The organism is Mesorhizobium sp. M0051 (assembly GCF_040323235.1).
In the GTDB taxonomy this organism is placed as follows: Bacteria; Pseudomonadota; Alphaproteobacteria; order Rhizobiales; family Rhizobiaceae; genus Mesorhizobium.
Genome location: NZ_JAMYUT010000033.1, coordinates 1 through 56744, shown reverse-complemented (window position 1 = coordinate 56744; position 56744 = coordinate 1). Strand labels below are relative to the sequence as shown.

Annotated in this window: 51 protein-coding genes, 6 pseudogenes and 2 riboswitches (1 of these 59 running past the window's edge); of the genes and pseudogenes, 36 read left to right on the top strand and 21 right to left on the bottom strand. The window is 59.6% G+C overall.

Annotated features, from left to right (window positions below):
- A protein-coding gene (locus NKJ90_RS27440; RefSeq protein WP_023685599.1) for a nucleotidyl transferase AbiEii/AbiGii toxin family protein crosses the window boundary here: on the bottom strand, positions 1 to 773 show its 5' portion. 97 nt of this gene lie to the left of the window's left edge; 773 of the gene's 870 nt are visible here — the first part of the coding sequence; the start codon lies at positions 771 to 773; its stop codon lies off the left edge, out of view.
- Positions 761 to 1822, bottom strand: a complete 1062-nt coding sequence (locus tag NKJ90_RS27435; RefSeq protein ID WP_352487233.1) for a type IV toxin-antitoxin system AbiEi family antitoxin — start codon at positions 1820 to 1822, stop codon at positions 761 to 763. Before NKJ90_RS27435 ends, NKJ90_RS27440 begins: the two co-directional genes overlap by 13 nt.
- A 1253-nt stretch (positions 1823 to 3075) precedes the next feature.
- Here NKJ90_RS27435 and NKJ90_RS27430 point away from each other — a divergent pair.
- From NKJ90_RS27430 to NKJ90_RS27410, 5 genes and pseudogenes are all read left to right on the top strand, one after another.
- Entirely contained in the window at positions 3076 to 4041 is a 966-nt protein-coding gene (locus NKJ90_RS27430; RefSeq protein ID WP_352487231.1) for an NUDIX hydrolase, read from the top strand.
- A gap of 67 nt (positions 4042 to 4108) precedes the next feature.
- A pseudogene (nadA, locus tag NKJ90_RS27425) lies at positions 4109 to 5082 on the top strand (quinolinate synthase NadA).
- On the top strand, positions 5079 to 6620 hold the full coding sequence (locus tag NKJ90_RS27420) for an L-aspartate oxidase (RefSeq protein ID WP_352487230.1): 1542 nt from the start codon (positions 5079 to 5081) through the stop codon (positions 6618 to 6620). Before nadA ends, NKJ90_RS27420 begins: the two are co-directional and overlap by 4 nt.
- Positions 6620 to 7501 carry a carboxylating nicotinate-nucleotide diphosphorylase gene (nadC, locus tag NKJ90_RS27415; protein WP_352487229.1) on the top strand — a complete coding sequence of 294 codons (882 nt, stop codon included), beginning with the start codon at positions 6620 to 6622 and terminating at the stop codon, positions 7499 to 7501. The genes NKJ90_RS27420 and nadC overlap by 1 nt, the downstream gene beginning before the upstream one ends.
- Before the next feature lie 48 nt (positions 7502 to 7549).
- On the top strand, positions 7550 to 7750 hold the full coding sequence (locus NKJ90_RS27410) for a hypothetical protein (RefSeq protein ID WP_023693535.1): 201 nt from the start codon (positions 7550 to 7552) through the stop codon (positions 7748 to 7750).
- Here the strand turns inward: NKJ90_RS27410 and NKJ90_RS27405 are convergent.
- Positions 7741 to 7926: a hypothetical protein gene (locus NKJ90_RS27405; RefSeq protein ID WP_156939308.1), complete on the bottom strand. Its 186-nt coding sequence runs from the start codon at positions 7924 to 7926 to the stop codon at positions 7741 to 7743. The two genes, NKJ90_RS27410 and NKJ90_RS27405, sit on opposite strands and share 10 nt — an antisense overlap.
- A 197-nt stretch (positions 7927 to 8123) precedes the next feature.
- Here NKJ90_RS27405 and NKJ90_RS27400 point away from each other — a divergent pair, with 197 nt between their 5' ends.
- Positions 8124 to 9581: an NAD-dependent succinate-semialdehyde dehydrogenase gene (locus tag NKJ90_RS27400; RefSeq protein ID WP_352487228.1), complete on the top strand. Its 1458-nt coding sequence runs from the start codon at positions 8124 to 8126 to the stop codon at positions 9579 to 9581.
- Between the two features lie 215 nt (positions 9582 to 9796).
- On the opposite strand, the gene NKJ90_RS27395 is transcribed toward NKJ90_RS27400, so the two are convergent.
- Positions 9797 to 10069, bottom strand: coding sequence for a hypothetical protein (locus NKJ90_RS27395; protein ID WP_352487227.1), 273 nt, complete (start codon positions 10067 to 10069; stop codon positions 9797 to 9799).
- Between the two features lie 317 nt (positions 10070 to 10386).
- On the opposite strand from NKJ90_RS27395, the gene NKJ90_RS27390 reads away from it, so the two are divergent.
- Complete coding sequence (locus NKJ90_RS27390; RefSeq protein ID WP_352487226.1) at positions 10387 to 12042, top strand: MFS transporter; 1656 nt, start codon at positions 10387 to 10389, stop codon at positions 12040 to 12042.
- 209 nt (positions 12043 to 12251) lie between these two features.
- Here the strand turns inward: NKJ90_RS27390 and NKJ90_RS27385 are convergent, their stop codons facing one another.
- Complete coding sequence (locus NKJ90_RS27385; RefSeq protein WP_352487224.1) at positions 12252 to 12791, bottom strand: DUF309 domain-containing protein; 540 nt, start codon at positions 12789 to 12791, stop codon at positions 12252 to 12254.
- Positions 12792 to 12950: 159 nt separating this feature from the next.
- Here NKJ90_RS27385 and pmtA point away from each other — a divergent pair, with 159 nt between their 5' ends.
- The 7 genes from pmtA (at position 12951) to NKJ90_RS27350 (ending at position 19081) form a co-directional block, all read left to right on the top strand.
- The gene (gene pmtA, locus NKJ90_RS27380; RefSeq protein WP_352487255.1) at positions 12951 to 13547 is read left to right on the top strand and encodes a phospholipid N-methyltransferase PmtA; all 597 of its coding nucleotides are present in this window, start codon (positions 12951 to 12953) and stop codon (positions 13545 to 13547) included.
- A 182-nt stretch (positions 13548 to 13729) separates the two neighbouring features.
- A riboswitch (TPP riboswitch) is annotated at positions 13730 to 13846 on the top strand.
- A 104-nt stretch (positions 13847 to 13950) separates the two neighbouring features.
- The gene (gene thiC, locus NKJ90_RS27375) at positions 13951 to 15786 is read left to right on the top strand and encodes a phosphomethylpyrimidine synthase ThiC (RefSeq protein ID WP_352487223.1); all 1836 of its coding nucleotides are present in this window, start codon (positions 13951 to 13953) and stop codon (positions 15784 to 15786) included.
- Positions 15783 to 16784 (top strand): glycine oxidase ThiO, encoded by a 1002-nt coding sequence (thiO, locus tag NKJ90_RS27370; protein ID WP_352487222.1) that lies wholly within the window; start codon positions 15783 to 15785, stop codon positions 16782 to 16784. Before thiC ends, thiO begins: the two co-directional genes overlap by 4 nt.
- Complete coding sequence (gene thiS, locus NKJ90_RS27365; protein WP_023768632.1) at positions 16753 to 16950, top strand: sulfur carrier protein ThiS; 198 nt, start codon at positions 16753 to 16755, stop codon at positions 16948 to 16950. The genes thiO and thiS overlap by 32 nt, the downstream gene beginning before the upstream one ends.
- Before the next feature lie 3 nt (positions 16951 to 16953).
- The gene (locus NKJ90_RS27360) at positions 16954 to 17727 is read left to right on the top strand and encodes a thiazole synthase (protein WP_352487221.1); all 774 of its coding nucleotides are present in this window, start codon (positions 16954 to 16956) and stop codon (positions 17725 to 17727) included.
- Positions 17724 to 18329: a thiamine phosphate synthase gene (locus tag NKJ90_RS27355; RefSeq protein ID WP_352487220.1), complete on the top strand. Its 606-nt coding sequence runs from the start codon at positions 17724 to 17726 to the stop codon at positions 18327 to 18329. Before NKJ90_RS27360 ends, NKJ90_RS27355 begins: the two co-directional genes overlap by 4 nt.
- Complete coding sequence (locus NKJ90_RS27350; RefSeq protein WP_352487254.1) at positions 18320 to 19081, top strand: hydroxymethylpyrimidine/phosphomethylpyrimidine kinase; 762 nt, start codon at positions 18320 to 18322, stop codon at positions 19079 to 19081. Before NKJ90_RS27355 ends, NKJ90_RS27350 begins: the two co-directional genes overlap by 10 nt.
- Before the next feature lie 21 nt (positions 19082 to 19102).
- Here NKJ90_RS27350 and NKJ90_RS27345 read toward each other — a convergent pair whose 3' ends face one another.
- The 4 genes from NKJ90_RS27345 to NKJ90_RS27330 form a co-directional block, all read right to left on the bottom strand.
- Positions 19103 to 19276, bottom strand: coding sequence for a hypothetical protein (locus NKJ90_RS27345; RefSeq protein ID WP_023737084.1), 174 nt, complete (start codon positions 19274 to 19276; stop codon positions 19103 to 19105).
- 451 nt (positions 19277 to 19727) lie between these two features.
- Positions 19728 to 20402: a hypothetical protein gene (locus tag NKJ90_RS27340; RefSeq protein WP_352487219.1), complete on the bottom strand. Its 675-nt coding sequence runs from the start codon at positions 20400 to 20402 to the stop codon at positions 19728 to 19730.
- A gap of 243 nt (positions 20403 to 20645) precedes the next feature.
- Positions 20646 to 20933 (bottom strand): hypothetical protein, encoded by a 288-nt coding sequence (locus tag NKJ90_RS27335; protein ID WP_081726247.1) that lies wholly within the window; start codon positions 20931 to 20933, stop codon positions 20646 to 20648.
- Between the two features lie 598 nt (positions 20934 to 21531).
- Positions 21532 to 21819 carry a hypothetical protein gene (locus tag NKJ90_RS27330; RefSeq protein ID WP_352487217.1) on the bottom strand — a complete coding sequence of 96 codons (288 nt, stop codon included), beginning with the start codon at positions 21817 to 21819 and terminating at the stop codon, positions 21532 to 21534.
- A 330-nt stretch (positions 21820 to 22149) separates the two neighbouring features.
- Between NKJ90_RS27330 and NKJ90_RS27325 the strand changes: the two genes are divergently transcribed.
- Positions 22150 to 23805 carry an MFS transporter gene (locus tag NKJ90_RS27325; protein WP_352487216.1) on the top strand — a complete coding sequence of 552 codons (1656 nt, stop codon included), beginning with the start codon at positions 22150 to 22152 and terminating at the stop codon, positions 23803 to 23805.
- Between the two features lie 208 nt (positions 23806 to 24013).
- Here the strand turns inward: NKJ90_RS27325 and NKJ90_RS27320 are convergent, their stop codons facing one another.
- Positions 24014 to 24322 carry a valyl-tRNA synthetase gene (locus tag NKJ90_RS27320; RefSeq protein WP_023785232.1) on the bottom strand — a complete coding sequence of 103 codons (309 nt, stop codon included), beginning with the start codon at positions 24320 to 24322 and terminating at the stop codon, positions 24014 to 24016.
- A gap of 3 nt (positions 24323 to 24325) precedes the next feature.
- Here NKJ90_RS27320 and NKJ90_RS27315 point away from each other — a divergent pair, with 3 nt between their 5' ends.
- Both NKJ90_RS27315 and NKJ90_RS27310 read left to right on the top strand, forming a co-directional pair.
- Entirely contained in the window at positions 24326 to 25114 is a 789-nt protein-coding gene (locus NKJ90_RS27315; protein ID WP_352487215.1) for an NAD(P)/FAD-dependent oxidoreductase, read from the top strand.
- 228 nt (positions 25115 to 25342) lie between these two features.
- A complete protein-coding gene (locus NKJ90_RS27310; protein ID WP_023727257.1) occupies positions 25343 to 25534 on the top strand; it encodes a hypothetical protein in 192 nt (63 codons plus the stop codon).
- Between the two features lie 166 nt (positions 25535 to 25700).
- Here NKJ90_RS27310 and hemN read toward each other — a convergent pair whose 3' ends face one another.
- Positions 25701 to 27062, bottom strand: a complete 1362-nt coding sequence (gene hemN, locus NKJ90_RS27305; RefSeq protein WP_352487214.1) for an oxygen-independent coproporphyrinogen III oxidase — start codon at positions 27060 to 27062, stop codon at positions 25701 to 25703.
- A 1010-nt stretch (positions 27063 to 28072) separates the two neighbouring features.
- Between hemN and NKJ90_RS27300 the strand changes: the two genes are divergently transcribed.
- From NKJ90_RS27300 to NKJ90_RS27280, 5 genes and pseudogenes are all read left to right on the top strand, one after another.
- Positions 28073 to 29230, top strand: coding sequence for a porin (locus NKJ90_RS27300; protein WP_352487212.1), 1158 nt, complete (start codon positions 28073 to 28075; stop codon positions 29228 to 29230).
- Positions 29231 to 29248: 18 nt separating this feature from the next.
- Positions 29249 to 29510, top strand: a pseudogene (locus tag NKJ90_RS27295) (thiazole synthase); the annotation flags it as partial.
- A 64-nt stretch (positions 29511 to 29574) separates the two neighbouring features.
- Positions 29575 to 30198, top strand: a pseudogene (locus NKJ90_RS27290) (thiamine phosphate synthase).
- On the top strand, positions 30098 to 30562 hold the full coding sequence (locus NKJ90_RS27285; protein WP_352487211.1) for a bifunctional hydroxymethylpyrimidine kinase/phosphomethylpyrimidine kinase: 465 nt from the start codon (positions 30098 to 30100) through the stop codon (positions 30560 to 30562). Before NKJ90_RS27290 ends, NKJ90_RS27285 begins: the two are co-directional and overlap by 101 nt.
- 410 nt (positions 30563 to 30972) lie before the next feature.
- Positions 30973 to 31467, top strand: a complete 495-nt coding sequence (locus NKJ90_RS27280; RefSeq protein WP_031252639.1) for a MaoC family dehydratase — start codon at positions 30973 to 30975, stop codon at positions 31465 to 31467.
- A gap of 780 nt (positions 31468 to 32247) precedes the next feature.
- Here the strand turns inward: NKJ90_RS27280 and NKJ90_RS27275 are convergent.
- Entirely contained in the window at positions 32248 to 32724 is a 477-nt protein-coding gene (locus NKJ90_RS27275; protein WP_352487209.1) for a type II toxin-antitoxin system VapC family toxin, read from the bottom strand.
- Positions 32721 to 33023 carry a hypothetical protein gene (locus tag NKJ90_RS27270; protein WP_023778360.1) on the bottom strand — a complete coding sequence of 101 codons (303 nt, stop codon included), beginning with the start codon at positions 33021 to 33023 and terminating at the stop codon, positions 32721 to 32723. The genes NKJ90_RS27275 and NKJ90_RS27270 overlap by 4 nt, the downstream gene beginning before the upstream one ends.
- Positions 33024 to 33455: 432 nt before the next feature.
- On the opposite strand from NKJ90_RS27270, the pseudogene NKJ90_RS27265 reads away from it, so the two are divergent.
- The 9 genes and pseudogenes from NKJ90_RS27265 to NKJ90_RS27225 all read left to right on the top strand — a co-directional run.
- Positions 33456 to 33761, top strand: a pseudogene (locus NKJ90_RS27265) (recombinase family protein); the annotation flags it as partial.
- Positions 33762 to 33998: 237 nt separating this feature from the next.
- Positions 33999 to 34355 carry an ArsR/SmtB family transcription factor gene (locus tag NKJ90_RS27260; protein ID WP_084026290.1) on the top strand — a complete coding sequence of 119 codons (357 nt, stop codon included), beginning with the start codon at positions 33999 to 34001 and terminating at the stop codon, positions 34353 to 34355.
- A 28-nt stretch (positions 34356 to 34383) separates the two neighbouring features.
- Entirely contained in the window at positions 34384 to 35721 is a 1338-nt protein-coding gene (gene glyA, locus NKJ90_RS27255; protein ID WP_352487208.1) for a serine hydroxymethyltransferase, read from the top strand.
- A 53-nt stretch (positions 35722 to 35774) separates the two neighbouring features.
- Positions 35775 to 36950: a methionine adenosyltransferase gene (metK, locus tag NKJ90_RS27250; protein WP_023693516.1), complete on the top strand. Its 1176-nt coding sequence runs from the start codon at positions 35775 to 35777 to the stop codon at positions 36948 to 36950.
- A 106-nt stretch (positions 36951 to 37056) separates the two neighbouring features.
- A complete protein-coding gene (locus NKJ90_RS27245) occupies positions 37057 to 38049 on the top strand; it encodes an adenosine kinase (protein ID WP_352487207.1) in 993 nt (330 codons plus the stop codon).
- A gap of 154 nt (positions 38050 to 38203) precedes the next feature.
- Complete coding sequence (locus tag NKJ90_RS27240; protein ID WP_352487206.1) at positions 38204 to 38461, top strand: hypothetical protein; 258 nt, start codon at positions 38204 to 38206, stop codon at positions 38459 to 38461.
- A gap of 538 nt (positions 38462 to 38999) precedes the next feature.
- Positions 39000 to 39854 carry a pentapeptide repeat-containing protein gene (locus tag NKJ90_RS27235; RefSeq protein WP_352487204.1) on the top strand — a complete coding sequence of 285 codons (855 nt, stop codon included), beginning with the start codon at positions 39000 to 39002 and terminating at the stop codon, positions 39852 to 39854.
- 449 nt (positions 39855 to 40303) lie between these two features.
- Positions 40304 to 40714, top strand: coding sequence for a TIR domain-containing protein (locus tag NKJ90_RS27230; RefSeq protein WP_352487203.1), 411 nt, complete (start codon positions 40304 to 40306; stop codon positions 40712 to 40714).
- Positions 40666 to 41589, top strand: coding sequence for a DUF4231 domain-containing protein (locus NKJ90_RS27225; protein ID WP_352487202.1), 924 nt, complete (start codon positions 40666 to 40668; stop codon positions 41587 to 41589). The genes NKJ90_RS27230 and NKJ90_RS27225 overlap by 49 nt, the downstream gene beginning before the upstream one ends.
- Before the next feature lie 385 nt (positions 41590 to 41974).
- Here NKJ90_RS27225 and istB read toward each other — a convergent pair whose 3' ends face one another.
- Both istB and istA read right to left on the bottom strand, forming a co-directional pair.
- Complete coding sequence (gene istB, locus NKJ90_RS27220; protein ID WP_352487201.1) at positions 41975 to 42703, bottom strand: IS21-like element helper ATPase IstB; 729 nt, start codon at positions 42701 to 42703, stop codon at positions 41975 to 41977.
- Positions 42636 to 44202 (bottom strand): annotated as a pseudogene (gene istA, locus NKJ90_RS27215) (IS21 family transposase). The gene istB and the pseudogene istA overlap by 68 nt, the downstream one beginning before the upstream one ends.
- Before the next feature lie 261 nt (positions 44203 to 44463).
- Positions 44464 to 44665: riboswitch (cobalamin riboswitch) on the top strand.
- A gap of 93 nt (positions 44666 to 44758) precedes the next feature.
- Between istA and metE the strand changes: the two are divergent.
- A complete protein-coding gene (gene metE, locus NKJ90_RS27210; RefSeq protein ID WP_352487199.1) occupies positions 44759 to 47110 on the top strand; it encodes a 5-methyltetrahydropteroyltriglutamate--homocysteine S-methyltransferase in 2352 nt (783 codons plus the stop codon).
- Between the two features lie 444 nt (positions 47111 to 47554).
- Here the strand turns inward: metE and NKJ90_RS27205 are convergent, their stop codons facing one another.
- Together NKJ90_RS27205 and NKJ90_RS27200 are read right to left on the bottom strand one after the other, a co-directional pair.
- Positions 47555 to 48610 (bottom strand): cytochrome-c peroxidase, encoded by a 1056-nt coding sequence (locus tag NKJ90_RS27205; protein WP_352487253.1) that lies wholly within the window; start codon positions 48608 to 48610, stop codon positions 47555 to 47557.
- 220 nt (positions 48611 to 48830) lie between these two features.
- Entirely contained in the window at positions 48831 to 50054 is a 1224-nt protein-coding gene (locus NKJ90_RS27200) for an IS256 family transposase (protein WP_352487197.1), read from the bottom strand.
- A gap of 845 nt (positions 50055 to 50899) precedes the next feature.
- On the opposite strand from NKJ90_RS27200, the gene NKJ90_RS27195 reads away from it, so the two are divergent.
- Positions 50900 to 51253 carry a hypothetical protein gene (locus tag NKJ90_RS27195; RefSeq protein WP_023737108.1) on the top strand — a complete coding sequence of 118 codons (354 nt, stop codon included), beginning with the start codon at positions 50900 to 50902 and terminating at the stop codon, positions 51251 to 51253.
- Between the two features lie 137 nt (positions 51254 to 51390).
- Here NKJ90_RS27195 and NKJ90_RS27190 read toward each other — a convergent pair whose 3' ends face one another.
- Together NKJ90_RS27190 and NKJ90_RS27185 are read right to left on the bottom strand one after the other, a co-directional pair.
- Entirely contained in the window at positions 51391 to 52395 is a 1005-nt protein-coding gene (locus NKJ90_RS27190) for a glycosyltransferase family 10 domain-containing protein (RefSeq protein ID WP_352487196.1), read from the bottom strand.
- A 124-nt stretch (positions 52396 to 52519) separates the two neighbouring features.
- A pseudogene (locus NKJ90_RS27185) lies at positions 52520 to 53150 on the bottom strand (transposase); the annotation flags it as partial.
- A gap of 402 nt (positions 53151 to 53552) precedes the next feature.
- Between NKJ90_RS27185 and NKJ90_RS27180 the strand changes: the two are divergent.
- Positions 53553 to 54023 carry a Ros/MucR family transcriptional regulator gene (locus NKJ90_RS27180; RefSeq protein WP_352487252.1) on the top strand — a complete coding sequence of 157 codons (471 nt, stop codon included), beginning with the start codon at positions 53553 to 53555 and terminating at the stop codon, positions 54021 to 54023.
- 216 nt (positions 54024 to 54239) lie between these two features.
- On the opposite strand, the gene NKJ90_RS27175 is transcribed toward NKJ90_RS27180, so the two are convergent.
- Positions 54240 to 54452 carry a cold-shock protein gene (locus NKJ90_RS27175; protein WP_352487194.1) on the bottom strand — a complete coding sequence of 71 codons (213 nt, stop codon included), beginning with the start codon at positions 54450 to 54452 and terminating at the stop codon, positions 54240 to 54242.
- Positions 54453 to 54797: 345 nt separating this feature from the next.
- On the opposite strand from NKJ90_RS27175, the gene NKJ90_RS27170 reads away from it, so the two are divergent.
- On the top strand, positions 54798 to 55052 hold the full coding sequence (locus NKJ90_RS27170) for a hypothetical protein (RefSeq protein WP_352487192.1): 255 nt from the start codon (positions 54798 to 54800) through the stop codon (positions 55050 to 55052).
- Between the two features lie 902 nt (positions 55053 to 55954).
- On the opposite strand, the gene NKJ90_RS33620 is transcribed toward NKJ90_RS27170, so the two are convergent.
- On the bottom strand, positions 55955 to 56140 hold the full coding sequence (locus NKJ90_RS33620) for a hypothetical protein (protein ID WP_502904951.1): 186 nt from the start codon (positions 56138 to 56140) through the stop codon (positions 55955 to 55957).
- 214 nt (positions 56141 to 56354) lie between these two features.
- Between NKJ90_RS33620 and NKJ90_RS33615 the strand changes: the two genes are divergently transcribed.
- On the top strand, positions 56355 to 56630 hold the full coding sequence (locus tag NKJ90_RS33615; protein ID WP_502904950.1) for a hypothetical protein: 276 nt from the start codon (positions 56355 to 56357) through the stop codon (positions 56628 to 56630).
- Positions 56631 to 56744 lie beyond the last annotated feature (114 nt).

The following is a 56744-nucleotide window of genomic DNA, read 5'->3' as shown; positions in this document are numbered from 1 at the left end:
TCCTGCACGAACTGGCGGACGCTAGTGGGGCCAAAACTATCAACCGCCTCGAACTTGCCGGCAATAAACCCGAAGCCCTCTTTGCCTTCCTTGTGAGCGAGAACCGGCTCGCAATCCGCGGCAAGTGCATCGGGGCCACCTGGATAGTTTCGAACGCAGTAATAGATGTCGTATGCATCCTTCCTCTTCAGGCGGTTCTCGATTGCGTAGCCCTTCATTGCGAGGAGGGCGGGGATCGATGCGACGGCGATGTTGACGTGGTTCGCGCCTCCATCCGGCATCTCGCCCGAAATCGCAACGAGGTTGTAAAAGCGTAAGGCCAATTCGGCACCCGATGCCCGCTGCACGGCAAAATGCTCGATCAGCGGTGGTTTGTTCTTTGTGAAGACGGCGTCGAAAGGACGCAAGAAGTCGACAACCACATCGATCGGACCTCCACCATCATCGACAGGCACTGTCCGAACAAGCTGGAACAGACGGTGATCGTCACGCTGCTCATACCCATTCCCCATAAGTGCCTCGACAAGTCGGGCGTATTCGCCATCTCCAAGTGCCTCCGTATCGAGGCCCAGATCGACGTCGAGAGTTCCGACATGCGGCATTTCTTCGTTTTCTAGGAGGAGCCAAGGCACCGCGCCGCCAATCACGGCGAACTTGCCTTTGAAACTGCCGAGTATCTGACCAATTTCCAGTAGAACCGATTTCACGGCCGCGGTGGTGCGGTCGTCGTAGTCGGCGGCCGATTGCGGATCGGGCGGTACTACTGGAGCCATTGCAATTTCTCCTGCCGCAAATGGTCAGCGGCTTCCTGTCCCCTCTCCCCGGATATCACCAAATCAAGGTAAGTTTGAACAGGACTTGTGCAAACGACGCCGGGCGCCGGCTCGATTGTATCAAGCAGTGGCCCTTCATCCTTCAGGATCGTGATCACAACGTTTTCACCCTTCGCCGCCGACGACAGCTTGAGGGCATGCCGCAGACGGTCGAGACCTCCGCAATCTGCGTAGAAGAACTGGCTGCCTACCCGAGCATATGGCGCAATCCATTGCGCTGCCGAGAACGATGCGAGGATCGCTCGGTCAATTCGATTCGACGCACCAAGCACATCGCGAACGACCTGGTCGAACGCTTTGCCGTGCAAGGTAGTGTAGAAGGTTTGGCGATCACCCGCTGGCGGCTCATAAGAGTTCCGCCAAGCGTCCAGAACCGCTGCCGGCCGAAAAAGCGACATGCCATCGTCGCCGATTTTCGCCCACTCCCGATCCACAAGCGCAGCGCGGACATTGCTGACGTGGCCGAGACTGACACCGGCTGCTTCCGCAAGCTCGGTGACGCGCCAGGGATGGTGTGGATCGCGCAACATCACTCTCAGAACCTGCGCGGACTTCGGTTTGAAGATCGACTTCAACTCGCGGCGTTCGATTGCGGGTCGGGTCGGAACCTTACGCTCAATAAATATGCCGTCGAAAGCGAGCCGGCAATTTCCCTCGAAATCGAGGAAGCCCACATTTTCTTCCTGGCAAAGAGCCTGTGCTTCTGGAGAAAGAAAGGGCGCAATGAACACAGGAATTGCGCCTTTTCCTATGTGGTTTACCGCCCTTCGCACCTGGAGTAGGCCCGAGTGAACGTGGCGCGGCTGTCCGCTCGACTTGACCTCACAGACGAGAATATGTGTGCGCCCGAAGGCGCTGATATACGCAAGAATATCGATTTCGCGATCGAAAGCGTCGGCTTCAACCTCTACATTCTCGATGGAAACGGGCGGAATATCGTTTAAGACGGCCCGCAGAGCGTCCGCAGCTTGATGCTCAATGCTTTTCAATGAGTCGCCCGATTTCAGCATCCGCTGAAAATGGCTGACCTACTGAAATATGTCAATCGCAATTTCACAAAATATGGCGGTTTCAGCGGGATGTTGAAATTCGACCAAGAGTGAAAATCTTGAGTTAGCTTCGCCCGTGCCCCAATCAATCCATCTTATGTCGATGGCCGCGACCTGAGTATCGAAAGGCGTCAACTAAAGGCGCCTTCACCAAAATCATCGATAGCGCGCCAGACGCCTGCGAACCTCGGGTGTCAAACGGCTTCCAAAACTGACCCTCGATCGGCGTCCAATTTTCACTCAATCCGACCGTGCGTGGCTTCCCTGATACACCCCTCTCTCCCTTCAAGTTTCGGCGAACAGCTATGTCCTGCGTTGATTTCGGATGGTGAGCGAACTTGCGACCTCAAAGCGATCGGGTTTGAACCCATTGGCAGCAACGTGGCTGGACCAGCGCTGGAGCCGCTTTTGATCATTAAGAATGGAAAGAGCGCTTTATCCCAATTAGGCAACGTATAAATGCATTTCCTCGGACGATATTTAATCAGAAGTTGCTTTTATGTCACTTTTATGGACTAACAGTTGGACAACTGCACATTTCTACTCGGACAAACTGTACATAACGGCGGACAAACACGCTTCGCGCACGTTAATGCTTGGATTGTGCACAGGCTCAATCGCTGATCCGAGCACGAACTCAATGGTGTGATTACACCGCGGAAAACGCTCGAAGCGCAGATCAGCGACCGCCGCCCCCGCTCACTTTTCTCCTGGGCGCTGACGGAAGCGTGGCTTTTATGAGCGTTCGATTATAATCCGAGTGACTATAAGGGGAAGTCAATCCCCCGCGTCGCATTTTCGCCGAGTTCTGCCGTGTCATTGAAAGGCAGCACCGCGAATGACAAAGCTTTGCCCGGTCTTTTGCGGTGAATAGCAGCTCTATCTCTGCCAATAATACGTGGGGTCGAGCCACGTAGCCGGCGCCCGCTATCTTCGAGGATTCCCGCCCCCGTGCAGGGTTACTTGAGGCCCCGGTCACTCCACAATGGCAGAGCCTCTCGGACCGCCGAGCGCGGCTTACTTGTGCTGCCCCAGGGTCAGGTGCCGCGAACGTCGCTTCTGAAACATGCCGGGTGTAGACCGAAGGTCTAAGCCTTTCATAGAGCAGCCGAGTTGACAGGCGAAATGGCCTGTTACACGCTGGTTAAATCGATTAGGATTCGCAGGGAAAACTCTGCCCAACCCAGGCAACCATGGACGATCGCCCAAAAGCAACACGCAACGGTAGGGCCGCCGCCAAGGCCAAAGAAGTCGAAGCGGAGCTGATTGCCGTTGTCGTGTCCGTCAATGACGGTGAACCAGCGGTCCTCACCATCGGGCAGGGGGATTGCCTGCCCTCGGGGCCGTTCGCGCTGGAGCATCGATCGCTGCAGTCAGGTCTTAGGGCGTGGGTCGAGCAGCAGACTGGTCATCCCCTCGGCTATATTGAGCAGCTCTATACGTTCGCTGATCGCGACCGCGCCGACGGGCGCCAGCAGCGCGTCATTTCCATCAGCTATCTCGCTTTGACCCGGAAGGAACATGCCACCGGCGCATCGGCCTGCGCCTGGCGGAGCTGGTACGATTATTTTCCGTGGGAGGACCACCGCCTCGGAACACCGAAACTGATTGCGGATGTTCTGAAGCCGCGTCTGCTTGCCTGGGCGGCTGCAGTTGAGGAGGCTGCGATTGCCCGTGAACGACGGCGGCGGGCTGCCATTGCTTTCGCGTTCGAGGACCGACCCTGGAATGAAGAGTTGGCGCTCCAGCGCTATGAGCTGCTTTACGAGGCGGGTCTGGTGGCAGAGGCCACCCGCGACGAACGGTCGATCGCATCCGACTCAACAGCCGGGACAACGATGGTTGCCGACCATCGCCGCATCCTGGCCACGGGCCTTGCGCGCCTGCGCTCGAAGATCAAATACCGGCCAGTCGTCTTCGAGCTGATGCCGCCGGTGTTTACGCTGCTGCAGCTGCAACGGACCGTGGAAGCCCTGGCAGGCCGGCTGATCAACAAGCCCAACTTTCGCCGGCTCATAGAGCAGCAAGAACTGGTCGAGGAGACTGGCGAGACGTCCCTGGATACGGGCGGCCGCCCGGCCAAGCTCTATCAGTTCCGCCATGCCGTGCTGGACGAAACTGCCGTGGCGGGGACAAAATTGCCTCTGGCCCGGGGTTGACACACTCTTATAGTCAACCTAGATATATACCCCTTATAGTCGAATGGATTATAAACGGGAGGCGCCGGTGAGCGGGACGATACCTTCGGCCGCGTCCCTGTATCAGCGCGTCCAGCGCATCATCCCCCCAGTGGAATGGGCGGCTTTCAGCGATGACGTCGAGGCTATTCTCGAGCTCAAGCACGAGCGCAACGCCGTCATCCTGGCCCACAACTATCAAACACCCGAGATTTTCCACTGCGTCGCCGACATCGTCGGCGACAGCCTGGCGCTGGCCCGCAAGGCAATGACCGTCGATGCGGACATCATCGTGCTCGCCGGCGTGCATTTCATGGCTGAGACGGCGAAGCTCCTCAATCCGGACAAGGCGGTGCTCATTCCGGATCTTGGCGCCGGCTGCTCGTTGGCGGACTCGATCACGGCGGACGACGTGCGGCTGATGCGGCAACGCTACCCTGGCGTGCCGGTCGTGACCTACGTCAACACGTCCGCTGCCGTGAAGGCCGAGTCGGACATCTGCTGCACCTCCGGCAACGCGTTGGCTGGGTGGAGTCGCTTGGCGTTGAGCGGGTGATCATGCTGCCCGACGAATACCTGGCCAGGAACATCGCGGCACAGACTTCGGTCGAGATCATCGCCTGGAACGGTCATTGCGAAGTGCATGAGCGCTTCAAGCCAGCCGACATTCGCGAGCTGCGGGATGCCTACGCTGGCGTTACCGTGCTTGCCCATCCTGAATGCCCGCCGGAAGTTGTCGCGGTTGCCGATTTCGCCGGCTCGACCGCGGCGATGTCGGATTTCGTCGGACGGCACAAGCCTGCGCGCGTCGTGTTGATGACCGAATGCTCAATGAGCGACAACGTCGCCATCGAGCACCCCGACGTCGAATTCGTGCGCCCTTGCAATCTCTGTCCGCATATGAAGCGTATCACGCTCGCCAACATTCGCACGGCGCTGCAGGAAACCCGCCACATCGTGACCATCGATGCTCGAGTGGTTGATGGTGCTCGGCGTGCGGTCGAGCGGATGCTTGCCGTATGACGCCAGAGGTCGGCGACATCAGGGGAGCGCCCGTGATCATCGGCGCTGGCGTTGCCGGGCTGATGACCGCGCTTCATCTGGCGCCGCATCCCGTTTACCTTCTGTCCCCGACGCGGCTCGGGACCGAAACCTCCAGCACACTCGCGCAAGGCGGGCTGGCGGCAAGCCTCGGCGCTGACGACAGTCCAGACCTCCATCTTGCAGATACGCTTGCTGCAGGTGATGGCCTCTGCGACGAAAGTGTGGTCAGACGCGTTTTGAATGCGGCAGATCGAGCCATCGAGAATTTGATGGACTTGGGCGTCGCCTTCGACTGCTCGTGGGACGGGACACTGCGGCTCGGGCTCGAGGCAGCGCATTCCCGTCGCCGGATCGTCCATGCCGGGGGTGACTCTACGGGCCGCGAGCTTGTACGCGCGCTCATCATCGCTGTGAGGCGAACGCCTTCGATCACAATTCTGGAAGGCATGGAAGCCCGCCGGCTCATTGTGGAAAATGGTGCGGTCAGCGGCGTTGTGGCGGCAAAAGGTGGACAGGCGATTATATTTCCGACGCGCCGCGTGGTTCTTGCGAGCGGCGGTATCGGCGCCCTGTTCAGAGACACGACCAATCCGGCCGGCTCATTCGGGCACGGCCTGGCGCTCGCCGCATGCGCCGGTGCGGAACTCGCCGATCTGGAATTCATCCAGTTCCACCCGACGGCGCTCGACGTTTCGCATCGGCCTATGCCGTTGGTGAGCGAAGCGGTCCGCGGCGAAGGCGCAGTCCTGATCGACGAGTGCGGGCACCGCTTTCTATGCGATACGCCTGGCGGCGAGCTGGCATCGCGCGACGTCGTGGCACGGGCCGTATGGCAGCAGCTTGGCACCGGACATCGTGTTTACCTTGATGCCCGGCAGTCCCTCGGCCAGAAGTTCGCCAAGCGCTTCCCAGCTGTGACCCGGCATTGCCGGGACGCCGGAATCCATCCGGCAGTCGAGCCCATCCCGGTTCGCCCAGCGGCAATTTATCACATGGGCGGCGTGGCCGTGGATGCCGCGGGCCGCAGCACGGTGTCGGGCTTGTGGGCTTGCGGTGAGGTTGCCTGCACCGGTCTGCACGGGGCGAACCGGCTTGCCAGCAACTCGCTGACCGAGGCCGTGACGACCTCGTTGTGGGTCGCGCAAAGCGTAGCTGCCGCTCCTGCAGGCTGGCAGTGGCCAAGGCTTGTCGCAACGGCACCCCCGCGGCCCGACCCCTCCTCCGTTCGCCACGCGGTCTCTAATGGGCTCGGTGTTATACGGGACGGGCAAGCACTATCCGACACCGTGGAAACGCTGCTGCCGATCGCGGTTCGCAACACTGGCGCTTCCGATCCCGCCTTGATCGCGCTGATGATCGCCATTGCAGCGCTTCGACGCGAGGAAAGCCGCGGCTCGCATTGCAGGTCGGACTTCCCCACACGCAGGGCGCAGGCCCGGTCTTCGCGCTTGACCCTCGCCTCAGCAATGACGGTTGCGGCCGAACTTAGTCTGCGGCCCGCGGAACGGAGTGCCTGATGACGTCACCTCCACCCCTTCCCGGGATCGTGATCGAGCCGATCGTGCGTAGCGCTCTACTTGAGGATCTGGGCAAAGCCGGTGACCTTACCAGCGATGCGATTATACCCTTTGACTGCAAGGCCACCTTTGCGTTCAGAGCACGGCAGTCTGGCATTGTTGCCGGTCTTGATCTGGTAGCCTACGCTTTCATGCTTGTTGATCCGTCGATCGACATAAATTTTGGACGTCTGGACGGCAGCAGGATCGCGGCGGGTGAGACCATTGCAAGGGTGAGTGGACCGGCGCGTGGAATGCTTGCGGCCGAGCGTACAGCGCTCAATTTTCTCTGCCATCTCAGCGGCATTGCGACGGCAACGGCCGAGATCGTCGAGGCGGTGCGCGGTCAGAAAGCACGGATCGTCTGCACGCGAAAGACGACGCCCGGCCTACGCGCGCTGGAAAAATACGCCGTGCGCGCCGGCGGCGGCGCCAACCACCGCTTCGGGCTGGATGATGCCGTGCTCATTAAGGACAATCACATCGCCATTGCCGGCGACATCCGCACGGCCATTGAGCGGGCGCGCGCCGCGGTCGGCCATATGGTCAAGGTCGAGGTCGAGGTCGACACGCTCGACCAGCTCGAGATCGCGCTAGGCGCCGGGGTCGACGCCATCCTGCTGGACAATATGTCCGTCAAGCAACTGACCCGAGCGGTGGCAATGGTCGACGGCCGCGCGACCACCGAGGCCTCGGGTCGCATAACGCCGGCAACGGCACCAGCCGTAGCGGCAACCGGGGTCGACCTCATTTCTATTGGGTGGCTTACGCACAGCGCGCCAATCCTCGACATCGGCATGGACGTGCCTATCGAAGCATGCATCCAGAAGCATCTGAACTGAATAGAGCGCGCTCCATATAGGAGCAATCTGCGGAAGTGGGGACGTACGATGATCGACAAGGGATTGAGATCCGACCGGGCCAAGGCGCTTGCCTTCATCAGCGCAATGCTCAGCGAGCTGAATCAGATCGCGGGGTCTCACAGGCTGCAGTTCCTAGGATACCTTCTGGAGATGGCGTATATCGAGTCGTACGACATGGTCCGCAAAGAGCGCTCCCACCATCAAAGCAAGGCCATAGATCAGGGATAGCCCTGCTGAACTGAGCGCTGCGGCAGCTTCAAATCTGACCTCGGCACTTCTATTTCCGCAAAAAAGACGCGCAGTGCTCCAGCGCGTTCACGGGCGGTTGGACTGCAAAAACCAGTTGGAATATTTGACAGCGCGGCAGGATCACGATTTGCTCTCCAGTGCGCGAGCAACGACATGGATTCGATCTCCTTGTTTCGAGAAATGGTCGGACTGTTTCGCACAACTGACATCAGTTTCGGTTGAGTGGATTCGAGTGGGTCTAGTGGCCCCTCACTGAGGCCCTATGCGAAATCCTAGGCCAGCGGATAAACCAAAAAGTCGTGTGACACGCCAATTGCATCGAGGAGGATTCGCGTTGCCCTTGTACGAGCCAATGCTTCGCCATCTGAAATCGCGCGAGCTGTTCGGAGCCATTGACCGGGTGCCGGCTCTTGGCATGCTGGTAAGTGAGCAGACCTTCGAGGTCCTAAATCCTTCGACCGGCGAAGTGCTGGCGGAGCTGCCCGACATGGGTGTCGAGGAGACGCGCGCCGCAATCGACAAAGCTCATGTGGCGCAACCTGAATGGGCCGCACTGACCGCGCGCGAGCGCAGCGACATCCTCTGGCGTTGGCACCAACTGATCGTCGACCACACTGACGATCTTGCCGCGATCCTCACTGCGGAGATGGGCAAGCCGCTAGCCGAAGCGAAGTCTGAGGTGGCGCATGCGGCCGCATATCTGCAATGGTACGCCGAAGAGGCCAACCGCATCTATGGTGAGACGATCTCGCCGCCCTCTACAGACCGTCGCATGCTGGTGATCAAACAGCCGATCGGCGTCGTTGGAACGATCACGCCCTGGAACTTCCCCGCCTCAATGGTTGCGCGCAAGATCTCGCCGGCTCTCGCTGCCGGCTGCACGATCGTGCTCAAACCGGCTGAACAGACGCCGCTGGTGGCAGGTGCAATGTTTGCTCTGGCCCACCTTGCCGGGTTTCCGGAAGGCGTCGTCAACCTGATCTATGCGTGCGAGGGTGATGCGGTCGGTCGCGAACTCTGCTTTAACCCCAAGGTCCGCAAGATCAGTTTCACCGGTTCGACCGAGGTCGGCCGGTTGCTCATGCGCCAGTGCTCGGACCAGATCAAGAAAGTCAGTCTCGAGTTGGGTGGCAATGCGCCTTTCATCGTCTTTGATGATGCGGACGTCGATGCTGCCGTCGACGGCGCGATCCAGGCCAAGTTCCGCAATGCCGGCCAGACCTGCGTTTCCGCCAACCGGCTTTACGTCCAGTCGGGCGTCCATGACGAATTCGTCGACAAATTCGTGGATCGTGTCCGCCAGCTTCCGGTCGGCGACGGCTTCGATCCAGGTGTCGCCATCGGTCCGCTGATCGACAGGCACGCACTGGCCAAGATCGAACTTCACATTGCCGATGCCTTGGCCAAAGGTGGCGCGATCCGATGTGGCGGCGGCCGCATCGGCAGCGACGGCACGTTTTTCCAGCCGACGGTCCTCAGCGGCGTCACAAGGGAAATGACCGTGGCGCAAGAGGAGACCTTTGGACCCTTGGCGCCGATCATTTGCTTTGACGATTCTGATCAGGTCGTGCGTGAGGCCAACGACACGATCTACGGCCTTGCCGCCTATTTCTATGCTTCAAACCTGAAGCGTGTCTGGCGTGTAGCGGAGGCCCTGGAATACGGCATGGTTGGGATCAACACGGGACGAATGTCCTCAGAAGCCGCGCCCTTCGGTGGCATAAAACAGTCCGGCATCGGGCGGGAAGGTTCCCGCCACGGCCTCGAAGACTATCTTGAAATGAAGTACCTCTGCATGGGCGGCATCTGAGGCAGCGGGCGGCGACTGCCGCGATGAAGGCCAGCGGTCGGCCGGACGCCACGGAATGGACCCACAGTTTTCATATTCGCGGAACAATCCACACCCAATCTGCCTCATAAAGGGCCCCGGTTTCCGTCTATTTTTTTGGCGTCGAATGTCGTCAATTGCCTTCGTCACTGTAGCGGAACGCGGCGCGATAGCCGGTTAGCAACAAGCTTTGGGCGTCATTTCTCTCTGGCGGAATCGACCCCTTCCGACAAAAGCCTGACCTTTGCCAGTCTTCTACGGGCCAGCGTTCGCGCCAAAAGTTCAAAGCCGCGTCCGTAACATTCAACAATGAAAGCCAGCGTTATCAGGTCGAGCAGAAAGTCGTCTATCGCATGCGTGAGCGCATCAGACCTTTGTTCCAATCGAAGTAGCAAGGCGCGCGCCTCTTCGATCGCGGCCCGGCAATCGTCTGCGCCTATCAGTGAATCGATCCTGTCGAAGATCTGCAAGCGTCCTCACTCTCCCTAAGCCAGCGCATCGAACGCCGCTGATGAATGAGTCTTCAACGAAAGAATAGGGTCGCGTTTCGCGAAAAGGCATCGGCGTTGATGAAGCCTGGTGCGTTAAGCGACAAGTAAATCAGGCCTGACCCAGAAATCTTCGAAGGCGAGCGGCCCGGCCCACGCCTGCGTGCCGCGACCCACAATCCCTAGGAAACTGTGACGCACTCATCGGAGGCAAACAGTCCCTCTCTATTCTTCCAGCCGCCACGGTTCAGCCCAGATTACATGGGAAATGGCAATAACGGAAAGCAAAGGTTCGCAAAATGAGTAGGGTGGCTGGATCAAACGAAGATTTGGCTGCACCAACGACCTTTGGGCCACTTTTGCAGCCCACCTTTCGTTCGATCTGGCTCGCCACGCAGGTTTCAAGCCTCGGCTGGTTGATGCAGACTGTCGCCATCAGCTGGCTGATGGCAACGATCTCGACTTCCGATCTGATGGTTGCGCTGGTGCAGGCTTCATCGAACCTGCCCGCCTTCGTCTTGTCCGTGTTCGCCGGGGCTCTCGCCGACAATTTCAGCCGGCGCCGGGTCATGTTCGCCGGTCGGTGCCTTATGGTGATTGCGTCCGCGATGCTGACGGCGTCCGTGGCGCTGGGCTTTGTCAGTCCGTGGATGATCCTCGGCTTCAGCTTCTTGATCGCAAGCGGCGGTGCTCTCAATGATCCGGCCTGGCAAGCGTCGGTTGGCGATATCGTGGATCGACGCGATGTTCCCGCTGCCGTCACCCTGCTTTCTGTCGGCTTCAACACCGTCCGGACTGTTGGCCCGGCGCTCGGCGGCATTGTGGTTGCCTCATTTGGCCTCATGGCGGCATTCGCCCTGACCACGCTCACCTATTTCGTACCCTTGGCCACTATTTGGCGCTGCAAGTGGAAGGTTCGTTCTTCCCCTCTTCCACGCGAGTCGATGAGGACGGCAATTTATGACGGGCTGCGCTTCACGGCGATGTCATCGGAGATCAAGGCAGCGATCGCGCGCGGAACCCTCTTTGGCTTGGCGAGCATCGCCATACTTGCGCTGCTGCCGGTGGTTGTCCGCGACCAGCTGGGAGGAGGCCCGCTTGCCTATGGCGCGCTCATGGCCGGCTTCGGGACCGGTGCCGTCTTCGCCGGCCTCTCCAACAGCCTGTTCAGACGGAGCTTGTCGCAGGAGCGGCTGATGAGGCTCTCCTGCGTCGCCTGTGCGGCGTGTTCTCTCTCCCTGGCACTGACATCTTCGATTGCCGTGGCGGCAATTGCACTCGCCTTGGGCGGCGCGGGCTGGGTGACCGCCTGGTCCGGGGTTGGTGTGAGCGTGCAGCTGGCGAGCCCGCGCTGGGTCGTGGGGCGCACCATCTCGATCTACTATGCTTTGATAGACGGCGGCATCGCGCTCGGCAGCTGGGTGTGGGGCACGGTGGCCGAAAACCATTCGCTGACCTGGGCACTGGAGGGCTCCGCTGGAGCCCTGTTGATCGTCGCTGCAGCCGGCGTTCTCTTTCCTCTTCGAGAGCGCCGCGACTCCGAGCCCGATCCCTTGGAGGAATTCGATGCCCCAGCTGTCTCTCTCAACTTGAAGCCGAGGAGCGGCCCGATCGTGGTCAAGATCGAATATCTGATAGCCGAGAGAAATCTCGAGGCCTTCCTCGACCTCATGCGGCAGCGGCGCCATGTACACAGCCGCGTCGGTGCTCGGAACTGGACGCTCCAGCGGAACCTGCAGAAGCCTATGCATTGGACAGAAACGTTCCGCACGCCGACCTGGACGGACTACCTTCGCCTCAATCATCGTCTGACGGAAGTGGACAAGGAACTGGACGAGCGTGTCTTTCAGCTGCACGCGGCCGAGACCCCACCTCAAATGACACTTTCCATCGAGCGGCCGACAAGCTCGGCCCGCAAGCCCGAGCACTCAGCTTTTCGCCATCCCCGTCATTGAAGCCTGGCCGGCATCTCTGTCATCAATCGATTGGCTACGAGCGCGACTGGTCAGCCCCCGACCCTCAAGACCATCGACATCGAAGCGGCCGCGAGTTGCCTATAAAACACTACTGCACTCTTATTGTTTGTGACGCATGCGGGTGGTGAGCGGTTTTCAAAGGCCCCGTTTCCTGCTGACAAAGTTAGCTTGGGCCACTGAATTGCCGATCAAACGCTCTCGGATACTGGTGCGAGTATGAAATCAAAGACAGGTTCAGGCTGGGCAGGCTTTGGCTCCCGCAGAACAACCGGGTAAGCTACGATCGCTTGGGCATGTTCAGCGAGCGCGGCAGGTGTCATTCCCAGTGCTTTCTCAAACAGGCCGCCCGGCACTCTCACCACCTGACGAAAAAGCCCTGCAGCTCTTGTCGCATGGCGCGCCGCAGCGACCCGCTTTCCCTCACGGATCTTCACGCCGGCCGCCGCCAACAGGATCAGCCCCTTGAAGAACAGGCGGTGCTGAGCACTTTGTTTCGAAGCCTGCCAGAGAGGCTCCCAGGCTTCATGGGCTTCCCAGTAGTAGCCGTGATTGAAAAGGTCGATTCCCCATCGAAACACATCTGAGCCGAGCGCTTCGCCAACGGCGACGGTCACCGGATCTGATCGGTAACTGTGGCCCAAGGGATCGCGCACCGGATGCGGATATTTGCCGGGCAGATACGCATAGCTCGGGAACTTTTTTTCGGGCAGCAGGCGAGGGCGAAACATAGGCCCAGCAAACATGAAAGTGCGTTGAGGGGCAATTCATGCTGACCGCGTCGTGACAGGCAAGCAGTCTTAACGGGCTTGTAAAGGGTGGCGAGATTGGCCAAAACGCGCTTTGCCAAATTCATGACGTTGGGTAAGCGGCTGACGCAGGGAGAAGATATGATTTTGCGACTGAAGGAGCGGCTCGGCAAAAGGTTTGAGGAAGAAGTCCAATTCTTCAAAGGCTGGCAGAAGGACAAGAAGGGCGTGGGAGCCCTTATTCCCACTTCGGTTTATGCGGCACGCCGGATGGCAAGCGTGGTGAACCCACGGTCAGGATTGCCGATTCTGGAGCTTGGCGCGGGAACCGGTGTCATCACAAAGGCGATCCTGGCTAGGGGAATCAAGCCGCACCAGCTGGTTTCAGTCGAATATTCCAGGATTTTCTACGACGGCCTGGTGCAACGCTTCCCGAATGTGGACTTCAGATTGGGCGACGCATTTGCGCTGGACGAAGCTCTGGGTGAGCGCAAAGGTGAACAGTTCGATTGTGTTATAAGTGCAGTCCCGCTGTTGAGCTTTCCAATGCAACAGCGTGTCGCGCTGGTTGAGGATCTGGTTGGCCGTATTCCTGCCGGCCGGCCTCTAATTCAGATCACGTATGGACCTCTGTCGCCGGTGATCAAGATGCCAGACCGTTACGTGGTTTCCCACTATGACTTCGTCGTCCGCAACATACCGCCGGCACAGCTCTGGACTTATCGTCGAGCAGTCTAGCCAAATCTGGACGGTTTTCCTTCTCTGAGGGTTCCGCTGGGTGGTGGCCTTCCACCCAAACAGGATGTGGACAGAGCAGGGGCAGATGCCAGACTGCCAAGAAGACGAAGCGGTCCTGGTTTGATTTGACAGTGGGCGGGCCAAATGCGCTTGACAAAGCCGCGCCGGCCCGTTCAACTTGAGGCATTCACCAGGGGAGTCCCGGCAAGGGGCTGAGATACTGCTGGCTTTCGCGGCGCAGTGACCCGTTGAACCTGATCCAGTTCATACTGGCGTAGGGACGGTGCAAGCGCTCTGCGGGAGTTCACGCCCGAGGTCCTGTTTCGGCAGGTCCACAGAAGCGTCTTTTTCATCCTTCCGGCACAGAACTGGGTCTCCAATGCATGAGCAAAGGAGCCTAAAGATGAATGCCCTCACCCCCGCCGTGTCGACGGGACCGCTGCCTGCCTCGCGTAAGATCCACAAGCCGGGCGCTCTCCACCCACAGATCAGGGTGCCGATGCGCGAAATCTCCGTCCATCCGACAGCCGGCGAGCCGCCCGTTACCGTCTACGATCCGTCGGGCCCCTATACCGACCCGGCTGTCGAAACCAGCATCGAAAAAGGCCTGGCCCGGCTTCGACACGAATGGATTTTGGCGCGCGGCGATGTCGAGGGCTGTGACGGCCGCCATGTCCGGCCGGAAGATAATGGATTCGCGACGGGCGAACGCCTGACGCCGGAATTTCCCATCCGCCACCGACCGCTCAGGGCCAAAGCAGGCAAGGCGGTGACGCAGCTTGCCTATGCGCGCGCCGGCATCATCACACCCGAAATGGAGTTCGTCGCCATCCGCGAGAACCTTGGTCGCGAGATCCTGCGCGGCAAGCTTGAGCGCGACGGCGAGGCCTTCGGCGCGATGCTGCCCGATTTCGTCACGCCCGAATTCGTCCGTGACGAGGTGGCGCGCGGACGGGCGATCATTCCCGTCAACATCAACCATCCCGAGAGCGAGCCAATGATCATCGGCCGCAATTTCCTGGTCAAGATCAACGCCAATATCGGTAACTCCGCCGTCACATCGTCGATGGCGGAAGAGGTCGAAAAGATGGTGTGGGCGATCCGCTGGGGCGCCGATACGGTGATGGACCTGTCGACCGGCCGCAACATCCACAACATCCGCGACTGGATCGTGCGCAACGCGCCGGTGCCGATCGGCACGGTGCCGCTCTACCAGGCGCTCGAAAAGGTCGGCGGCATTGCCGAGGATCTGACCTGGGAGGTCTACCGCGACACGCTGATCGAACAGGCCGAGCAAGGCGTCGACTATTTCACCATCCACGCCGGCGTGCGGCTGCATTACATCCCGCTGACCGTCGACCGGGTGACGGGTATCGTCTCGCGCGGCGGCTCGATCATGGCCAAATGGTGCCTGCACCATCACCGGGAAAGCTTCCTCTACGAGCACTTCGCGGAGATCTGCGACATCGCCAGAGCCTACGACGTCTCCTTCTCGCTCGGCGACGGCCTTCGTCCAGGCTCCATCGCCGATGCCAACGACGCGGCGCAATTCGCCGAGCTGGAAACGCTTGGCGAGCTGACGAAGATCGCCTGGGCGAAGGATTGCCAGGTGATGATCGAGGGCCCCGGCCACGTGCCGATGCACAAGATCAAGGCGAACATGGACAAGCAGCTCGCTGTCTGCGGCGAGGCGCCGTTCTATACGCTTGGACCGCTGACGACCGACATCGCGCCGGGCTACGACCACATCACCTCAGGCATCGGCGCCGCGATGATCGGCTGGTTCGGCACCGCCATGCTCTGCTACGTCACGCCCAAGGAGCATCTCGGCCTTCCCGATCGCAACGACGTCAAGATCGGCGTGATCACCTACAAGATAGCCGCCCACGCCGCCGACCTGGCGAAGGGCCATCCGGCAGCGAAAGTCAGGGATGATGCGCTTTCCCGCGCGCGCTTCGAGTTCCGCTGGGAGGACCAGTTCAACCTGTCGCTCGACCCGGAAACCGCGCGGTCCTTCCACGACCAGACCTTGCCCAAGGAGGCGCACAAGGTGGCGCATTTCTGCTCGATGTGCGGACCGAAATTCTGCTCCATGCGCATCTCTCACGACATCCGCGCCGAGGCACAGAAAGAGGGCATGGCGGCGATGGCGGCGAAATACCGCGAGGGCGGTGATCTCTACCTGCCGGCGGACGAGACCGGCGCACCGCTCATACCTCAGCCACGTGAGCCATCATGAAGGTCTTGGTCAAAGGGGCGGGCGTTGCCGGCCTCACCGCCGCCTTCGAGTTCGCCGCACGCGGCGTCGCGGTTACCGTTGCCGAGACAAGGCCTGCCCTTGGGGGCAATGCGTCGTGGTTCGCCGGTGGCATGTTGGCGCCATGGTGCGAGCGTGAAAGCGCCGAGCAGCCGGTGCTGGATCTCGGACGCGACGCCGCCGACTGGTGGGACGCCGCAACGCCCGGCTTGGTAGCACGACGGGGAACACTCGTCGTGGCCGCGCCGCGCGATGCGGGCGAGCTCGACCGGTTCGCCAGCCGCACGACGGGCTATCGGCGTGTCGAGGAAAGTGAAATTGCCTTGCTGGAGCCCGACCTAGCCGGCCGCTTCCGCCGCGGATTGCTCTTCCCCGCTGAGGGCCATCTTGATCCGCGCCAGGCGATGGCAGCACTTCATGACAAGCTCGCGGCCATGGGTGTCGAGTTCCGCTTCGGCGCCGACGCCCAGCATGTTTTTGGTTTCGATCGTCAGATCGATTGCACGGGAATGGCAGCCGCCGATGACAGGTTGCGTGGCGTTCGCGGCGAAATGCTGATCCTGCGCACCCCTGACATCTCGCTGTCGCGCCCGGTCAGGCTGCTGCATCCGCGCTTTCCACTCTATGCCGTGCCGCGCACCGACCACCGTTTCATGATTGGTGCGACGATGATTGAAAGCCGGTCCGTCGGACCGGTTACGGCGCGTTCGATGATGGAACTGCTGGGTACCGCCTATGCCCTCCACCCGGCCTTTGGCGAGGCGGAGATCGTTGAAACCGGTGTCGGCGTCCGCCCAGCCTTTCCCGACAATTTGCCGCGCGTCGAAACCAAGGGGGAAATCATCGCGATCAACGGGCTCTATCGTCACGGTTTTCTCCTGGCTCCCGCCATGGCGCGCCAGGCTGCCGACCTGGTTTTCAGTCAAGACAGAACCAAGGAGCTTGCTCATGAAACTGATGGTCAACGGCGAAGCGCATGAGGTTGCCGCCACAACGCTGGAGGCGCTGCTTGCCGCGCTTGACTATGAGGGCGATTGGCTCGCGACCGCCGTCAACAACGACCTCGTGCACAAATCCAACCGGGCGGAATTCCAGTTGAACGACGGCGACCGGATTGAAATCCTCTCGCCCATGCAGGGCGGCTAGGCCATGATCGAGCTTTATGGAGCCGAGCTTCCGTCGCGCCTGCTTCTTGGCACGGCTCAATATCCTTCGCCGGCCATCCTTGCCTATGCAGTCAGGGCATCGGGCACGGCGGTGGTGACCGTCTCGTTGCGCCGTGAAATGGCAGGCGGCAGGGCTGGCGAAGAATTCTGGTCGGTGATCCGCTCGCTTGGTGTCAGAATCCTGCCCAACACTGCTGGCTGCCACTCCGTCAAGGAAGCGGTCACGACCGCGAACATGGCGCGCGAAGTCTTCGGTACGACCTGGATCAAGCTCGAAGTGATCGGCAACCACGACACGCTGCAGCCGGACGTGTTCGGTCTGGTCGAAGCCGCCCGCATCCTGTGCGAGGACGGTTTTGATGTATTCCCCTATACCACCGACGATCTTGTCGTCGCCGAGCGACTGCTGGAGGCGGGCTGCCAGGTTCTGATGCCGTGGTGTGCACCGATCGGTTCCGCCCTCGGGCCGATCAACATTCCGGCGCTGCGCTCGATGCGCGCACATTTCCCCGGCGTTCCACTGATCGTGGATGCTGGGCTCGGGCGGCCGTCGCACGCGGCCACCGTCATGGAACTCGGCTTTGACGCCGCTCTCCTGAACACGGCGGTCGCCAAGGCGGCCGATCCGGTCGGCATGGCGCGCGCGTTCGGCAAAGCGGTCGAGGCCGGTCGTGAAGCTTTCAGCTCCGGAATGCTCGAACCCCGCGACGTCGCCGTGCCATCGACACCGACCATCGGCAGGGCAGTATTTTCATGAAGCTCGATCCCTTCTACCTGATCGTCGACAGCGCTGACTGGGTCGAGCGGCTGGTCCCGCTCGGCGTCAAGCTGGTTCAGTTGCGCATCAAGGATAGGGACGAGACCACGCTGCGGTCGGAAATCCGCCGCGCGAACGACGTCTGCGCGGTCCATGGTTGCCAACTGATCGTCAACGACTATTGGCGCACGGCAATCGAGGAAGGCTGCGACTTCGTCCATCTCGGCCAAGAGGATTTGGCTGCGGCCGACCTGCTGGCGATTAAGTACGCCGGATTGAAGCTCGGGCTTTCCACGCACGATCATCTCGAACTGGAAACGGCCGTCTCTGCCGAGCCCGACTATATCGCGCTCGGCCCCATCTATCCCACCATCCTGAAGCAGATGAAATGGTCGCCGCAAGGGCTCGAACGGATCAGCGAGTGGAAGCATCGGGTGGCGCCGATCCCATTGGTCGCCATTGGCGGCCTCAACCCCGATCGGCTCGACGGTGTTTTCGCGGCTGGTGCGGACAGCGCGGCGGTGGTCACCGACATCACGTTGAATGCCGATCCCGAAGCGCGCACGCGAGAATGGATCGAAAAGACAAAGCCATGGCGCTGAGGCGAGAACCGCATGTGCTCGTGGTCGGCGGATCTGACTCCAGCGGTGGGGCTGGAATTGCACGCGATATCGAGACGATCTCTTCCATTGGCGTCCGCACCTGCCTGGCTGTCACAGCGCTGACGGTGCAGACGCACGAAGCCGTGATGAAAATCCATCCTTCGCAGCCCGATCTTGTGGCCAATCAAATGCGCGCCGCGCTGCAGGCCAACAAGGTGGCGGCAATCAAGATCGGCATGCTTGCAACGGCCGAGATCGTCGTAGCCGTTGTCGCTGTGCTGCGCGAAAATCCACAGGTGCCGGCAGTACTCGACCCGGTGCTGGCCTCGACGTCAGGCCGGGCGCTGCTGGAAGCCGGCGCCATCGCCGCCATGAAACGCGACCTGATGCCCCTTTGCCGCCTCGTCACACCCAATCTCATCGAGCTGGCGCTTCTTGTTGGCTTAGAGCCAGCGGTTGATGAAGACGGCGCGGTGTGGCAAGGCCAGGAATTGCTGGTGGCCGGGATGCAGGCCCTGCTGATCAAGGGCGGCCACGCGGCGGGACCCCGATCGATCGATATTCTGTTGCGCCCCGATCACGAACCAGTCCGCTTTGACACGCCGCGTCTTGCCGCATCGATGCGCGGGACGGGCTGCATGCTGGCCAGCTCGATTGCGGCACATCTGGCGAAGGCGCAATCAATCGAGTACGCCGTGCGCCAGGGCAAGCTCTTTGTGTTAGAAAAGCTTCGGAAAACCCCAGCCGAATAGCCGTAGAGCCGGCTCAAGCGTTCAGCGGCTGACGCTGAAATGGAAGCCGTAGCCCTCCTGCCCTTTTTTCACAGGGCGTGACGGGATGAGGCCGCTTTGCAGATCGGAATTCAGCGGCGCCGAGACAAGCTGCCCTGCCAGGCCGGGAAAGTAACGGGACTCTTCCTGCGGCGAAGCGCACTGCCAGTCAGGCATGGGGATGCACTTGTGCCTCCTGGCGAGTGTGAGGCCGCAGGAGCGAGGCATTTCAGCGCGGCGGGGGCCGCCGGATCTGGCCCCGCAGTGCTGGAGCAAAGCAAAGGCCGGTTTGAGTGGGTGGGGAGAGAGGGCCGCGCGCCTCTCTTCCCGCTACATAGGAAAGGTGCCGCTAGGCACATCCATGTCGGCGCAGCCGTGCCGCGAAGCGGCCCAAGAAAGAAGAGCGTACAAAACGGAAGCACCGAAATGCCCGCCAGCGGGACCAAGTCAGATCGGTGCAGGAGAAAGACCGTGGCCCTGAGACCGGCTCAACAGGGCGGCCGTAGGAGCATCAGCAACGCGCCGCCGTCAGGCGGGATGCGGAACGGACGGCCCCCGGCGAAGGGCGCCGTTCTCTTTGAGCTGCGACCCTGGTGAGCGCCTTCGTGCCTAAAGCTGTGCCGTCGGGCTAAGCTTCAGCTTCAGATCGTTCTGAAAAGCCCAACATGGTTCGTCGAGGTAACCCTTGAGGGAAGGATCCTTGTCGGGGTTCCCTGTTTTTCGACAAAATCGCCCTGCAGAATTTATATTGCGATTTGGCGGCATCGCACTGCTGGGTGTCCGCCTTATAGCAAGCGTGGACCAAAACGGCTCCCACGTAATCATGCTCGACGTTGTTGGAAGAAAGGTGGGTCTGAATGTCTTGGAGAATGGCAACTCCATGGGACATCCCATCTGCTCCGGAGTAGGTCATTACGAGTTGACCGGGCCGTTCAAAGCCGCTTACCGAGCCGCTCCCTGCAACGTTCTCGTAGGTGCCAGACAAATCCGGGGCCGACGTGAATGTCACCTTGAAGGGGTGCCCCAGGCCGACGGGGGTGACATCCGTAAAGTCGGGACCGTAGTACACCGAGAGATACCACTCGCCCTCTGTAAGAGCGTTGGGGGCTTGCCCGAGCCCAAGGCGCTGCATGCTCTTGTCGATGACAGTCCGAACGACGTTGGACGTGCCCTGCTGGATGCCTTCGCCGAAGCCGGTCCAGATGAAGGCGCCTACGGCCAACACAGCCACACCCAGCAGGCCGAACCTCGCACCTGTTGACTTCGTTTCACGCCCGGGCTCGATTTCCGGCTGGTCCTGCATCCGCCCCTCGCAACGCTCGTCGGGAACAACTTGGGACCCGATTATGGGCCCCAAGGGATCGGTCAGCAGGCTTCCAGATGAACTTTCTTCTTCATGTGCATTCCTCCTCGACTCAAGGGCACTTGCCGTGCGGAGCCGAACACACGCAGTATGGAGATGATAACCCGATTGCGGCTTTCAAGTGTCCTCGCATCCCCCGAGGGCGCCACCTGGTCTCTCGGGCAACCTTGTTCGGCGCCGCAGTTATTGAGGCGGCCGGCTTGGAAGCAGTTCCTTATGGCCCTCATGCATAAACCAGAGCACCCGTTTGAGATGACTGCGAAGGGCCTTACGGGCGCGGATTGGCTCTTTGACCGGATCGATACCCAGTACATCCAGCGCCATCTCCTCTTCGCTGGCACTGTCGGCGCAAGCGTCCATGAGCTTCAAATAGAGCTCGAAATGCTTGTCATCATATGCGGTTAGGCTTTCCGACCAGGGGACTTCCGTTGCAATGGTTGGATCAGGTGTTGGGCGCGATCTGCTTTTCATCCATGTCTCGCTTTGGCGATGAACCAGGCCCCCGTTCCAATTCAGAATATCTCCATCTAGCGCACTTTCAACAGTTCTCGGCCTTCTTCGGACAGTGCCCAATCGTTGCATATGGTCGTGGGTTCCAAATTGGCGCGCGGCTGCTCGCGACCAATACATCCTCAACTTGGCGAGGCGATGTAACGCCCGGCGGAACCAGAATGGCGCGGCTATTGAGCATCGCCGATTGGACCGAACCTCTTATTTTAGCTTCGCGGTAATCTTGTCTGGACGCTTGCAAGCGTCCATCATGCCGCCGTACATACGCTTAAGGATCTCGCCCATCACCGTACGAGCAGCAAACATTTCCAAACTCGATCTTGTAACTTGAGGCTTTGCGTTACTGCATAGCTGCATTGCACAATATGTGTTTGCGCATTGCACAACTTTTAGCGATTAAGCTTACAGCTGATGCACGCGATGGTTTCCTCCCATTCCATCGTACCAGCTGTTCCCCTCTGAAGGTTTTGACTTTACACCTAAAGGGCCTCGGTTTTCCGATGGCCCTTTTTTTTTGCGATCGCCACGTCGTCAATTGCAACGCGGCGCGATCGCCGGTTCAGCCATCAGACTTTGGAACCATTTCTGCCCGGCCAATCCCTCCCGACAAAAGTCTGATCTTCACCAGCCTTCTACGGGCAAGCGTTCGCGCCAGGAGTTCAAAGCCGCGTCCGTAACATTCGACAATGAAAGCCAATGTCATCAGGTCGAGCAGAAACTCGTCAATCGCATGTGTGAGCGCATCAGACTTTTGTTCGAACTGAAGTAGCAGGGCGCGGGCGTCTTCGATCGCGGCCTGGCAATCGTCTGCATCTATCAGGGAACTGATCCTGTCAAAGATCTGCAAGCGTCCTCACTTTTCGGAAGCCACACTCAGCATCGAACGCCGCTGATGAGTGAGTTTCCAACAAAAGAACAGGGTAACGTTTCGCGAAAAATCGCTCGGCAGCGCGTCGAACGAGCATGATGCCTCAAATGACATGTGAATTCCGGCTCACCAACATGTCGTCGAAGGCGAGTGAGCCGGCCCATTTCTGCGTCCCGGCCGCCTGACAACTGGTCAGGAGGAACTGTGGCCACATTCGTCGTAGGCAAATGGGCCATCTATTCTTAAGCCGCCACGGTTCAGCCTAGATTACATGGGAAGCGACAATAACGGAAAGAAAAGGTTCGCAAAATGAGTAGGGTGGCTGGATCAAACGAAGATTTGGCTGCACCAACGACCTTTGGGCCACTTCTGCAGCCCACCTTTCGCTCGATCTGGCTCGCCACGCAGGTTTCAAGCCTCGGCTGGTTGATGCAGACTGTCGCCATCAGCTGGCTGATGGCAACGATCTCGACTTCCGATCTGATGGTTGCGTTGGTTCAGGCTTCATCGAACCTGCCCGCTTTCGTCCTGTCCGTTTTTGCCGGAGCTCTCGCCGACAATTTCAGCCGGCGCAGGGTGATGTTCGCTGGTCGGTGCCTTATGGTGACTGCCTCCGCGATGCTGACCGCATCGGTGGCGCTGGGCTTTGTCAGTCCGTGGATGATCCTCGGCTTCAGCTTTTTGATCGCAAGCGGCGGTGCTCTCAATGATCCGGCCTGGCAAGCGTCGGTTGGCGATACCGTGGATCGACGAGATGTTCCCGCTGCCGTCACCCTGCTTTCTGTTGGCTTCAATACCGTCCGAACTGTGGGCCCGGCGCTCGGCGGCATTGTAGTTGCCTCGTTTGGCCTTATGGCGGCATTCGCGGTGACCACGCTCACCTATTTCGTACCCTTGGCCACTATTTGGCGCTGCAAGTGGAAGGTTCGTTCTTCCCCTCTTCCACGCGAGTCGATGAGGACGGCGATCTATGACGGGCTGCGCTTCACGGCGATGTCATCGGAAATCAAGGCCGCGATCGCGCGCGGAACCCTCTTTGGCTTGGCGAGCATTGCCATACTCGCGCTGCTGCCGGTGGTTGTCCGCGACCAGCTGGGAGGAGGCCCGCTTGCCTATGGCGCGCTCATGGCCGGCTTCGGGACCGGTGCCGTTTTCGCCGGCCTCTCCAACAGGCTGTTCAGACGGAGCTTGTCGCAAGAAAGGCTGATGAGGCTCTCCTGCGTCGCCTGCGCGGCGTGCTCACTTTCCCTGGCACTGACAACTTCGATCGGGGTGGCGGCAATTGCACTCGCTTTGGGCGGCGCGGGCTGGGTGACCGCCTGGTCAGGGGTCGGTGTGAGCGTGCAGCTGGCAAGCCCGCGCTGGGTCGTGGGGCGCACCATCTCGATCTACTATGCTTTGATAGATGGTGGCATCGCGCTCGGCAGCTGGGTGTGGGGCACGGTGGCCGAAAACCATTCGCTGGCCCTGGCGCTGGAGGGTTCCGCTGCCTCCCTGATGTTCGTCGCTGCAGCCGGTGTTCTGTTTCCTCTTCGCGAGCGCCGCGACTCAGAGCCCGATCCTCTGGAGGAATTCGATGCCCCGGCTGTCGCTCTCAATCTGAAGCCGAGAAGCGGCCCGATCGTGGTCAAGGTCGAATATCTGATAGCCGAGAGAAATCTCGAGGCCTTCCTCGACCTCATGCGGCAGCGGCGTCATGTACACAGCCGCGTCGGTGCTCGGAATTGGACGCTCCAGCGGAACTTGCAGAAGCCTATGCATTGGACAGAAACGTTCCGCACGCCGACCTGGACGGACTACCTTCGCCTCAATCATCGTCTGACGGAAGTGGACAAGGAACTGGACGAGCGTGTCTTCCAGTTGCACGCGGGAGAGGAAGCGCCTCAGATGACACTTTCCATCGAGCGACCGACAAGCTCGGCCCGCAAGCCCGAGCACTCAGCTTTTCGCCATCCCCGTCATTGAAGGCTGGCCGGCACAGAAAACGCGATTCTTGTCTATCGCGCTCAAACCGGTGCGGGAGACGGACAATCCACCAAAATTCGATGATGGGTGGCAGAGAAGAACCCCAGGCTGAGAGTGCGACCGATCGGTCCCAACCGTGAAGCGGAGCCTGGGGCTACAGCGGCATGCGACTATTGCCGCGTGGCACCTTTTGAATTTAAAGTCTTCCTCAGTCCGCCTCGCTGATCCGGGCCAACGCTATCTTGAGGTTGGCATTTTGTCCCGCCAGCTCGCTGAGACGATCACGTTCGGCGGCGACCACATCCGGACTGGCGTTGGCAACGATGCACCCGCGCGGAGCGTGCTGTTGCTGGAAGCAGGAAGGCATGATCGGCCAAAGCCGGGAGAGGTGCTGCCGGCAGTAGCGAATGGGCTGCTGCGTCAGCTTGGTGTCTGGACGCCGTTCGCCGAGGCCGGCTTCGTTGAAAATCGTGCGCTTGTTTCGGTGGGGGCCAATGAAGTTCCCAGCGAGCGGCACGGCATGTTTTCCGCTCAAGGTGCCGGCTGGCAGCTCGACCGGACGCGATTCGACCGGCTGATGGTGCAGGCGGCCAAGGCGGCAGGTGTGGACACGCGGTTTGGCTCGGCCGTGGGTTCGGCAGTGCGCGACGATCAAGGCTGGCTGCTCAAGCTGGCCGATGAAGCTATCGTTGCCCGCACCGTGGTTTGGGCGACCGGTCGCAGTTGGAGGCTGGCGCGATGTTTCGGCGCCAAGCTCACCATGCACGGACATCTTGCCGCCTACACCGCTTTTTCGACCGCGCACCGGGCGATTGCAGCATGGTCGTCGAGGCGCGTCCCGAAGGCTGGTGGTACAGCGCCGACTTGCGCGTGCCTCACCGATCCGGATCTGGGCAGCGAACTGCGCAAAGCCGGACATTGGTACCGCGCTTTAGCCGCAACGCAGTCCATCGCGCCGCTCGTGCCGCCCAACGCAATCGAGACCGCCAGCATGATCAAGGCGGCGGGAACCGCAACGATCGATCCCGCCGCCGGTGACCGCTGGGTCGCGGCGGGCGACTGCCTGTTCTGTGCCGATCCACTGTCATCACGCGGGATTGTGCATGCACTCCGCTCAGGGATCCTGGCGGCCTACGCGGCATCGGACATGCTGGACGGGCGTGGCGATTCGCCTGCGCCCGCTATGCAAAATCGCCACACGCGGCTTTGCCGATTAGCTCCCGGCGCTGGCTGCCCACTATGCAGTCGCCGCGCGATGGGACACGCCTTTCTCGCAGCGGCGGCGCAGCCATGTCTTCCACGCGTCTAGCATCGAAGGAGGGAGGTCAGAGGTGGTCTCGGGACGGGGTGCTCGGCACTTATGAACCGACCGAGCGCCAGCGAGTGGTCGTCGGCGGGCTCGATGGCGGCATCAGATCAGGGAACTCGGCCTCCATGATCATCTCCGATTTAATTCAAATTTGTCTGTATATATTGACGATTGCACTACCTTCACCTCGTAGACGGCAATGCGGGCGGGTAGAGAGGGTTCTATGGTATGACAAGCGATTTTTCCGCCGCCCGAGTGCATTTAGATCGAGCGTATGACTACCTTTGTGGGGATGACCCGATGAGTCAAAGGGGCCGCGAAGCCTTGGACCTGCTAATTGAGGCGGTCGCCGTCGAAGAGTTCAAGCAGCCACGCCAAAGCGCTGAGGTGCTAAGGTTTCCGATCGGGCGCCGCTGCTGAGGGGCCGCCATGTAGCCTCGCGGGTGAGGCGCTCACGGCAGGGACTCGCCGCCCCGTGAGGGCCGGGAACGAACGCATTGGCAAACGGAAAGCCCACTTGCCAGATCAGTGCCCGGCCGGCGTGGCAAGTAGGCCGGCGGTTCCAAGCGGAGACATTGATGCCGGACTATGTCGTGCTTTGCATCGCATTAAGCTGCTGCGGGATATACGTAACGCCATCCCTAAAAACATCGAATGCGGCAGCGACAGCGCGAATCCCAAAGCGATGCTCCCGCCGTACGCGGACAAAGCCGTTTTCGAAGTCCACTATCCCGTCCTTGGCCAGCATGGCCAAGCGCTCAGCCGAATCGCGAAGACGGATCGGATCAGATCCGTGGGCGACACAGATTGCCGGCACGTCAGCCTCGAAATCGCACATTAATCGCTCGATAATTGCGGCTCGCACGCGGTCGTCGTCTGTGAGGCGATGGCCCTTCGATGTAGCCAGTCGGCCAGCTGCGATGTGCTGGATGTAGGAATCCCGTGTAACTTCGTTTTGAACGTATCCCTGGCCGATGCGGCCGATAGCCGACGCGCCGAAACCGATCAGGGTTCTGCAGGTATCGGCCGAGTAGCCCAACGAGTTACGTCGCAGGCGACCTGTTTCCTGTGCCAGCGCGAGCTCGTCGTCCGGCAAGGCGAAATGGTCGAGCCCGATCTGTCGGTAGCCGGCGGCAATCAGCGTCACGGCGACAGCCGCATACTGTTCAGCGCGGGCAGCGCTGTGGGGAAGAAATTCCGCCTCGATGAGGCGCTGATTCTTTACTTGGGATGGGATGTGCGAGTAGCCGAACAAGGCAAGCCGGTCGGGGCGCATGGCGACCGCCGCCCTCACTGTTTCGACGCACGACTCCACCGTTTGATGCGGCAGGCCGTAGATGAGGTCGAAGTTGATGCGGCTTACTCCATGCCGGCGCAGCACTTCCACGGCAGCCGACGTCTGGGCCTCGCTCTGGATTCGGTTGATCGCTTTTTGAACAATGGGATCGAAGCTTTGTACGCCCAGGCTCGCGCGGTTCACGCCGGCCGCTCCCAAGCCTTCCGCCATCTCGGGCGTGAGCGTGCGTGGATCGATCTCGATGGCGACCGTAGCTGTTTTCGAGATGGCGAAGCGGCATCGCAGGAACTCCATCAGAGCGAGGAACTCGGCTGGTCCGATGAGAGACGGCGTTCCGCCGCCGAAATGTATGTCGCTCACGGGCAACGTCTTCGGCACTCGCTCCGAAACCAGACGGATCTCGTCACGCAGCGCCGCCAGATAGTTGAGGATGGGCGCATCACGGCGGGTGATGGTGGTTGGGAAGCCGCAATACCAGCAGGCTGATCGGCAGAACGGAACGTGCAGATAGAGTGACACCGGATCATCAGCCGGCAGGTTCCTGAGCCATTCCTCATAAGCCTCGGCGCCGACCGCCCCAGAGAACTCCGACACAGCCGGATAGATAGTGTACCAAGGCAGCCGGGCCTCTCGAAATTTCGTGGTCTGCAACGGTCACCGTCCCATGCTGATAACATCCAACCTTACCGCTGCGCTCGCCTGCGTCTTTGCGCTATGTCAGTCCGTTCCGCTTTGGGCTCGAAATTTTTTAGCAATGGGCGCCGTTCAGTCTTGGCTGGACAGCGATGGTCTGAGCGCACTCGGTCAGCGACTGACGATGGTGTTCCCGCCGAAACCCTCACGCGCACCGTTTTGTTCGACGTCCCTTCCCTTCATCTGCGCGTGGGAGACTCTTCTGAGCGCAGATGCCGCATCCGATGAGACAATACGGTGTTGGGTCCAGACTTTGCACGCCAGCTAGCGCCGCCCATAATGATCTCTGCCGTCTCGATGAGCTCGTTGTGTGAATTGCTGGCAAGAAGCATTAGCTGTGCCGCGCCGCTTTCAGCACGAAAACCTGCTCGACGCGACCGTCAGGTCCGCCGCAATGCCAAGGCTGGCGCCTACCGACTCAGTGGTGCAAGGCTGCGGCGCGTGGTTATCGACCATCAGCTCGCCAAAGTGACGGCGTCGTACCGAGCGGTGGCCGCCGCATGATGCCTCAACGGCGGGGCTCACAGCAAACAATGCCGTCGCCATTAAGCCAAACTGTCGCGAAGCGAACAGACGAACCGTAGCCGAAACGTTTGCCGTTCGTGCTTGGGTGGATCCGCAAGGCAAAAAGAACGGAAGCGCGAACCAAGGTCCGCCCGCACATTTGAGCTTCAAGCCGCAGCTGGGTCGTCAGGGTGGCACGTCATTTGCAGTAGCACCCTTTGTGTGGCCCGCCGCGGAGGTGAAAAGGGTGGTGATTGTACAAAAATGTTGTATGACCGTCTGGGAGTGATAACTACTTAATACATGTGACAACAAGTCTCAATCACATTCTAAATTCTCCTGAGCATTAGCACGACAGGTGCAGCAACACTCCTAGAATTCAGCTTGATGCGCTATCAATCGTTTGCTTAGCAAAAATCATTTATCGGTCTCGATTCCTTTTACTATTTAGACGGAGATCAACAATGACCATTGGGAGCCTCCTCCTCGGCTCAACTGCGGCACTGATTGCCGTTTCCGACGCTCGCGCGGTGACCACCGTCGCCGAGCCTGACCCGGCTGAGTACGTCAAGATCTGCGACGTCTACGGCTCGGGCTACGTCTACATTTCAGGCACCGAGACCTGCCTGCGCATCGGCGGCTATCTCAGCTACGACGTGGGCTTGGGCCATGTCGGATTGTTTGACCACGCAAGAACCTCAGATGTGAGGACTGGTGAGGATCAGGGTACATGGCAAAACAACACGCGCTTCACACTGAAAGCTTGGACCGGCCAGGAGACCGAACTCGGCACGTTGAAGACCTACACCGAAACCCGCGTGAATTTCCGTAACCGCCACACTTCGGTTTCGGACAGTTCTCGGTCCTATGCCTTCAACGGAGACAGCATCTTGACTTTCGCCTGGATTCAGCTTGGTGGCCTCCGAGTTGGTAAGGACTGGTCGGCCTTCGACATGTTTATTGGCGGCGCGGGTGACGTACTCAACCAGACGCCGGTTCCGTACGGCGCTTTGGATACCAACGTGGTCCAGTACTACTTCGACGCCGCGAACGGCTTTTCGGCCGTGGTTTCGCTCGAAGAAGGCTCAGGCGTGGTGGGCACAATCGACAACTACGCTCCGCACATAGTCGGCGGCTTGAAATACACACATGGCTGGGGAGCGATCACCGGCGTTGCTGGTTATGATAGCAACTACGAATCGGTGGCCGCCAAGGTCCGTGTCGACATCAATGTCACCAACGAACTGTTGCTGTTCGGAATGTTCGGCTACGGTTCCAATGGCAAGCTCAACGACGACTCCATGAACGCGATCGACGCTCATGGTCGCGGCTTCTATAAGATTTGGGGCGGGAACTGGGCTTTCTGGGCTGGCGCCGCTTACGAGCTCAACGAGACAACTTCGTTGAACCTTCAGCTCTCGGGTGATCAGCTCAAGAACTATGGTGTCGCTGCGAACGTCGCCTACGCGCTTCTTCCAGATTTCACAGTTACGGCTGAACTCGACTATGACCGCTACGGAGGCTCCGCCGTCGGAAAGGTGAAAGCTTCCGAAGTGAACTGGACCAATGCCAACAAGAAGAGCAGTGTCGGCGGTATCCTGCGTTTCGAACGCTCATTCTAATGCGATGAAGCGTTGAGCTCCGAGGTCCAGTTGATGCGCGGACATTTCCCCTACATTCCGTTGATTGTGGATGCCCGGCTCGGACGGCCGTCGTACGCGGCGACCGTCATGGAGCTCGGGTTTGACGCCGTGCTCCTGAACACGGCGGTCCCGAGGGCGGCCGATCCGGTCGGCATGGCGCGTGCGTTCGGCAAGGGCGGTCGATGCCATTCGTTAAGCTAGCACTGGAATGCTCGAACCGCGCTACTCACCGACGGTCGGCAGGGCTGTCTTCTCATGAAGCTCGATCCCTTCTATCTGAATTTCGACGTGCCGGCTGGGTTGACCGGCTGGCGCCGCTCGGCGTGAGTCTGCTGCAGCTCCGGATAAAGGATATGGACGAGAAAGGACTGCAGACGGAAATCCGCCGCGCGAACGACGCCTGCGCGGTCCATGGTTGCCAAGTGAGCGTCAACGACAATTGGCGCACGGCAATCGAGGAAGGCTGCGACTTCGTCCATCTTGGTCAAAAGGATTTGGCTGCCGCCGATGCTGACGATTAAATACGCCGGATTGAAGCTCGGCCTTTCGATCCACGATCACACCGAACTGGAAACGGCGCCAGTGGCCGAGCCGGAGTATGTGGCGCTCGGCCCATCTATCCAACTAGCCTGAAGCAGATGAAATGGGCGCCGCAAGGGCTCGAGCGGATCAGCGAGTGGAAGCACCAGGTCGCGCCGATCCCATTGGTCTCCATCGGCGGCCTCAACCTGACCGGCTCGAAGGCGTTTTTCGAGGCTGGCGCGGAAAGCGCAGCCGTGGTCACCGACTTTGCGCTGAACGACGCCCCAGAAGCGCGCACGCGAGAATGGATCGAAAGACAGAACAATGGCGCTGGGGCGAGAACCGCATCTGCTCGTTGTTGTCGGGTCAGATTCCCGCGGTGGGGCTGGAATTGCCCGCGAGATCGAGACGATCGCTTGCCTTGACGTGCGCACCTGCCTTTGCTGTAGCGCGCTGACGGTGCAAACCCAGGAAGACGCCTTGGAAATCCAAGTTACGCAACCCGGTCTGGTGACGGATCAAATGCGCGCTGCGCTTCAAGCTAACAGAGTGGCCGGCACCAAGGTTGGCATGCTCGCAACGGCTGAGATCATCGTCGCTGCGGTTGCCGCTGTGCTGCGCGAATATCGGGCGCATATCGACAATCCAGATCCGGTGCTGGCTTCCACGTCAGGCCGAGCGCTTCTTGAAGCAAGCGCCATCCCGCATCATGAAGTAGCATCTGATGCCGCTTTGCCGTGTCGACACCCAATGTCATTGAACTGGCGCTTCTTGCCGGCTCAGAGCTAGCGGCCAATGAGGTCGGCGCGCTTCAAGAAGGACCACAAGCCACCCCGTCTGCTGGACTACTCCTCCACCCATTCGAGACACGGATGGTTCCTATCCAGACAATTGATTTTATCAATCTGCGACAATACCGCATAGCGGCGCCGGCGGAATGATCATCCGTAGCAAGACGAGCTGCTTTCGGCGGCCTGCAGGATGCGCACCGCGACCGAGTACAAGCCGGCTCGTCTGCAGCCATGTTCGGATCGGCCGCCTCGGTGCGCCGAATGAGATTGCCGGCGGAACGCTCTATTCGTGCAGCTGTGACGGCAGTCATCTCACCGGGGCCATCCTGCTGATGGATGGCCGGCAGTCGGTGCAGCATGGGCTGACACTGTTCACGGAATGAAGCCGTCGCGCTTCGGACGGTTGAAATGGAGGACATTAGCTTGGAACCGATCAGTCTCGACGAGCTTCTGGCCAGCGTCGGCAAGGAAGTCGGCGTGTCGCCGTGGCGGGTGGTCTCGCAGCGGATGATCGACCAGTTCGCCGAGTCCACCGATGACAACCAGTTCATCCACTGCGATCCGGAGCGCGCCAAGCGCGAGACGCCGTTCGGCGGCACCATCGCACATGGCTTCCTGTCGCTTTCGCTTTTGTCGGCGATGACTTTCGAGACCATGCGGCCGCTCGAAAACTGCAAGATGGGTGTCAACTATGGCTTCGAATCGCTGCGCTTCCTGGCGCCGGTGAAAACCGGATCGCGCATCCGCACCCGTTTCGTACTGGCCGACGTCAAGGTCAGGCCGTCGGGCTGGGTGCAGACGGCGCTGGGCGTGACGATTGAGATCGAGGGCTCGAAAAAGCCGGCGCTGACCGCGCGCTGGTTGACGCTGACGCTGATCAAACGCCAGCCGGAGGCGGCCTGAATTGTCAACGAGCGTCAGCAGAGACGATCTTCACGTGCCGGGGCGATGTAGGCGCCCAGTGCGCACCGATCGGCAACGCGGCCACGGGAGTCGGCTAGATAGAGTGGCAGGAATGCCTAATCGGGGCTCCGTCTCGGAAGGGGCGTCGATGTATCGGAAGCGCTTCGGCTTTCGGCGCTGCATTCCTTCTTCACGAAGTCCATGGAGAATTCCCGACCACGGGGTCGAAAGATCGGCTTGTGATCGGAGTGGGCAGATCCTCCCCGACTGAATCTGCCAATAGGGTCGAACTTGAGGTCGCGGGTGTCGCTGATCGGCTGCTCGTCGAGCTCGAGAGCTGCCAGCTAAAGGCAGAACACGGCGATGCCAAGAGCTCCGCAGTTGATGTGGACGCCCAGAGCTGGAGTACAGACCGACGAGTTCCCGGCGGGCGAACTTGCCATTGGTAGCGCGCCAGACCAGTCGCGAGAAAGCCTCGATGAGAAGGCCCCGAGCCGCGCGCGGCATCGACTACAGTGGCGTTTGGCGAGAGGCCTTCGAAGACGAGATCGAGTGTAAGATGGACGAGCTCGACACGCATATCGCGCAGTCCCTGCAATCGCGCCTTGTCCGCGGCGCTCGTGCGTGCGAACTGTTGGTAGATCGAGCTGACTAGATGAACCGGGATGGCATTAAAGCGGAACTGGAAGAGACGCCCCTGGCCGAACTAAGCAAGATCAATCCAGCCATCGCTAAAGGTAGGCGAACACGAGACGTTCGGACTCCGTGCCGCTAAAATCCTCAAGTTGAATCGGCCGGACCGTTGGAGCTATCATCACCCGCTTGGCTTCCAGAGCTACGGAGCGGGTTGATTATCTGAACGTCCTCGAAGTCCTTTTCATTGTCGGTCACTACGACACACTCGTGGGCTTCGGCTACAGCGGCAATGATTGTGTCTAGGGCGCTCCGCGAACAGCCTCTGGCTTTGCCGTTGGCCATCAGCCGCGCCCACACGAGGCCAGCTTTCTCGTCGAACGATAGCACGCGGCCAGCGAACAGCGCTTGCGGGCCTTCGGCGCCCTCGAACCAAGTTTCGAGGCTGCTGCGCTTTTTCCCCTTCGGCTTCTCTAGGATGCCTCTGCGAATTTCGGCGATAGTAAGCGAAGCAATGAAGAGGTCTTCGTCCTTCTGCGCGCCCATCCAGGCCAGCAACGAGCCCGAAGGCTCCGGCTTTATGACGTTGCTGATGATATTGGTATCAAGGAGGTAGCGCGTCACAGGTCGATCTTGCGCCCCTCTTCGCGCGGCCGGCTGAGGTCGAGATTGGAGCCAACCAGAGGCGAGCGACGCAACGCGGCGAGAATGCTGCCCGCTTTCGGTGGCTCACCCGCCACGGCTTGCTGTATGGTCCGACGAAGCTGTCGGGCATCCGGCCCGCTCTCCGTTAATTTTCGGGCGAGAGTTCGCAGTAGATCGCGGTCTGCGTCGAACGCCAGGATCTCGAACCGCGCGATGCCGCGCTCAGCCAGGCGAGAGCGATAATTCTCGATGGCTCTCTTCTGTGCAGTGTTGCCCATCGCGTGCCTCCGTTCTCTATCCGGATATATAGCCATGGCTTCTTCGGAGCACAAGGTGCCCCGTCATCGGCCAGCACTGGCTCCTGCGCGACGCGCGTGATCACAAAGAATTTCCATCTTGTCGAAGCACTGTGACTTGGCATCCTTGTCGCGAAACGGAGTATTTCGCGTCAGGACAGGAACGCGATCAAAGCGCGACCGAAACGTGCAACAGCCGAAAAGCTTCGTGTGGTCGCCGGCGCGGCCCGCGAATCGGCTGTGCCTGCGTTGCCGAAGCCCGATCGACGCTTCGTCAATCTGGTCCTTGCTGGCGCGACAGGCCGCACGGGATTTCGTTCAAGCCGAAACGGATAGCCAAACGCGAGACCGCGTCCCGGAGTAAGGGGCCGCCTCATGAAGGTCGCGCTTGGCGCTCGTTAGTCAACTGGCAAACACCGAGACGCCTCGATCGAGGATCAGTTGCGGCTCTGCTGCTTGCGTGCTGAAAAGCAAGGCTGGACAGTCGTCGACAGCAATACCCACCGCGCGATCTGCGGCGCGTCGCTGTTGCGTCCCGGCCTTCAGGAGCTGATCAGCGATGCGATGGAGGGCAAATTCCTGATCGTGCTCGCAGAGGCGATGGATCGCCTGACGATGACCGCTGCAAACCGGGAGCAGGCCAGGCTGGGCAAACGTTGCAACAGATCCTTCAAGGAAATTCATAGACTCTTAGCAACTCCGGCTTGCTGTGAATGGTAGGCTTATTGCAACGTCTGAGGTCAGTGGTTCCAAACCGTGGCCCCGCTTGTCTTCGACTCGCCGAACTGCCTGCAATTTCGGCTAAAGGCAAGAAGAGCGCCCATTTGTTTGTTCGACACAGGATATCGACGGTCGTCACGGCCACCGAGATTTGTCCGGTCGTTGGACAACCTTCGAAATCTGCAGCTTCTGTGGAGAACGCGAAATGAGAAATTCGGTAGGACTTGGTCCTGAGCCATGATGACACTGGTTAGTCGCCTACGCATGGCAGCGCATCCAGACCGCCTTCGAATCCTGGGCCTTTGTGCGCATGCGGACCTAACTGTCTGCGAGCTAGCGGAGATTCTGGGCGTGTGTCGAGAGCGGGTTGCGCGACACGTCCGGCTGCTCGCCAGAGCCGACTTTCTTTGCTGCAACGAACAGCCTCCGTGGCGCTCGTACCATCTCAACGCAGGATCCAACGACGGCGGGCTGGTTCAATTATTGGTCGATCTCCTGCCCCATCGCGACGGCTATCACAAACAGGACCTGCAGCGGCTCGAAGCGGTACGAGACACGCGGCCGAAGGGGACCGCGTGCTTGATCGTGAAATAGGTCAATCCAATTGGAGCGCGAAGCTACCATGGACAACTCCGCAGACGGTGCGATCGCACAGCCCGACACCCACGGGCGGTCTTCCTTGGCCGCGGTTGATTGCCGCGTTCACGAGCTGCTTCTGAGACAGGAGCGGCAGGAGCGGACGACCCTCAAGCTCATCGCCTCAGAGAACTTTGCGTCCTCGGCCGTGCTGGAAGCGAACGGCTCGATTTTCACGAACAAGTACGCCGAGGGGTACCCCGGTGCGCGCTACTACGCTGGAAACGAGATCGTTGATGAGCTTGAGAATCTAGCCATTGAGCGCCTGAAAACACTATTTGGCAGCGAGCATGCCAACGTCCAGCCTTATTCCGGCTCGCCGGCCAACCAGGCTGTCTATCGTGCGCTTTTGAGTCCCGGTGACAAAGTCATGGGCTTGCCCCTTCCGGAAGGGGGCCATCTGACTCATGGTTGGGCCATCAACTTTTCCGGAACTGACTATCAACGCGTGCCCTATGGACTAGATGAAAAGACACAGCAGATTGACTATGACCGTTTGCGCGAGACAGCCAAGCGGGAACGGCCGCGGCTCATTTGGGTCGGCGGAACTGCTTACCCGCGTGTCTTTGACTACGCGGCAATGGCAGAAATCGCCCTGGAAGCGAACTCCTATCTCGTAGCCGACATTGCGCACATCAGCGGCCTGATTGCCGCGGGAGCGCACCCGAATCCCGTGGGCCATTGCGACGTGGTCAGCAGCACGTCCCACAAGTCGATCCGCGGTCCCCGCGGTGGCTTCATTTTGTCAAGGAACGAAGATCGCTATCAGGCCCTGTATCATACAAAGAGCAAATACAATCTCGCCAGACGAATAGACCGGGCGGTCTTCCCTCACCTGCAAGGCGGGCCCCACATGAATGCCATCGCTGCGCTAGCGGTTGCCTTGCACGAAGCCGCGAGCCCGTCCTTCCGAAGCTACGGCCAACAGACGGTCAAGAATGCCAAGGCTCTGGCACATGCACTGCTCGAGCGAGGCTATGACCTGGTGACCGGGGGGACGGACAATCACATGCTGATCCTTGATCTTCGCGATCGGCCACTATCGGGCAAGGCCTATGCCGAGCGACTAGCAAAGGCAGGAATCATTACAAACTTTAATATGGTGCCTGGCGACCCGCGGGATCCGGCGGTCACAAGCGGAATTCGCCTGGGGGCGCCAGCAGTGACGTCAATGGGCATGCGCAATGTGGAAATGGTGCAAATTGCTGGCTTCATTGACTCCGTCCTCCAGCGGCCAGACGACGAAGATCTCCATGCCTGCGTGCGAAGAGACGTTGCCGACTTGTGCGCTGCGTTCGAGGTCCCGGGCATCTCCGACAAGTAAGGTGGGCCAAGCAAAATGCCCATACCACATCCAACACCCGAAGCGAGGTATTCATGGCTAGGCAGTTCGTGTTCTCTTCCGAATCGGTTGGCGCGGGGCACCCGGATAAGTTGGCCGACAACATCTCGGATGCCATCCTCGATGCCATCCTCCGCACAGATCCCAAGGCGCGCGTCGCCTGTGAAGCGTTGGTAAAATCAGGGATAGTCGTTCTGGCTGGCGAGATTACCAGCGATGCGCAGGTGGATTACAGCCAAGTTGCGCGCGATACGATTCTCGACATCGGGTACGACGACGAGGCCGTCGGCTTTGACGGCCGGCGTTGCTCCGTCGTTCATGCACTCACCGAGCAGTCGCCCGACATCAGCCAAGGCGTTGACGAGGGAAGAGGGCAAGACCTCCAGCAGGGAGCGGGAGATCAGGGCCTCATGTTCGGCTACGCATGCCGCGAAACCGATACCCTGATGCCTTTGCCGATCCAGCTCGCTCATCGCTTGACGAAACGGCAGGCGTATGTCCGGAAGGCACAACAGCTTGGCTGGTTGCGTCCTGACATGAAATCCCAAGTCTCAGTGCGGTATGAGGGGTTGCGCCCGGTCGCCCTGGATACCATCGTCGTGTCGACGCAACATGACGAGCAGGTCTCGCAAGAGACTGTCCGCGAGGGCGTCATTGAGGAAATCATAAAGCCTGTCCTGCCGACCCACCTGGAGACGGAAGGCATCAGAATTCTGGTCAACCCGACGGGGCGGTTCGTAGTCGGCGGGCCGCGCGGCGACTGCGGTCTCACTGGACGCAAGATCATCGTCGATTCCTATGGCGGGATGGGTCGTCATGGCGGCGGCGCCTTCTCGGGCAAGGACCCGTCCAAGGTTGACCGCTCAGCTGCCTATGCGGCCCGCTATGTCGCAAAGAACATCGTCGCTAGCGGACTTGCAGACGTGTGCGAAGTGCAGCTTGCTTACGCAATCGGCGTGGCCAGTCCGGTTTCCGTCATGGTCAACACGTTCGGGACAGCCAGGGTTGAGGAAAGCAGGATCGAGCGCCTCATTCTTGAGTTGTTCGATCTCAGACCGAAAGGCATTATCAAGATGCTTGATCTCTTACGCCCTATATACCGCAATACAGCGACCTATGGCCATTTCGGCCGTGAAGAGCCTGATTTCACCTGGGAGAAGACAGACAGGGCGGACGAATTGCGTCGCGAGGCAGGTCTCGCCGCCCCGTGAAGCCGCCGGCGAACGGATTGGCAAGCGGAAAGCCCATTCCCACCGGGCAGAGCCGCGCCTGGCAGGCGTGGCGAGAAGCCGACTCGGGTTTTTGGCGGAGACATTGATGCCGAAATATGACGTGCTTTGCATCGGCAATGCCATTGTCGACATCATCGCCCAGTGCGACGAGGAATTCCTCGAAACCAACGGCATCATCAAGGGCGCGATGAACCTCATCGACACAAAGCGCGCCGAACTGCTCTACAGCCGCATGGGCCCGGCGATCGAAGCCTCCGGCGGCAGCGCCGGCAATACGGCGGCCGGCGTTGCCAGCTTCGGCGGCCGCGCCGCTTTCTTCGGCAAGGTCTCGAACGATACGCTGGGCGAAATCTACGCTCACGACATCCATGCGCAGGGCGTCGCCTTCGACACCAGGCCGCTCAAGGGCGAGCCGCCGACGGCGCGCTCGATGATCTTCGTCACCCCCGACGGCGAGCGTTCGATGAACACCTATCTCGGCGCCTGCGTCGAGCTTGGGCCGGAGGATATCGAGGCCGACAAGGCGTCTGGCGCCAAGGTCACCTATTTCGAAGGCTATCTGTGGGACCCGCCGCGCGCCAAGGAAGCGATCCGGCAGACAGCCAAGCTCGCGCACGAGGCCGGACGCGAAGTCTCCATGACACTGTCGGATTCGTTCTGCGTCGACCGCTACCGCGACGAGTTCCTCGACCTGATGCGCTCGGGCACGGTCGACATCGTCTTTGCCAACAGCCACGAGATCAAGTCGCTCTACCAGACCTCGTCCTTCGACGAGGCGCTGGCCCGGATCCGCAAGGATTGCCGGATCGCCGCCGTGACCCGCTCGGAAAAAGGCTCGGTTATCGTGCGCGGCGACGAGACCGTGGTCATCAAGGCGACCGCCATCAAGGAACTGGTCGACACGACGGGCGCCGGCGATCTCTATGCCGCCGGTTTCCTGCATGGCTACACGCAAGGCCGCGACCTGCGGACCTGCGGCGATCTTGGGTCACTGGCGGCCGGATTGGTAATCCAGCAGATCGGCCCCAGGCCGCGGCAGAATCTGCGCCGAGAGGCCGAGCAGGCGGGGTTGCTGTAGATGCGCGGGCAACTAACCAGCTGCCCTTCTGACGCGATCATCGCAGTGGCGGAACTGTGTCAAAGCTCGCTGATAGCGATAGCCATTCGCTTCGGAGAACTGACGATGCTGCTGCCGTGAAGCTCGCTGGAAGGCGGTGCAAGGCGGGCTCGCCTTGACGGCATTCACCGTAATCGAGATCGCCACCGGCATTTTCCAGAAGCTCAGCTTGGGGAAGGCCAGTAACGTTCCTGAGGTAACGGAGAACTCGCGGCGTCCGTCGGAGCACTTGACTTGCGATCACGTCCCACGATGCCGAATGCGGGCAGACTGGTTCGCCATTGGTCTGGACCAGCGGAATTGGCAGCAGGGCTTCATCTTCGTCAATCTCGACGAGGCGCCGGATGTGAAACCCGGCATTCGCGGATATTAGGAAGTGCTCGCCTAGCTGGTATTTCACACATCCGCATCGCGGTCTGGCTTCCACGATTTTGGGATCGTCGAGGGCAACGAGGAAGGGATTGCGACAAAAACGATCCCTGACGGGCGGAAAGGGACTACCCCGCCCTCTCGGAAACGCACCGCCGTGTTCTAAGCTATTGATGTTATTGCGCCGGTCTTGTTGTCGAAGGTACCAAAAGGTACGAAATGAAGCAACGGCATCATCTGCGGATTATAACTCGACCAGATGGTTGTCGCCGATGGCGGAGACCCGGTGGAGTGCGGCCCGTCAAGGTTCCTTTTAGTGTCCCCCGATTATATGGGTGCCAAGATACCGACCCTGTGACTATCCTGGCGTATTGTTGATCGATATGGTGTCTGGGGCACGACGACGGGGTTAAGCTGTGAGTTGGTGGGACCGACAGAAGTTCCGTTGGCGACTGCGCCGCAACAAGTGGAGGCGCAGATGGATTTCGTTCCGAAATGCAATTGGGCCATATGCGCCTCCTATCGGTATCGCGGTCGCATGGGTGGCACTGCTTCTGTGCCTGCGTCCTATCGGGGGCTCCGTCGGTGACATCGAACAAGGGGTCTACGTCGAAGCTTGGGGAACGCTATTCGACATCATCTTTGTCGTCCTGCTGATCGGCTGGTTTGAGCTTCGGCGCGAACGAAAGCAGCACATAGAGCGCTACAGCGAGGAGATAGACGACTACAAACGCTGGGACACTGAAGAGGCACGTGTGCGAATTGCTGGAAATCTGCGGCGGCTCTCCAAGCTGGGAGTGACCGCCTTTGATCTGCGCGGGATAACCCTTCGTGACTTCTCGTTTTTCCAGAACAGAATCACGAAGTTGCGCGGCACGGTGTTCAATACGAATTCGATCAGCGGACTAGCAAACTTCGGAACCGTACTCGACAATGTAGACTTCTCTGCAACTGATTGCGTTGGAGTGGTTTTCTCAAAAGGCATGCTGGGTGGCACCTTATTCGGGATAAAGGGTACCAACTTGCGATTTCTTCAAACAAATCTCGTTAACGCGACTTTCGACGGCGCTACGCTTGAATGGACGGACTTCAAGCCGAATGAGGATGATTGGTTTGAGGTGATAGATGACGATCCGCAGAACCGGGCCCAGGTGTACGCTCCGCCATTCGAAGATGCCGAGCTAGCAGGTGCAAGCTTCCGCAACGCCAATTTACTAAATGCCGATTTCAGATATGCCAAGGGTCTCGAATTTGTGAATTTTAGCGGGACCAAAGGGCTTGAGACCTGTTTTTTCGATGAAGGTGTGCGTGAGAAACTGAACACGCTAGTGCATGTCGTGGTTGATAGTACCCCGCCGGTAGTTGTTACGGCCGTCCCGAAAGAATCCAAGGGCTAACCCGTTCTTCAAGTCGCTGCAGAGGGTCGAGTGGCGGGAACTAAGTTGATTTTGTAAACCGCAGTTAAGGGCGACACCGTCACTCCGCACGCGCAATGATACCCCTGATCCCTATCGAGTGATTCCGGCATACGTCAACAGCCCGGCAATTCCCGCGCCGTAATACCGAGATGCGGCACCGTAGGCTGTCAACAAAAAGTCCCCAGTGTTGACCACGTCCTTCATGGTTCCGGTTTTTTCGTAGAACGTCTTTAGGAGCGCTCGAACCATTTTCAAAACCGCCTCGGCGTCAGGTGCGGCTGCTAGGGATCGATTTCCACCGCAAAAGATACTTCAGGGGGCAAGAAAAGGCCAGGAGCATTGACCGCTGCGCGGCACGTGCTAAACGGGACTTATGCGGCTATTTGACCGATACCTAATATTTCTTGCGCTTTTCAAAGGATGCTGTCGTGCCATATCTACACAACCATCGGCTCTTTATCAGCCACGCGTGGAGCTACAGTGAGCGGTACGAACGTGCGGTAAGGTTTTTGAACGATGCGTCGAACTTCGAGTGGACAAATTACTCCGTTCCCGTGGACGACGTGTTCCCACGTATGAGCAAAGCCGAACTCGCCGAAGCGATGAGGCGCCAAATCCGACCCGTGCAGTGCGTGGTGATTGTCTCCGGGATGTATGTTAACCACAGTGACTGGATTCAGTTCGAGATGGAGTTTGCAAGGTCCCTCGGCAAGCCGATTTTAGGAATCAAACGGTGGGGGGAGCAGAGAACGCCGCAGTCCGTAATTGACTATGCTGATGAGATGGTCGCTTGGAATTCGGCCTCCATTGTCGCAGCAATTCGTCGTCTTGTACCTTGACAATAAAGTTCGATTACCCTGCGCTATATCGTGCTGCGAGCCAGCTCTCCGCTGGCTCGCAAAGTGAGTTCCTATGGCTCATTCGAGCTGAGTACACATTGCTCCTGGTCGCGGCAATCCTTTCTCTCGACTTGAGTCAAACACCCCTTTACTTTGCTGGATACGCCTTTGTTTTCTTGATTTCGCTGGGAGTTTTAATCACTCGCAGTTTAAAGAAGCCTGAGCAAGACTGGTACAAAGGCCGAGCACTTGCAGAGTCCATTAAGACCTCATGCTGGCGCTACTGCATGCGGGCGGAACCGTTCGGCGATGCCGACAAAGTTGCGGTTCGAAGGGCGGAGTTCCGAAATTATTTGCTCGCGATCCTTGATGCCAACCACCATATTGGAAGTCGAATCCCGCCAGACGAAGCCGCCAACGACCAGATTACGGTCTCGATGGAGGCGACGCGTGCTCTGTCGCTGGATGATCGAAAATCGTACTACGATACCCATCGGATTCGTGAGCAACGCTCTTGGTATGCAGTTAAGGCGAGCAAAAACAAAAAAGCGAGTCGAGCTTGGATGTTCGCTGGTATAACTGCATACGTCATTGCCATCGGACTTGTTTTGCTACGGATAGCCAACCCTGTCCTGGCGATTTGGCCTATAGAGCCGTTAATCGTCTTAGCTTCGAGTATGGTGGGTTGGACCCAAGTAAAAAAATTCAACGAGCTTTCGTCTTCATACACTTTAACGGCCCACGAGATTGGGATCATACAGGGACGCGTTATGGAAGTCGCATCAGAGGCTGCTTTCTCGGACTTTGTGAACGAAGCCGAACAAGCCTTTTCGAGAGAACATACGCATTGGGTAGCCCGTCAACAGACACAGTGATTCCTTGCCTGCTGCCTTCGAATTGTGGATTCGTCGAGAGGGCAGAATCCAACGAACCGGCTTAGGCAAGAGACGCCAATGACTCGTGACGCCTACCGCACCGCGAAATCGGTTGGGCTCATCCCGCACACCTTCCGCAGCCTCGGTGTTGGCTCGGTAGTGTGCTGAGAGTTCTGCAAATTCGCTGAGAGGGGGCGGTCATGGCAGGCTGGTGATTGTTCACGTCACCTGATTGTCAAATGGCTTCCAAAACTGACCCCGGATCGGCGTCCAATTTTGACCCCCCTTATGTAATACGCGGCGGTCAGCGTTCGCCCGGGCGGAGCTGGTCAGGGTTGCGCAGCCTGGGCGAGCGCGGATGGACTGGTCGAGGTGGTTGGGCTGATCAGGCGCGGTTCTTGAAGCGCCAGGACTCGTTTCCGGTCTCGATGATCTCGCAATGATGCGTGAGACGGTCGAGGAGCGCTGTCGTCATCTTGGCGTCGCCGAAGACGGCGGGCCATTCTCCGAATGCCAGGTTGGTGGTGACGATGATCGAGGTCCGCTCGTAGAGCCGGCTGATCAGATGGAAGAGCAATTGCCCACCGGCCTGGGCGAACGGGAGATAGCCGAGTTCATCGAGCACGACGAAGTCGAGCCGGGTGAGGTAATCGGCAATACGGCCCTGCTTGCCGCCGCGGTGCTCGGTCTCGAGCCGGTTGACGAGATCGACGACGTTGAAGAAGCGGCCACGTGAGCCGTTGCGGATCAGGGCGCGGGCAATGGCGATTGCCAGATGCGACTTGCCGGTTCCGGTGCCGCCGATGAGCACGGCGTTGCGCTGGTCGGCGACGAAGGTGCCGTTGGCAAGGTCCCGGACCAGGACTTCGTTGATCGGCGTGCCGTCGAAGTCGAACTCATCGATGTCCTTGGCGATCGGCAGCTTGGCGACAGTGAGCTGGTATTTGATGGAGCGGGCCTGCTTCTCGGCGATCTCGGCCGACAGCAGATCGCCGACGATCCTCGGCGGCTCGTGCTGGCGCTTGATGCCTGTCGCCATGACCTCGTCATAGGCGCCCCGCATCCCGTAGAGCTTCAGCGTCCCCATTAGTTCCAGAACCTGCGTGCGTTCCATCAGCTTGCCCTCCTGAGGCTGTCGTAGCGGGCGCAGTCGGCCTGCGGCTCATGCTGCAGGCGAAGCGCGTCCGGGGTGAGGATGGTGATGGCCGGCGCGGGGTCGCGCCGCCGCGCCAGAATGTTGATGATGACGGCACAGGAGCAGACGTTCTGATCGAGCGCCTCCTGGCAGGCGGCTTCCACGGCATCGATGCCGTCGGTCAACACCGCCGCCAGGATCGACACCATCTGCCGATCGCCGTTATGCGCCGCCTTCAATTTGCGTCGGATACGCTCCATCGCCGAGGGCAGAACCCAGCCCTGGAAGGGCGCACCGTTGCGCAGTGCACCGGGCTTGCGGGCAAGGACCGGCATGTAATGCCAGGGATCGTAGATCGTGTCGCCGCGCCCGAAGGAGCGGGCATGTTCGGCGACGACCACGCCGTCCTGGCGGATGACGATCCTGCCGGCATAGGCATGGATCTCGACCGGGCGGCCGACGGCGGTCGACAGCACCGAGTATTTGTTGTTGTCGAAGCGCACCGTGCATGTCTTCGACACCGAGGCCGGCACCGTATGGAATCCGTCGAAGGGACCGCGGTATTCAACCAGCTTGCCACGCTCCTCCTCGAACACGTTCCAGATCGTTCGTTCCGGTTGCTCGACGTGACGATGCGCCTTGGCGTAGGCGACGCACTTGTCATGCAGCCAGGCGTTCAGCTCCTCATAGGTCTTGAAGCGCAGCCTGGGCGTGAAGAAGCGCTCGCGCACCAGCCCGACCTGGTTCTCGACCTGACCCTTCTCCCAGCCCGATGCCGGCGTGCAGGCGACCGGCTGCACCAGATAATGGCTGCACATCTGCAGGAAGCGGCGATTGTATTGCCGGTCCTTGCCAACGAAGATCGTTTCCACCGCCGTCTTCATGTTGTCGTAGATGCCGCGCGTGCAGGCGCCCCCGAAGAAGGCGAAGGCCCGGTCGTGGGCGTCGAACACCATCTCCTGCGTCTCGCGCGGATAGGCCCTGACGAACATCATGCGGCTGTGGCAGAGCCGGAAATGGGCGACCTTCACGGTCACTGTCACGCCGTTGATCAGGACGATCTCGTGGCTCCAGTCGAACTGGTAGGCCTCGCCCGGCGCGAAGAACAGCGGCACATAGGCGTCCGCCGTCGCCGACCCCTGCGCCTTCGCCCAGCTCTTCGCGTATCGGCGGACGGCGTCATAGCCTCCCTCGTAGCCGAGGCTGCAAAGCTCTTCGTAAATCCGGATCAGTGTCAGTTGCTCGCGCGCCGCCTTGCCACGGTTGCCATTCAAAAACCCGTCAAGCTGATCCTGCCACGGACCGATCTTCGGCATCGGCTGCCGCTCGCGTTCGTAGGAGAACGATGTCTCGTCGGATCTGAGAATCTTGCGGACGGTGTTCCGCGACACATGCAGTTCGCGGCAAATCCGCTTGAGCGACCATCCCTGCACATGGAAGGCGCGCCGAACTCGGGCAATCGTATCCACCGACTTCATCCCCACACCATCCGCTCGCTACGACGAGCTGATGGTCGCAAATCAAAGCATCAGGGGGGTCAAAATTGGACGCCGATTCCCCGGCTTATGGGGTCAATTTTGCACGCCAATTCACAGACAATGGGGCAGCGGTGCAGCGCCGGCAAATGGACGACTCCATGTTTCACAATGTTAGATAAGCGTTAGATAAGCGTAAAAGCGCCAGGACATAACCACATAAACATTTCGTTATGCGCCATTGACAAGAGAAGGGATTGCTGTGATTGTCTGGCGTGTCGTGGTTCTCGCGTGCGGCGCTGCCGCAGCGGAGCTAAGAGGGAAGCCGGTGCGATGCCGGCGCTGCCCCCGCAACTGTTAGCGGCGAGCCAACCCCACTCATGTCACTGAGGCGAATACCCTCGGGAAGACGGGTAGAGGCTATGACCCCGCGAGCCAGGAGACCTGCCACGACGAATCACGTCCACGGGCGGGGTGTCTCGGTGGCCGCTGCAATCCGGCGTGCCGGGCCTGCTAGCGCCTTCCTTGTCACCGACGCCCCCAACCATCGGGGTATGACATGACTGTCTCTCAGCAAATTCCTGTAGCAACGCTCGGCGTGCCGCGCTTCGGTCGTCGGCGAGAACTGAAATTCGCGCTTGAAAGCTACTGGTCCGGAACATCGTCCGCTGGCGACCTTCTCACGACGTCGAAGGCGCTCCGTGCCGCTAGCTGGGAAGAGCAGCGCGATCGCGGCGTGTCGAAAATCCCGTCGAACGACTTCTCGCTTTACGACCATGTGCTCGACACCGCAGCCATGGTCGGGGCCGTTCCATCCCGTTACGGCTGGAATAGCGGCGAGGTCCCACTTGACATCTACTTCGCAATGGCGCGCGGCAACCAGGGTCAGACGGAGGATTGTGGACACGCTGGTCACCAGGAGGAGGCTCATGGACCTGGTGTAACCGCGATGGAAATGACCAAGTGGTTTGACACCAACTACCACTACATTGTGCCGGAACTGGATGATGATCAGACGTTCGCCCTCTCGTCATCGAAGCCGGTCGATTACTTCCTCGAGGCCAAAGCTCTCGGCATTCACACACGCCCAGTCATCCTTGGACCCATCACCTTCCTCAAGCTGGCGAAATCGCCTGCCGAGGGGTTCGGTCCCATCGCGCTCCTACCGCGGCTGCTGCCCGTTTACGAGCAAGTCCTGCAGAGGCTGAAGCTGTCGGGAGCCGACTGGGTGCAGATCGATGAGCCAGCGCTTGTCCTCGATCTGAACCCGAACGAACGAGCTGCGTTCGAATTCGCCTATGGCCAGCTGTCGAAAGCCGCGCCCGAGCTGAAGATCATGCTGGCTACGTATTTCGGGTCGCTGGGAGACAATCTCGAAACCGCGGTTTCTCTGCCCTTGGCCGGGCTGCATATTGATCTCGTGCGCGCTCCCGAGCAGCTGGAAACGGTGGGTCGGCTCGCTCCGAAGGATCTGGTGCTCTCGCTTGGCTTGATCGATGGCCGCAACGTCTGGCGTGCGAACCTGCCCGCCATTCTCGACCGCATCAAACCGATCGTCGCCGGCTGGCCCTTGGACCGCGTCGAGATCGCGCCTTCTTGCTCGATGCTGCATGTGCCGATTGATCTGCGCATGGAGACGGAACTCGACGCAGACATCAGCTCGTGGCTCGCCTTCGCGGCCCAGAAGACCGACGAGCTGGTCTTGCTGGCCCGGGCCCTGTCCCAAGGCAGGGATGCGGTGGCAGGCGCGTTGAAAGCGTCTGCCGAGGCTGCCGCCACGCGCGTGACATCCACGAGGATCCATGACCCGCTTGTTCAGGGGCGGATCGCTAGCATTGAGGACAGCGCGAAGCGACGAGAGAGCGCTTTTGGCGAGCGCTCCAGAGTCCAAGCCGGCTCACTCGGGCTGCCGCCGTTCCCGACGACGACCATCGGGTCCTTCCCGCAGACGCCGCAGGTACGCAAGGCGCGGGCCGCTCATGCGAAGGGCCAGCTGAGCTATGTCGACTATGAGACGTTCCTGAAGAAGGAGATCGAGGCTGCAATTCGCTGGCAGGAAGAGATCGGGCTGGACGTGCTGGTGCACGGTGAGTTCGAGCGAAACGACATGGTACAGCATTTCGGCGAGCAGTTGTCCGGCTTCGCGTTCACCCAGCATGCCTGGGTACAAAGCTATGGGTCGCGCTACGTGCGTCCCCCCATCATTTTCGGCGACGTATCGAGGCGCAATCCGATGACAGTGCGCTGGTGGCAATTCGCCCAGTCGCTTACGGAAAAGCCCGTGAAGGGAATGCTCACAGGCCCAGTCACCATTCTCAACTGGTCTTTTGTTCGCGACGACGTACCCCGCTCCGAAGCCTGCCGCCAGATCGCGCTCGCCATCCGCGACGAAGTGACGGATCTCGAAAGGTCCGGCGCAAGGATGGTCCAGATCGATGAGGCCGCCTTTCGCGAAGGATTGCCACTGCGCCAATCTGACTGGAAAGTCTATCTCGACTGGGCTGTCGAATGTTTCCGGATCGCTTCAACGGGTGTAAAGGACGCGACTCAAATTCATACCCACATGTGCTATTCGGAGTTCAACGAGATCATTCACGCGATCGCTGGAATGGATGCGGATGTCATTTCGATTGAGACGTCGCGCTCGAAGATGGAACTGTTGGACGCCTTCACGAGCTCCAAATATCCGAACGAAATCGGTCCCGGCGTCTATGATATTCACTCACCACGCGTCCCGGAAGCCGGCGAGATTTCGGACTTAGTCATGCTTGCCCGCGAGCGACTGTCCGACGGCCAACTGTGGATAAACCCGGACTGTGGCCTCAAAACACGCAAATGGGAGGAAGTCCGCCCTGCCCTCATTAACATGGTCGCTGCAGCACGCGCGCTCCGGCAGAAAGTGCAGGCGTGAGGCTTCTCTTCCTCACCGTGTGGGGAGTTGCCGACTGGCGGATGTCGGCCGGGAATATGCCAAACCGATCACACTCTTGGAAATAAGCCACTCGGCGAAAATGTGCAATTTTCCTTCGGCACGTGTCCTCATCCCGCAGAAATATGAATGTGACACTACGCTATAGTATTGGTCCTTGGGAACATACAGGCCCCGCGCCTCGAACAAATCGTACACACGTCGTTTCTCAAAGTAGACTGCTTGGCATGTTCGCTCAGGCGGCGACAATATATGGTGCTGCGCGTCTGTCCGCTTCCCCAGCTGATTCGCGCAGACTACGGGCGAGGTGGCAGGTTTCGGGTATTGCTAGCCTCCCGCCAATTCGGAGATGGATGTGGCAATTCGTGTGGCCCAAGTAAAAGCCGCAATCATTTTCGATTGCGACGTCCGCAGCCAGTTGGCCCTTTATTTTCCTGAGATCTGCGTTACAGGCCGGGGCGTTGTCGCCGTTTCGGAGGGTAAGATGGGATAGGCGACCTCGGGTGCCTCTCCGGTCAGCGAGTTGAGGAAGGCAACAAGCAGGTCAACTTCTTCGTCCGCCAGTACTACGCCAAGCTGGGTGGTCCCCATGATGGCGACGGCCTGTTTCAGATCCCAAACCTTGCCCGAATGAAAGTATGGCGCGGTGAGTGCAACGTTGCGCAGCGGCGCCACGCGGAAAACATAGTAGTCATCGGCTGCATTGGTGACCGCAAATCGGCCCTTGTCTTTGTCCGGCAGGACCTCGGCGCTGGGCTGTTCCACGAGGCCGAATGGGAAATAGGCTTGCCCACCAACGTTGATGCCGGCATGGCAGGACGAGCAGCCTTTGTCCATGAAAAGCGCCAGGCCCTGTTTCTGTTCGGAAGTCATGGCAAGCTCATCACCATTCAGGAAGCTGTCGAACGGGGCCGGTGTGACCAGTGTCGCCTCGAAGGCTTCGATCGCCTTGGCGAAGTTGTCGAAGGTGACCCGATCGGCTTCAGCCGGAAAAGCTGCATCGAACCACTCGACATATTGCGGCATGGACTTGAGCGTGGCGATGACTTGGTCCGGTGTATTGGCCATTTCGATGCCAGCTTGGACCGGTCCCTTCGCCTGAGCCTTCAGGTCTGCGGCACGACCATCCCAGAACTGAGCGATGTTGAAGACAGCGTTCAGTACAGTCGGCGCGTTGCGCTGTCCCTTCTGCCAACCATGGCCGATCGAGGTTTCGTGATTGTCGTCGCCGCCCGTGGCCAGGTTGTGGCACGAGTTGCACGACAAAACGCCTGACGCCGAGACGCGTGGATCGAAGAACAGTGCCTTGCCGAGAGCGATCTTTTCCGGGGTGTTCGGGTTGTTGGCGACTGTCGGCGTGGTGGATGGCAAAGCCCTGAAGGTGGCCAATGCCGTATCTCTGAGGTCGGTGGGGATCGAATCCGCAGCAAAGGCGGTGGGTGCCAGCAAGGTGACAGCCATCGTTCTGAATAGGATTTTCATAAATGGTCTTCCTGCGTCGTGCACGCAGCCACTATGCGATCTGCGGCTCATGAACGCCCTGAGCTAGATCAGTTGAGGGAGAGGATCGGGGTCTGGCACCTGTTTTCGCGGCTGAGCTGGGACCCTCTTGGAAGTGATCGCTCTTCTCGATTGGACTTCAGGGAGGAGGAGTATCCCTGGGGACTGTCAGGAATTTCGTGTGCGGGCGGGCGGTTGAACATCACGCCGCCATGGCTTTGATGAAGCGCTCACCGAAGATGACGGCGAACTGCGCCTTGGCCATGGCCCATTCACGTGGCGGCATTTTCCACTCTTTCTCAGATCGGTTCAAGATCAAATAGAGTAGCTTGGTTGCGGCATCGTCGCTTGGGAAATGCCCCCTGGCCCGGACGGCGCGCCTGAGCTTGGAGTTCAGAGCCTCGATCGCGTTGGTGGTGTAGACGATCCTGCGAACCTCGTCTGGGAAAGCGAAGAACGGGATGACCTCGGCCCAGGCGCGCCGCCAGCTCTGACCTATGGCGGGATAACGCTGCCCCCAATGGCCGGCCTCGAACGTCATCAGCGCCTCTTCGGCGGTCTTGGCGTCGATGGCGCGGTAAATATCCTTGAGCGCCGTCGCCAGCCCCCTGCGGTCCTTCCAAGACACGAAGTCCATGCTGTTCCTGAGCAGATGCACGATGCAGGTCTGGACGACCGTTTGCGGGAACACGGCGGTAATGGCGTCGGGGAAGCCTTTGAGGCCATCGACGACAGCCAACAGAATATCCTCGACGCCGCGGTTCTTGAGCTCGTTCATCACCCGCAGCCAGAACTTGGCACCCTCGTTCTGCTCAAGCCACAGGCCCAGCACCTCCTTGGCGCCATCGGCGCGCACGCCAAGCGCGATGTGGATCGCCTTGTTGCGGACCATGCCTTCGTCGCGGATCTTGACCCGGATCGCATCGAAGAAGATGAGCGGGTAAACCGGATCGAGCGGCCGCTGTTGCCAGGCGACGACTTCATCCAGCACCGCGTCGGTCACCGTTGAGATCAGCTCCGGCGAGACGTCGATGCCGTAAAGTTCGTGCAAGTGTCCGGTGATCTCGCGGGTGCTCATGCCGCGCGCATACATCGACACGATCTTGTCGTCGAAGCCTGGAAAGCGGCGCTGATATTTGGCGATCAGTTGAGGGTCGAAGCTCGAGTGGCGGTCGCGCGGCACGTCGATCGCCAGCTTGCCGGTCTCGGTCATCACCGTCTTGCGGCCGTAGCCGTTGCGCGTATTGCCGGCGCTCTCATCGCCGGCCAGGTGATGATCCATCTCCGCGTTCAAGGCGCGCTCGGTCAGCGCTTTCTTCAGTGAATCGAGCAAACCGCCCTGATCAAAAGCGGCGCTGGCCGCGCCACCAGCCAGCAACTGATCGAGAAGCTCATTCGGTATCGCAGGGTCTTTGCGTCGCGACATAGTGGGACTCCTTCTTACCCATTATGCCCGCCCGCACACGAAATTCCTGACAGTCCCTATCCCTGCTCGACAACCGTTTGTATGCATCAAAGCACGCCCTGGCGGCGGCTTCGTAGATTCGGTCACTGCGATCTTCCCGCCATCGTTGAGAAAGTCGAGAGCACCCGCAAGACTGGCAATCTCTTGCACGATGTGCGCTGCAGGCCTTGCGAAAAGTGAGCTTCTGAAACCTCAGGGGTTCATTCGTTCCTCCTGACCTGCTGATTGCGTGAATCGGCCTTATCGACACCCGCGGACTGCACATTGTGATGTCACCAGCGATGGCGGTCTCAATACCTAAGCAGCGACGGTCTATGCGACAGTATGGATGTCCTGTCGGAATAGCCGGTTCGCCTTATCGACGTCACACCGGCATATAGCTCCGCTTCTACGAACATCCCATCACGCGAGGAAAGACATGGCCAACACGCGCAGTATCGCCAATCTAGCCCTTGTGTCGGCGCGGCGCTTGAGCAGGTCCACCGGCTGTAAGTGCCTCACACCTTGATCCACAGATCCTAGGCGATGACCACGTTGTCGTCATAATTTGACGGGCGCGGGGCATTGGCCCATAAGCGAGCCACCGCAATCTGTGCGGTTGCCAATGCGTAATGAAGTGAATTGGAATGAATCTCCGGTTTGCGAAACACGCACGTCCGACGCAGCTTGCGTTGACAGAGGCGGTTTTACGCGCAATAGCACTTCCGCCGGCCTGTTTTTGTGGAGTTCAATTGTGGTTCGGCCAAGGGAGCTGGGCGCCGGACCGGCCCCGTGTAAACCTCATCAAAGAGAGAGAGAGACCCTGCATGGAAGAATTCTTACCGCGCATCGCCACTGGTGCCGGCATCGGCCCGGCTCTCGCAGAGAAGGGCGTTGGGTTAATGCTGGGTTTCCTGCAAAGCCACGCGGCCGACGGTCCCGTTGCGCGCATGATCGAGGCCATTCCGGGAGCTTCGGAATTAGTAGCGAAGTATCATGGCGACGACCCAGAGGGTGGCGGCCTTATGGGGCTCGGCCAGCAATTGATGAGTGAGGGTCTCAGCATGGCAAAGATCGCCGGCCTCGCCAACGAGACGATCGCCTGCGCCAAGGAACATGCCGGCGACGAACTCGTGGACGAGGTCCTCAATTCCGTTCCTGGCCTTCCCCAGTTCGTCTGATCAGCGGCAGCCGGGGGCGCATGACCTCGTGCGCCCGTGCCGGCCCGTCTGCGCAGCAGGCATTCTCCGCCGAGCGTTCCGTACCGATCTCGCCAGACCACCGACCGCCGGGCACGCGAAGCGAGCGTTGGAGTACTTCATTCGTCGATTCCAAAATCGACCTCAGGCGAATCGATGTGTATAATTTCCGGCGGTAAGGGTTTATCCTGAACGCTTTCGATGAAGCTCGCGAGATAAGCAAACGTATTGTATTTCTCGAGGACCAACCGCTTCGCCTCTCTTATTGCGCCGCGACGTTCCTTCCAGAGGTCCGAGTTGATGATTTCTTGAATTTTTGGGATTACGTTCTTGTCCTCTGGGTCAATCAGAACCATAGAGTCCGAAGGGAAGAACCTCGTGATTGCAGGGCTGCCGTAATAGATCGGCATTGTTTCAGCAACGAAGCAGTCCATAAGCTTCTCTGTAAAATAGTAATCAGCACGAGTATTCTCGAACGCTATACTGTAACGGTAAGGTGCGAGTGCGTTCCATTTATCTCCAATCAGCCGAAAACCTCGGCCGAACAGGTCAAAATCGAGCTCCTTTCTCAGCCGTTCCAGAAACGCCAGCCGATATCGATGTCCTTTAAGCAGGGCGATGTCACTGGTAATCCATGAGAGCCGAAGCGGCTTATCCACGACTTCGCTGACCAGAAGTTGGTCATATGTCTTGTTTACAGACCAAGACCGAGTGATAGGTGGAGACAAAACGAATCGGCGCGCTGCATTCTGCCGAGCAGCCAGCTCTGCGTCACACGTCAGGACGATAGTATTTTTCCCCTGCCCTTCATGAAACGCGCGATGAGCTTTCGTCGGCGGTTCGCCGATAGCAAAAATTGTCCTGTTTGGGCTCGCCTCGATATCAACAGGGAGCCCAAAAAGAGAAGCAGAGTTAAAGACGATATGCCAATCGGGCACGAAGGATGTCGTGCGAACAAAAGCGACATTGTTCCAGATTCCACTGCCCTTCGGAGTGAGATGGTGGATTGCATCATCCAAAACGCCCCAAGAATCTAGACATGTAGCAACAATGGGCGCCGGGCGTTCCGTCAACAATTTGGCCGACAAAGAAGTTTCACTCCCTTCACTCGTGAAGGTACTCAATCGCCATTCCGGATTGCGGTAACATTGGGCAGCATAAACCTTCCGGGACCCGCTGTCGAGGCAATTGTCGCTTTGCACTTGACCAGGTTCTTCCTCGCTTTGTGTGGTGATCAGGCCGGCTGAGTGGCAGCATGCGTGCCCTAATGAGTTCGCAGCCCGCTCTGCCCAATGGTACGTTTAATCGTCTTGAGGCGGTTGATCAGCCCTTCCGCCTGGCCGTTGCTCCACGGTAGTTCAATGGCATCGCGAACGGCGTCAGCGTCACGGCGTAGGACCCGACCGAAACGCGTGATGGCGACGGACCCGGAGTTGACGCCACGTCGATCGAAGTGTCGAGCTCGCCCAATTCACAGGCCCCGCAAAATGCCGCGGAAGCGCATGGCAAGCCTGCGCATAGTGGCAAACTCATGTGATCCCTGCTTCAGGACGTCGACCTTTGTGGCCTGGTTGATCATCAGCACATCCCGAGGCTTCGTGCAGAGGGCCGGGGCGACTACCGGCGAGATCACACGGCCGGTCGCGGGATTCGTATGGGACAGCGTCGCTGGCTGGTTGACGCGTATGATTGAAGCAGGCGACGCACTGTCCTTGCCCGGCCTCTCGGCGCGGCGCCAGCTTGCGAGAAGCCGCTCCAGATTCGAGAAGCTGCCTGTGTCGCCGCGCTGTTCGATATCGTGGAACAGGTGTCGTCCGCAGCGATTGCCGTCTCTCGAGGACCGGCTAAGAAACGCCTCGAAATACATTGATGTCCTTGGTTACTAGCGGCGGTTCCCAGCCCCTTGGAAGAGCGGCTCACCGGGCGATGAACTTACATTTGGCCATTGCCAATGAACGTCCATCGTCCCTGACGCCCACCAGCAAGCGATCACGATCCCTCGATTTCACAGTCCAAAGAAGTAAAGCGGGACAAAAATAGCGCGCTTAGCCTCGACTACTAGCAACTTCGACGCAAAGTTGCAGCCGGGACGCGCCACGCCCCTCGGCAGGTTCGCCAACAACGAGTGGCTCAGCGTCCCGACGGGAAATATGGCGCATCGATGTCGCTACTGGACGAGCATTGGCAATTAGCGCTGTCGAGACCTTTGTTGCTTTCAGCGGCGACCGCCACTATGAAGCGACGCTTCGCCGACTGTGTTTCACGCCACCTGGAGAGTTTCATGACAGAAGAAGCCGAAAAAAACATCGACACCCTCATCGAGCTCACGGCCGATGTCGTCTCAGCCTATGTCTCCAACAATCCGATCCCGGTGGGGGATCTCCCTGCCCTCATCGGCCAAGTGCATGCGGCTCTGAAAGGGACGGCCGGAGGTGTCTCTGCAGAAGAGCCGGTTGCCCTTACGCCTGCAGTCCCGATAAGGAAATCGGTGACACCGGACTACATCATTTCCCTTGAGGACGGGAAGAAATTCAAATCGCTAAAGCGCCATCTGTCGACCCACTATGGGCTGACGCCGGATGGATATCGGGCCAAATGGGGCCTGCCGGCGGATTATCCCATGGTTGCGCCGAACTACGCCGCGGCGCGCTCGTCATTGGCCAAGACGATGGGGCTCGGCCGCAAACCGAAGGCGACGGAAGCGCCGGAGCCTGCGCCGACGAAGCGAACCCGCAAGAAGGTCGCGGCTTGATTTTGGCAATCGAGATTCGTTCTGGAGCGTTGCAGCCATCGGCTTAATCTACGTTATATAAAAGGCGGGGCCAACCCCGCCTTCCTTTCAAACAACTTTGTTTCATGAGGAATTCGCGACGCCTGCAGCAATCTGCTGCCCTCAGTTTTTGCTCGCTCCTATCGAGCGGCCGTGAGGACCTACGTGCCTGCTCTTGCCAGGACGCAGGAGAAAATTTCAACCAGCTTTGCTGAGGCCGCCAGCGGAGGATTTGCCAGTGCGGCGATCCTGCTCGATCTCATAGTTGATCTTCTGGCCGTCAGCGAGGGTCGAGAGGCCCGCGCGTTCGACAGCGGAAATGTGGACGAAAACATCCGGACCGCCATTGTCGGGCTGGATAAATCCAAACCCCTTGGTGCTGTTGAACCACTTTACCGTTCCAGTCGGCATATACGTGTTCCTCTCTAACAATTGCAACGTGGGCAGGCCATTAGGCCTGCCCGACTCATAGCCGAGAGTTGGGCGCAGCAAAAAGCGAAAAATTGTTAAGCCCCGATCAGCTGGCGCACTCCATTGTGGGCGTAGCCGCCAGCAAGCACTGTCCTACACTACCGCTCGAGCGTGGCCGGAAGCGCCCAATTTCTTCCAACGCTCCTCAGCGCCACGTCGATGGCTCGTGTTTGGAGGCACGGGACGTAAGGCCGACCGCTGCTCGTGCCGCAGGTCAAAGGCCGGGTAGTTCACGGAACTGCCTTCGAGCATAACGGCTTGGCAAGCGCATGAAGGAGTTTCGATTTGGATTGTTTCAAGAGGGTCGAGCGGTTGATCGATGCGACCAGCGTGGAAGCGATCGATAGCGCGCGCGTTTTGCTGGACCAGTTCAAGGGCAAGTCAGAAACAATCGCCCAGGCGATTGACGACTTCCTGCTTGATTTCATGACCTTGCTGTTTGTGGCAGAAGCCACCCGCGAGCAGTTCCACAATCCGGCGAGGCGGTTAGCGCGCATCAGATTGAGAAAGGTCAGGCTGTTACTCACGCGATGCTCTTGACCTAAGCGACCACTCCGCCAGGCATGCATTTGCAGCCGAGCGCACCAGGCGGTATTTTACGCACATGAAATCAGTCGCGACCGCTAAATTCTGCTGTTTGGTTCCCAGGGACGACGGCAAGCGCGGACAGCTTCCGTGCTGCTGTCCTGCAGCGGCAAATGTGCTGCATGCCCCCATCCAAGGCGAGCTCGACGTTTGTTTCTTACGTTGACCAAGGTCCCGCGAAAACACTCCCCTTCCCGCAGCAACTCATCACGTTCAACGGCCTCGCGGCAGGCCATCACGCCAGAAGAGAGCAACGGCATGGTTTTTCCGCCCAGTCCTACGACCTCGTTTTTCAGCGCCTCGCGAATGTCGCCACCCGCCGTTTTTTTTCAGGTCCGTCTTCGCGCGCGAGCTGGCTCCGCGCCCACTTAGCTACGCTGCTCACGCCTCTGCCCTTCAGCACCGCCCGGTCTGACTGTCGAGGACATCGGTCCGCTGCAACGACAACATTTCAATTCTGACCGTCGGTGCAGCGGCCTTCGAAGCGCATCCTGTACCCCTCCCCGGCAGCGCGCCTGACCGTCTTCCGAAGGAAGAAGATATTCTCAGCCGTGCTCGCGTCGCCTTCAGCCCTGTTTAATCGCCCACAATGTCGGATGCGCAACATGGCAGAGCCCGATTTGTCAACAGCCTCCAATGGTTTTCTGATCTGGCACGGTGCATGCTTGGTCGTCCGCAAGACGTAGCGGACCAAGGAAAATCCCTCCAATGGCCACCTCCCCAAGAACACCGCCGCAGGTCTCCTGGGTCCATCCGAAGGTGAGGCTCGAGTGAGCCCTGGGCCCATGATTCATCTGGCTCGGCGCTGCCCGCTGATCCTCCCACGGGGAGGCGAAGACGCAGCGCGTTCATCAAAATTAGGAACAAATCACTTTTGCGTCGAACCCCTTTGCCTTGCCAAACGCAGCCATCGATCGCCCCCCTAGCTGCGCAAGGCGTTCACTGCCACCGCCCTGGCTCTGGGGACGACCGCTCCGGCTCTGGCCGCCACCGACGGCGGCAAGATCGCGGATTTCCTGCTCGGCAATGGCATGGGTCGACATCCCCGATCACCGCGCGCCAATCGTCACTCATATGGTCTGGTACAAGGTCGGCAGCGCCGACGAGCACCCGGCAAATCCGCACTTGCCCATTTCCTCGAGCGTCTGATCTTCAAAGCGACCACCAACCGCGCCGACAGCGAGTTCACCGAGCCGTCTAAGTGAGTGGCGGCTACAATAACGCCCTCACCGCCTATGACTCGTTTTGGGCGAGATGATGGGCTTCGAGGCCGATCGCATGTTCAACCTCATCCTCAACGAGGATGATATCAAGACCGAGCGAAATGTGATCCTGGAGGAGCGCCGTTGGCGCAGAGAGACGAACCCGCAGGTCTGCTGGACGAGGAGGTCAACACGACATTGCGGCCAAATCAGCCCTACCGCATTCCGGTCAAACGGCTGGATGCGGGAGATGGAAAAGCTGAACGGCACCGACGCATTCACGATCTACAACAAATATTGCCGACCGAACGACGCGGTGGCCGGCACGTAGAACCAAGCGCTGGCCGCGAAGACCTTTGGCAGGGTTGTGGGGGGGGGGGGGGGGGGCCGCCCCCCCCCCCCGCCGCCACGCCGGCGGCGCGGCGCGGCGGGGAGGCTGGTGAAT

Bases quoted from the DNA above. Each gene is read 5' to 3' on its own strand.
- NKJ90_RS27430 (WP_352487231.1), top strand. From the start codon at position 3,076: ATGGACGATCGCCCAAAAGCAACACGCAACGGTAGGGCCGCCGCCAAG.
- NKJ90_RS27420 (WP_352487230.1), top strand. From the start codon at position 5,079: ATGACGCCAGAGGTCGGCGACATCAGGGGAGCGCCCGTGATCATCGGC.
- nadC (WP_352487229.1), top strand. From the start codon at position 6,620: ATGACGTCACCTCCACCCCTTCCCGGGATCGTGATCGAGCCGATCGTG.
- NKJ90_RS27410 (WP_023693535.1), top strand. From the start codon at position 7,550: ATGATCGACAAGGGATTGAGATCCGACCGGGCCAAGGCGCTTGCCTTC.
- NKJ90_RS27405 (WP_156939308.1), bottom strand. From the start codon at position 7,926: ATGTCGTTGCTCGCGCACTGGAGAGCAAATCGTGATCCTGCCGCGCTG.
- NKJ90_RS27400 (WP_352487228.1), top strand. From the start codon at position 8,124: ATGCTTCGCCATCTGAAATCGCGCGAGCTGTTCGGAGCCATTGACCGG.
- NKJ90_RS27390 (WP_352487226.1), top strand. From the start codon at position 10,387: ATGAGTAGGGTGGCTGGATCAAACGAAGATTTGGCTGCACCAACGACC.
- NKJ90_RS27385 (WP_352487224.1), bottom strand. From the start codon at position 12,791: ATGTTTCGCCCTCGCCTGCTGCCCGAAAAAAAGTTCCCGAGCTATGCG.
- pmtA (WP_352487255.1), top strand. From the start codon at position 12,951: ATGATTTTGCGACTGAAGGAGCGGCTCGGCAAAAGGTTTGAGGAAGAA.
- thiC (WP_352487223.1), top strand. From the start codon at position 13,951: ATGAATGCCCTCACCCCCGCCGTGTCGACGGGACCGCTGCCTGCCTCG.
- thiO (WP_352487222.1), top strand. From the start codon at position 15,783: ATGAAGGTCTTGGTCAAAGGGGCGGGCGTTGCCGGCCTCACCGCCGCC.
- thiS (WP_023768632.1), top strand. From the start codon at position 16,753: ATGAAACTGATGGTCAACGGCGAAGCGCATGAGGTTGCCGCCACAACG.
- NKJ90_RS27360 (WP_352487221.1), top strand. From the start codon at position 16,954: ATGATCGAGCTTTATGGAGCCGAGCTTCCGTCGCGCCTGCTTCTTGGC.
- NKJ90_RS27355 (WP_352487220.1), top strand. From the start codon at position 17,724: ATGAAGCTCGATCCCTTCTACCTGATCGTCGACAGCGCTGACTGGGTC.
- NKJ90_RS27350 (WP_352487254.1), top strand. From the start codon at position 18,320: ATGGCGCTGAGGCGAGAACCGCATGTGCTCGTGGTCGGCGGATCTGAC.
- NKJ90_RS27345 (WP_023737084.1), bottom strand. From the start codon at position 19,276: ATGCCTGACTGGCAGTGCGCTTCGCCGCAGGAAGAGTCCCGTTACTTT.
- NKJ90_RS27340 (WP_352487219.1), bottom strand. From the start codon at position 20,402: ATGCAGGACCAGCCGGAAATCGAGCCCGGGCGTGAAACGAAGTCAACA.
- NKJ90_RS27335 (WP_081726247.1), bottom strand. From the start codon at position 20,933: ATGAAAAGCAGATCGCGCCCAACACCTGATCCAACCATTGCAACGGAA.
- NKJ90_RS27325 (WP_352487216.1), top strand. From the start codon at position 22,150: ATGAGTAGGGTGGCTGGATCAAACGAAGATTTGGCTGCACCAACGACC.
- NKJ90_RS27315 (WP_352487215.1), top strand. From the start codon at position 24,326: ATGTTTTCCGCTCAAGGTGCCGGCTGGCAGCTCGACCGGACGCGATTC.
- NKJ90_RS27310 (WP_023727257.1), top strand. From the start codon at position 25,343: ATGACAAGCGATTTTTCCGCCGCCCGAGTGCATTTAGATCGAGCGTAT.
- NKJ90_RS27300 (WP_352487212.1), top strand. From the start codon at position 28,073: ATGACCATTGGGAGCCTCCTCCTCGGCTCAACTGCGGCACTGATTGCC.
- NKJ90_RS27285 (WP_352487211.1), top strand. From the start codon at position 30,098: ATGGCGCTGGGGCGAGAACCGCATCTGCTCGTTGTTGTCGGGTCAGAT.
- NKJ90_RS27280 (WP_031252639.1), top strand. From the start codon at position 30,973: ATGGAGGACATTAGCTTGGAACCGATCAGTCTCGACGAGCTTCTGGCC.
- NKJ90_RS27270 (WP_023778360.1), bottom strand. From the start codon at position 33,023: ATGGGCAACACTGCACAGAAGAGAGCCATCGAGAATTATCGCTCTCGC.
- NKJ90_RS27260 (WP_084026290.1), top strand. From the start codon at position 33,999: ATGATGACACTGGTTAGTCGCCTACGCATGGCAGCGCATCCAGACCGC.
- glyA (WP_352487208.1), top strand. From the start codon at position 34,384: ATGGACAACTCCGCAGACGGTGCGATCGCACAGCCCGACACCCACGGG.
- metK (WP_023693516.1), top strand. From the start codon at position 35,775: ATGGCTAGGCAGTTCGTGTTCTCTTCCGAATCGGTTGGCGCGGGGCAC.
- NKJ90_RS27245 (WP_352487207.1), top strand. From the start codon at position 37,057: ATGCCGAAATATGACGTGCTTTGCATCGGCAATGCCATTGTCGACATC.
- istB (WP_352487201.1), bottom strand. From the start codon at position 42,703: ATGGAACGCACGCAGGTTCTGGAACTAATGGGGACGCTGAAGCTCTAC.
- metE (WP_352487199.1), top strand. From the start codon at position 44,759: ATGACTGTCTCTCAGCAAATTCCTGTAGCAACGCTCGGCGTGCCGCGC.
- NKJ90_RS27205 (WP_352487253.1), bottom strand. From the start codon at position 48,610: ATGAAAATCCTATTCAGAACGATGGCTGTCACCTTGCTGGCACCCACC.
- NKJ90_RS27200 (WP_352487197.1), bottom strand. From the start codon at position 50,054: ATGTCGCGACGCAAAGACCCTGCGATACCGAATGAGCTTCTCGATCAG.
- NKJ90_RS27195 (WP_023737108.1), top strand. From the start codon at position 50,900: ATGGAAGAATTCTTACCGCGCATCGCCACTGGTGCCGGCATCGGCCCG.
- NKJ90_RS27180 (WP_352487252.1), top strand. From the start codon at position 53,553: ATGACAGAAGAAGCCGAAAAAAACATCGACACCCTCATCGAGCTCACG.
- NKJ90_RS27175 (WP_352487194.1), bottom strand. From the start codon at position 54,452: ATGCCGACTGGAACGGTAAAGTGGTTCAACAGCACCAAGGGGTTTGGA.
- NKJ90_RS33620 (WP_502904951.1), bottom strand. From the start codon at position 56,140: ATGTCGACCCATGCCATTGCCGAGCAGGAAATCCGCGATCTTGCCGCC.
- NKJ90_RS33615 (WP_502904950.1), top strand. From the start codon at position 56,355: ATGGGCTTCGAGGCCGATCGCATGTTCAACCTCATCCTCAACGAGGAT.